The organism is Cognatishimia activa, from assembly GCF_026016445.1.
Lineage (GTDB): Bacteria > Pseudomonadota > Alphaproteobacteria > Rhodobacterales > Rhodobacteraceae > Cognatishimia > Cognatishimia activa_B.
In genome coordinates, this window is sequence record NZ_CP096147.1 from 1,494,582 (window position 1) to 1,550,809 (window position 56,228).

The window sequence follows — 56,228 nt, forward strand, 5'->3', positions numbered from 1 at the left end:
ACATAATTTGCCGTTCGTGAAACATATGTCGGCGATCTATGAGCTGTCATCATTCGACGATGAAACCACCGAATTGAAGATGACCTCGTTCAATTCCTTTTCGCCGAATTTCATGAAGTACCTGATGCGCGGCCAAATGGCGAAGTCTCTGCGCAAACATCTATTCGGCCTGAAATACTACGCTGAAACGGGCAAAACCGTGAACAGTGACACCTACGATAAGGTCCACCAGACCTACGCCTGCCCCCCAAAAACGCATCACCTGACGCCGAGTCCTTAACCGGCGAGCGGCGCTAAAATTTTACCAACTCGCAATCCATGATTGGCGACCCGAGAAGGGTGCCAAAACCTTAAGGAGAAATAATATGACCACTGAAATCACCCTATCCCCTGATGCCCGTATTGAATTCGGTTTTGGCACTGTAAAGGCAGAAAAAACAGAGTGGATGTATGGCGAATACTTCCCATATATGGCGCCGGCCATGGCCGAGCATCAATTGAACATTCTCGCAGGCTTCAGGGTGATCGCCACCAATTTCGCGGGTGGCACGCCAACCACCGGAAGCATCGCAAGCTGGCCTTCAGCAAACCATCGTGCCGCGCTGCACAATGACCCGAGGTTCTTGAAGATCCAGCCGGCACGCGACGCCGCGATGGAGTTTTTGTCTGGTGGTCATTTGTTTGAATCGATTGATGATCTGATCACATTGAACACCGATGCTGACTATGCCTTTATCATTTCCGCTGATCCGAGCATTTCCGAAGATAACATTTTTGCTCTCCCGCTTACGGATGATAGCCCGGAACAATCCTACGCAGGAAAATTCCTTATGCTACGTCCCTGGAGCGAAGCCTCTGATGAATTGCTGAAATCTAATCCGGCTACGGCAGAAGTGTTTCGCGTGCGGTTTAGCCCCTCAGCCAGATAGCTCACCGACTGCCATGGCTGTCGGTGTCTTACGACGGTATCACCAGATACCTTCAAACAAAAAGGCCACCCAAGTGGGTGGCCTTCTCTTAACCGATTGACGGTCGAAGATTTACTCTTCTTCCAGCGCTTCAACAGCTTTCTGCAGATCGTCTTTAGAGACTTCTTTCTCAGAAACTTCTGCCAGTTCAAAGACATAGTCGACGACTTTGTCTTCAAACAGTGGCGCGCGCAGCTGCTGCTGCATCTGTGCGTTTTGCTGAACAAACTCAAAGAACTGACGCTCTTGACCAGGGTACTGGCGCGCCTGGTTCATGATCGCTTGGGTCATTTCAGCGTCGGTCACTTCGACCTCTGCTTTCTGGCCCAGCTCTGCAAGCAAGAGGCCTAGACGCACGCGGCGCTCTGCCAGTTTGTTGTGCTCTTCAGTTGGCTCGATCTTATCGTGATCGTGGCCTTCCACTTCTGGGTTCTCTTCATGCCACAGCTGATGCGCGATTTGACCTGCTTCAGCTTCCACCAAGGAAGGTGGCAGATCGAAGGAGACTTTCTCGTCAAGCGCATCCAGAAGCGCACGCTTCTGAACCTGACGGGAGGCACCGGCGTATTCTGCTTCCAGACGCTCAGCAACTTGGCCCTTCAAGCCAGCCAGATCTTCTGCGCCGAATTTCTTCGCCAGCTCGTCATCGATCTCTGCCGCAACAGGTTCTTTGACTTCTTTGATCACACAAGCAAACACAGCTTCTTTGCCCGCGAGATGCTCTGCTTGATAGTCTTCAGGGAAGGAAACAGTAACGTCCTTCTCTTCTTCTACCTTCACACCAACCAGCTGCTCTTCAAAGCCCGGGATGAATTGACCGGATCCCAGAACCAGAGGGAAGTCGTCGCCTGCGCCGCCGTCAAATGCTTCGCCGTCGATTTTACCAACGAAATCCATGACAACCTGGTCGCCGTCTTTCGCTTTGGAACCTTTGCGACGCGCTTTGAAGTCCTGTGCTGTTTCAGCAAGGTTTGCCAGCGCTTCATCAACGTCCGCATCAGCTGCTTTCACAACCATTTTCTCCAGAGAGATAGACTTCAGGTCTACTTCTGGAATTTCTGGCAGAGCTTCGTAAGACATCTCGACGTTCACGTCGTCGCCTTCTTTCCACTCTTCGCCGTTTTTCATTTCGACTTTTGGCTGCAGTGCAGGACGGTCGCCGGACTCTTCAAAGTGCTTGTTCATCGCACCGTCTACGGCTTCTTGCATTGCTTCACCCAGCAGGCGCTGACCGAATTGCTTTTTCAGCAGAGCCATAGGCACTTTGCCTTTGCGGAAACCTTTCATTTCGATTTCCGGCTGTGCTTCAACCAGCTTTTCATTGACTTTTTCGTCCAGCTCAGCGGCGGTGACAACGATATCGTAACCGCGCTTCAGGCCTTCATTCAGGGTCTCGGTGACCTGCATTGTGGCATCCTTCTTAAAGTGGGGCGCATGTTTTCGCCGCAGCCTAATAAATCAGTCGCCCTAATAGGGCTTCAAAGCCATCGGTGCAAGGCGAATGTGCTGGGTTTCTTCGCCTCAAAAGCAGCGCAAGCGAGGGATCGCTGGCTTAATTTAAAGGCGTTGCGTTCAGAAGCCCTTCAAATGAACCAAGAGCGCCTAGAAATTCAGAGAAATGTATAGGCTGCACACAACTTAAACTTGCCAGAATTCACACAACAGGATACTGCGAAAACAATTCCATTTCTGAACATACGCATAGTTCAATAACTGATTTTAGTAAGGCATTGGAGACCGGCATGCGCGTTGCGGCTGCACTTGTGTTTATCCCCTCATTTTTGATGTCAGCATGTTCGCTGGGAACGCCTTATGTCGATGGATATAATGAGAAAAACAGCTCTCACAGCCTACCCTTCGTTGCTGAACTGAACGCATCCACAGCCACAGCGCTGACAACGACGCCAACGGAAAGCTCTGCCAGCATGGAGGGGACGTTCTACGTCACCTCAACAAGTTTCCGAAATGTCCACGGCATCGCAGGTCAGATCGACATGGAAGCCAATTTCGCGGCCGGTACTGTCAGCGGTAAGATGACAGAGTTTGTCGAAGTTCAACCGACTTCGACCTCCACCCGCCTGATCGGCAAAGATATGTTTGGCGAAATCAACTACGCAGGCACGATCAATATCGGAACCGGCTCTGGGGATGATATCTCAGCAACGGGTTCTGGGCGGATGCGGACCACAAACGGAACCACCTACTCGACCACAACGACCATGAATGGTGATTTCTATCGTCGCCCAAGCTCTGCATTGGCAGCAGCGGGCGGGATCACAATGACCGGCAATCCGGGCGCGACCGCAGAAACAGGCACGGGCTCATATTTCGTGACAGAATAATCATGAGCGCGGGCACCAATGTGTCTATTCACCTGAATACGATCGCCGCTCTACGCAAAGTATCCCTTTGTCTTGGTGCTTTCTTTTTCGCCTCCCCACTTTGCGCGATGGATCAGGGTTTGGTGTCTCAGCATATTCAGCTGGCACAGGACGACCTCGGAAGCGGTAAGTGGGAAAGGTCCCTCGCCCGTTTTCGCTGGCTATTGCTGGAAAGCGATCCTGATCCCCAGCACATGGTTGCCTATCAAAACACCATCGCATCGATCACTGCTGAACATCCGCTCCGCTTTGGCGTCAGCGGAGCAATTTTGCCATCTTCAAACATTGCGAAGGCCAGCAATCACTCGGTGTTTTCGACCGAATTTGGTGATTTTTACATCGACTCCTCAGAAGACCGAAAAAGCGGCATCGGATTGCAGCTTGGCGTCTCTGCCACCTACAGCGTTCCCTATGCGCGCGGCAGAAGTGTGTTTGTCACCGGAGCGAGCTCGGCCAGTCACTTCAAGCAAAAAGACCTTCAGGTCGCCCAGGCGGGCATCTCGATTGGGCATGAATGGCTCTCTGCTGGTCGGCAATTTCGTGTAACGCTGTCGCACAATGCCTTTGCCTACCGCGAAATCGAAGGCCGAGATGACCCTGATTTTGCCTCTGACGCTCTGTCATTTGATAGCTACCATCGCATTAACCCCAATTTTTCGGTGCGCGGTCAGATCGCCCTCCAGGACGCAAACTATGCCGAACGGGACTACAATGACGGTCTGCACAAATCCATTTCGATCACGCCAAAAATTGATCTGAACACGCAGAACGCTCTTTCGATCAAAATAGGGCTGCAAGATGTGGATATCGACGCCAAACACCTCTCGTTCTCAGGAAAATCCATCGGGCTATTCTGGGATCGAACCGAACAAAACGGCATACGTTGGGGTCTTGGCATCGAGCAACATTGGCGCGAATTTGACAGCCGCTTCCCGGCCCTGAGCTACAATCGAGCAGATCATGTCACAGATCTTGTTTTGAGCGTCTCTCATCCACGGATCAAAATCAAAGACATGACACCACGGCTGCGCTGCACCCTGCGCGATCATGGTTCCAATGTTGCGCTTTATGATTACAAATCAACAGATTGCAGCGTTTCTCTGAACTACCAGTTCTGAGTTATTAGAAGGTTTCAAACTGAGGAAAAGTGGTGCGGGTGAAGGGACTTGAACCCCCACGCCTTGCGGCGCCAGAACCTAAATCTGGTGCGTCTACCAATTCCGCCACACCCGCATCCGGTTGAAACGACTCTCTTGCCGTTTCGTCCGGCGTTCCTAGCAAAGGTCTGAGCGGGATGTAAGAGGAAAAATGCAGCTTAAAGCCCAAGATCGCGAAAGACTGCTGGAAGCTGTTCTGGAATGTCTTCAGCAATCAACGCCGGTCCAAATTTCAGTGCACACTCCACATGCAGCCAGGCCGCCGTTTCTGCGGCCTGCATTGGTTCAAATCCACGTGCAAGGAGCCCTGTGATAAACCCGGTCAAGACGTCGCCCGATCCGGCGGTCGCAAGCCAAGGGGCTGAACGTTCATAAAGTGCAGAATGAATGGAACATCTTCCCTCAGGATCCGCGATCACGGTTGCCGCGCCTTTGAAGAGCACAACACACCCTGCCCGCTTCGCAGCCTCGCGGGTTGCATCGACTTTAGAATAGGCTGGGCCTTTCGTGGGGACCTCATTCAATTTCTCGGAAATATCCGGGAACAGCCTCGCGAACTCGCCTCCGTGAGGAGTGAGAATGCATTCGTTGTGTAGCATCTCAAACAAGGCATCTGGCTCATCTACGAAGGCTGATAGTGCATCAGCGTCTAAAACCGTTGCCCGCGCCTGTTTCAAGGCTGCACTTACCAAAGGCTTTGCCCGATCAAGACCTAATGCGGGTCCAATGCAAAGTGCGTTGATGCGTTTGTCATCGAGCGCTTCTTCAAGCGCGGAAGCATCTTCGATCTCTTTCAGCATGATTGCAGTCAGCTGTGCCGCTGCTTCCCGAAGCGCTTCATCTGTAACACCAAGAGTGACAAGACCAGCACCAATACGCAGCGCGCCTCGGGCCGCCAACCGTGCTGCGCCTGTTTTACCGGTGGAGCCTGATAAGATTAGAGCGTGACCGTGAATGAATTTGTTGAACTGTGCAGCCTTTCCAATTGAAACTTTGGGTTCAGTTATTAGATTCACTTTTCTCGCTACCCGCTTGCCAACCGTCAAATTTCTTTGGCTTGGCGAGCTATCAAAATCTGACAAACTCGCCTCTTTGCCCGTCACAAGCCCGATATTTTTGACTACGAGCCTTCCCGAAGGCCAATCGTTATCACCTAGAAAGTGCCCAAGTTTTCCGCGATGAAAACTGACAATAAGGTCAGCCGGAAATCTACCTTCCCAAATTGAACCTTCCACGTCTCGTCCATCCGAAACCTGAAGGTACATATCACTGAGAAAGTCTGAATCAATTGCGAAACTTCTGCCACTATCGCTGCAAACTCCAGTGGGAATATCCACGGCGACAAACCTGCTTCCAAAGTCCCAATAATGTGTTTGTGCCAAGTCCTCAAAAAACAGCAATGCCTCAGACGAACGGGTTAATCCGGTTCCAAATAAAGCGTCTATGAATAACTCCGGCGGCACATCCTTACGAAACAGGTTCCAAAGTAGCTTCTGTGCAACAACATCCAGCACAGGGAACGAAAGCTGTGATGCGTCGCCAACTTCCATCCAGCGCTCAAAATTCACCCGCGCATCTGGTGGCAGCTTCTCAGCATCCCCATACAGAAACACCTCTACCGCCCAACCCCGCTCCGAAAGCAATCGCGCCACAACAAACCCGTCACCGCCATTGTTGCCCGGACCACAAAGCACCACTGCCCTTTTCTGTTTGGCAGAAATACCTTGGGGTGAGGCCTCTGGCCGAGGAGCAGCGCCCCTCTCACCCGCGTTGTCATCCAGCTCCGGCCATTCCTCAAAAATGGCCTCCACCACCCCCTGCCCGGCGCGCTCCATCAGTTCCAATCCGGTCACTTCACCGGAATCAATTGCCGCTTGTTCAATGGCGCGCATTTGGGCAGCAGTCAGGAGTTCGGTCATCTATTCACCTAATGCGATTCAATTCAGCACAATTTGACGGCAAATTGCCTATTTTTTAAGCATCACTTGCAATTCCCCTACGCAGGTAGGTTCCGCGTCATCTTACCCAATTGAGGCCGCTGCGCGAAAGTGGGATCAGCACAATCAAGTATTTTTCAGGTGAGGAGTCCCCGATGAAAAAGATCGAAGCGATCATCAAGCCGTTCAAATTGGACGAAGTGAAAGAAGCCCTTCAGGACGTTGGCGTTCAGGGTCTTTCTGTGATCGAAGTGAAAGGCTTTGGTCGCCAAAAGGGCCACACAGAACTGTACCGCGGTGCAGAATATGTTGTGGACTTCCTGCCTAAGGTCAAAATCGAAGTCGTTCTGGACGACGATCTGGTGGATCAAGCCATCGAAGCGATCGTTGACGCGGCCAAGACAGACAAAATCGGCGACGGCAAAATCTTTGTCAGCACGATTGAACAAGCCATTCGCATCCGTACCGGTGAATCCGGTTCTGACGCCCTCTGATTTCAAAATCACAAACCCACACCATTATCTGTAACCGAAAGGGATAAGAGAATGAGCGCAGACGCAGTTCTCAAGCTGATCAAGGACGAAGAAGCGGCATATGTCGACATTCGTTTCACTGATACACGCGGCAAACTTCAGCACGTAACAGTAGACGTCGACCTGGTCGACGAAGACTTCCTGGAAGAAGGCTTCATGTTCGACGGTTCCTCCATCGCGGGCTGGAAATCCATCGAAAACTCCGACATGAAACTGATCCCAGACACAACGTCTGCTTATGTGGATCCGTTCTACGCGGAAAAAACAATCTGCATCCACTGTTCCATCGTTGAGCCTGACACAGGTGAAGCATATGAGCGTGACCCACGTTCCACAGCGCAGAAAGCAGAAGCATACCTGAAGTCTTCCGGCATCGGTGACGCGGCTTACATGGGCCCAGAAGCAGAATTCTTCCTGTTTGACGACGTGCGCTTCTCCAACTCCATCAACAAAGTATCCTACGAAGTTGATGCACAGGATGCGTCCTGGAACACCGACACAGAATACGAAATGGGCAACACCGGTCACCGTCCAGGTGTCAAAGGTGGTTACTTCCCAGTAAACCCAATCGACGATGCACAAGACATTCGTTCCGAGATGCTTTCCACCATGAAGCGTCTGGGCATGAAAGTGGACAAGCACCACCACGAGGTTGCGTCCTGTCAGCACGAGCTGGGCCTGATCTTTGACAGCCTGACCAAACAAGCGGACGAGCTGCAGAAGTACAAGTACGTGATCCACAACGTGGCACAGTCTTACGGCAAATCTGCAACCTTCATGCCAAAGCCAATCGCAGGCGACAACGGCACAGGTATGCACGTGAACATGTCCATCTGGAAAGATGGTAAGCCACTGTTCGCTGGTGACAAATATGCGGATCTGTCTCAGGAAGCTCTGTACTTCATCGGTGGTGTTCTGAAGCACGCGAAAGCGCTGAACGCCTTCACAAACCCATCCACCAACTCTTACAAGCGCCTGATCCCAGGCTTCGAAGCTCCAGTTCTGCGCGCATATTCTGCACGCAACCGCTCTGGCTGTGTTCGTATCCCTTGGACAGAATCTCCAAAAGCGAAGCGCGTTGAAGCTCGTTTCCCTGATCCATCTTCCAACCCATACCTGTGCTTCGCAGCACTGCTGATGGCTGGTCTGGACGGCATCACAAACAAGATCGATCCGGGCGAAGCCATGGACAAGAACCTCTACGACCTGCCTGCGGAAGAACTCGCAGACATCCCAACAGTCTGTGGTTCCCTGCGCGAAGCTCTGGACGAGCTGCAGAAAGACATGGACTTCCTGCTGGCTGGTGACGTCTTCACCAAAGACCAGATCGAGGGCTACATCGAGCTTAAGATGGAAGAAGTTGAACTGTACGAGCACACCCCACACCCAGTGGAATTCGGCCTGTACTACAGCTGCTAATCTTAGCGATAAGACCTACGGAAAAGGCGCTCTTTGGGGCGCCTTTTTTGTTGCCCGATTTTTTTAGAGCATGTCTTTGTCATATAAATTTCATTTGCCAAAAGGGAAAAATCCAGAGATCGTCTGCCGGTTTTATAGAAGCTTTCCGATGACCAACCGATCTGCCCTTCCGTTTTTACTGCTGCTTTTTACCAACACGCTCTGTAATTCGATGATCGTACCTTACATGGGGTTTTTCATCGTCGAGGGACTTGGAAAACCGCCTTGGATTATGAGCGTCTATGCCTTGATTGGCATTTCGCTTACGATTGTGATGAACCGTCAAATAGGCAAACGGTTGGATGCTGGCCATCGAGTATTTCCATTGGTGGGCGTTGCTGCCGCAGGATTTGCTTTAGCGACTTTAAGCCTTGCATTGTTCCCGATATTCCCTGTGGTCATGACGCTTGGGGTTCTCGGATTTGCGATTTCCTCTAGCGCTGTATCCACAATGTTCACCTTTGGTCGCGCCTTTGCCAGTGAACGCGGATTTGACGCAACGCGGTTCAATTCTTTTATGCGCGCCACAACTTCGACCGGGTGGATGATCGGACCTGCGGTCTCCTTTATGGTCGCTGATCAAATCGATGAAACAGCGGTGTTTAAAGTGGCCTTCGCCCTAGTTGTGGTTTGGGTCGGTTTGTGGCTGCGCATTGTTCCGCGAGATATGAATGCGCTTGGTAAAGACAATCTAGGCGAAGACCATCAAACAGGCCGCAACTTCGGGCTCTGGTTGGCAATCTGTGTCTGCTTCTCACTGTCTCTCGCACATTCGATGACATTTCAGGCCCTACCTTTGTTCTTTGTGCAGGAAGTCGGCCTACCCACCTACGCCCCCGGCACACATTTTAGTATTAAAACCTTTGTCGAAATTTTCGCTATTCTTTCAACGCCTTGGTTGATTCAAAAGTTCGGGATGCGAAACACGCTAATGGCAACTGTGGCATTAGGAGCGATCACAATTCAATTGTTGGCAGCCGTTACGACTTTCCCGCAGATGATCTTAGGCGCAGCTTTGGAAGGGCTTTACTACGGCCTTTACGCGAACCTCTCGATCAGCTTTGTGCAGAGCTTTGCAGGTGGACGGGTTGGACATGCAACGGCCATGTATTGGAATGCGATTATGGGTACAGGTATTCTCGCCGGTCCGCTGGTGGGAGGGATTGCACAATTGCATAGCTTTCATCTTGCTGTTCAGGTCGCGAGCATATGGGCAGTTGTGTCTCTTATTGTACTGCTATTGTCGCGCGGCCGAGGGCCCTCAGAAGTGCAATCAACGACATGAGCGATACCAAGTTGGCGAAGCTTGACGATTGGAAGGTCGAATTAAGACTCTATCACCCCAGCTTTATCTTCTATTTCGGCAGCAGCCTCTTTGAAACAGGCAACACTCAAGGTTTAAAAACTTTTTATTATCAGAAAGATATCAACTAATTTTCATTCAGTAATAGTCAGCTAAATAGTCAAAATTACACAATCGGGACAATCCTGTTGCGATCCCCACAAATCGAAAGTTGCATCGTCCTCACCCTCTCTCACCATCCCGTGACATCCTCGTAACCTCTCTTGGGTTTTTCTGCGCCATGTCCCAAATTGGCTGGGTATTGGCGAAAGGACCCCTTCGAGCATGACAACCGAACGCATCACCTTCACCGGCCACAGCGGCGAGAAGCTGGCGGCGCGGCTTGACCTGCCGGATGGCCCACATCTGGCCACTGTGCTGTTTGCGCATTGCTTTACCTGTTCAAAAGACATCCCTGCCGCGCGTCGGATTGCCGGTCGTTTGGCCGCGATGGGCCTAGCCGTGCTGCGCTTTGACTTTACTGGCCTTGGCCACTCAGAAGGCGAGTTTTCAAACACCACCTTCACTTCCAACGTTTCTGATCTGCACGCGGCAGCAGCTTATTTGGCCGATCGTGGGATGGCACCGGATATGCTGATCGGGCATTCCCTTGGTGGTGCGGCGGTCCTGCGCGCTGCAGGTGATCTGCCAAGCGTGCGCGCCGTTGCAACCCTTGGCGCGCCCTTTGATCCTGAGCATGTGACCCATAACTTTGACAGCGCGCTTGAAACAATCGGCAGCGATGGGCAGGCCAAAGTTTGTCTCGGTGGTCGTCCCTTCACGATCCGCAAGGAATTTGTCGAGGATATCTCTGCCCAAAATCTTGCACCGGCCATCAACGATCTGCGCCGCGCGCTCTTGATCTTACATGCGCCACTGGATGACGTCGTGGATATCGAAAACGCTGCGCAGATTTTCAGTGCCGCGAAACATCCTAAGAGCTTTGTCACTCTGGATGATGCCGATCACCTGATCAGCCGCCCTGAGGATGCGGAATATGCTGCCGAAGTTATTGCGGCCTGGGCGGCACGCTATATGCATCTTGCACCACCTGCCCCGCCGATTGGTGCGCCGGAAGGCGTTGTCCGGGTCTCAGAGGCGGACGCAAATGGGTTCCTGCAAGACGTGAACTCTGGCCCCTTCCATCACACTCTGGCGGATGAACCGCTGGCCTATGGCGGCACCAACAAAGGCATGACACCCTATGGGTTCCTGTCCTCAGGTCTGGGCGCCTGTACCTCGATGACGATCCGCATGTATGCCCGCCGCAAAGGCTGGCCGCTGGATCATGTCTGGGTCGATGTCTGCCACAATAAGGTGCATGCGCAGGATGCGGGTACGCGTTCTGGCGAGCGGATCGATAGTTTCAAACGGGTGATCCATCTGACCGGAGCACTGGATGCTGAGCAGAGAGTGCGGCTTTTGGAAATCGCCGACAAATGCCCGGTGCATCGCACGCTTGAGAAATCAAGTGAGGTGATTACGGAACTGGCAGAGGATTAAGGGGCGTTGCCCCTCTGCGCTGCGCGCATTCACCCCTGAGTATTTGTACAAAGGTGAAGCTTATGGCGTATTGATTGTGCCATCGGTTATGGCACCAGATGCTCCAATAAAGCGGAGATGGCCGGGTTTTTGCATCATGTCGTAGCACGTCCAATGGTCACTCGGCGGCCAGACGCTGCAATATTGATCGCCACGCACCTCCCATTGGCCGTAACTGGCACGACCGGCAACATATTCTGTCGATCCATCTTTAGAAAAACTCTGTGACGCTCTGGCATATTTAAGAGTCACACCACTCAGAGCGCCCTTGATCTCGTCGCCGGTCATTGCCGACCAGTCTTCTGCTGCGGCTGGTGCAGCCAAAGCCAATAAAAAAAGGGATATACGTGCGATCATAGCCAATGTTGCCTTGTTCCAATGTGCCACGCAGTCTATACGACGCGCGACATGCATTGAGAACACAAGGTTGTGACATGATCCCACGCTATTCCCGCCCTGATATGGTTGCCATCTGGTCGCCAGAAACAAAGTTCAAAATCTGGTACGAGATCGAAGCACACGCCTGTGACGCGCAGGCTGATCTGGGTGTGATTCCGCGTGAAAATGCAGACGCAGTTTGGAAAGCCAAAGACGTAGACTTTGATGTGGCACGCATCGACGAGATCGAAGCTGTCACGAAACACGACGTCATCGCCTTCCTCACCCACCTTGCGGAACATGTTGGCTCTGAAGAAGCGCGTTTTGTGCATCAGGGCATGACTTCTTCTGATGTTCTGGACACCTGCCTGAACGTGCAGCTGGTGCGTTCTGCGGATATCCTGATCAAGGATATGGAAGGCCTGCTGGCTGCGCTGAAAAAACGCGCAATTGAGCATAAAGACACTGTGCGCGTTGGTCGCTCGCACGGCATCCACGCTGAACCAACCACAATGGGTCTGACATTCGCGCGTTTCTACGCGGAAATGGACCGAAACCTTAATCGTCTGAAAGCAGCCCGCGAAGAAATCGCAACCGGCGCGATCTCCGGCGCGGTTGGTACCTTCGCCAACATCGACCCAGCAGTGGAAGAGCATGTTTGTGAGAAACTGGGCCTCAAGCCAGAACCGATTTCCACTCAGGTGATCCCGCGTGACCGTCATGCCATGTTCTTTGCTGTGTTGGGTGTGATTGCTTCTTCCATCGAAAACGTCGCAATTGAAATCCGCCACATGCAGCGCACTGAAGTGCTGGAAGGCGCTGAATTCTTCTCTATGGGCCAAAAAGGCTCTTCTGCGATGCCGCACAAAAAGAACCCTGTTCTGACAGAAAACCTGACAGGTCTGGCGCGTCTGGTCCGCTCTGCTGTGATCCCGGCGATGGAAAACGTCGCCCTGTGGCACGAGCGTGACATTTCCCACTCTTCTGTTGAGCGCGCGATTGGTCCAGATGCTTGTGTGACTTTGGACTTCGCCTTGGCGCGTCTGACTGGTGTGATCGACAAGATGCTCGTGTTCCCAGAGAACATGCTGGACAATATGAACAAGTTCCCAGGTCTGGTGATGTCCCAGCGCGTGCTGCTGGCTCTGACCCAAGCTGGCGTGTCCCGTGAAGACGCTTACGTCATGGTGCAGCGCAACGCGCTGAAAGTTTGGGAATTCCGCACAGACTTCCGCGAAGAGCTGCTGGCGGACGGCGATGTCGTCAAAGCTCTGGGTGAGGAAGGCATCAACGAGAAGTTCAACATGGACTACCACACCAAACACGTCGACACGATTTTCAAACGCGTCTTTGGTGAGTAATCCTTAGCTTAAGTGAATATAAGAAAGGCCCGTGCATTCGCCGGGCCTTTTTCTTTTGATATCAAGACGTTCTATCGCAATTCAGCGGCGGCCAGGATCGGTCCAAAACCTTTGCGTTGAACAATCACGACCACTGGCGCATCGCCGGGGACATTTGCGGTCAGGGTTTTCGCGCGTCGCGCGTTCCAGTCGCCAATCGTTTCCCAATGGGTGACGATATTGTGGTAATCCAGCGTCCGGCCCGCGTTTTCGCCACGGCGAATGTTGCGTGTTTCTTTCTTGGAATAGCGCACCAATTGCACGACCATCGGATCGCGCTGGTTGCTCTCGCTATCCAGTTTGATTGTCAGACGATCCCCGTTGCGTGTGATCGCCAGATCGATGTGAGCGCCGTCTGACCTATGTTTTGCAAGGTTTTTGCGCACCTCAGACGGGCGATTGCCAACCACGTGATCTACACCACCAATCACCATCTGTGGGGTATAAATCGAACGTTTCTGAGCTGCCTGTGCATACCCGCGCTGTCGTTTGGTATAGGCGGGGCTCGCAAAATCATCTTTCCAGCCGATATAATCCCAATAATCCACATGCAACGCCAAGGCGATGATATCATCGCGGCCCACGAGTTCTTTACCAAAATAGGCATCTGCGGGCGGGCAGCTGCTGCAGCCCTGCGAGGTATAGAGTTCAACAACAACCGGGTGCTCACCGGCATTGGCTAAAGAGCCGAAAACGCTGGCCATTGAAAACGCCGCGATCCCAACCCATCGCTTAAATGCTGTCATCCCAAAACCTTCCACAATTATGGTGTTTCTCATGCTTAGAACGAAAGGTGATGAAACGCCAATCAACGAATTGCGAGGAGATGTTAGAATTAATTTGAGATGACATCGGCGCCTATTGGGATGCAAAATCACCAAACAACCACCATGCTATCTGACATTGATGCAAATTTTACATTCACCTGATTCAAGAGATAACGCTTTATGACTGAGACCACCAAAACACCACAATGTTGGGCTTGCGGCACCGACCTTAAGTCAATCGATCAAAAAGCCTGTCAAAATTGCGATCGCTGGCAAAAACTTCCATGGAAATACATCACAATTTCAAACTCTGCTGTCGCAGTGATTGCTGCCATAATCAGCACCGGGGTTGCGATCATGGCTGTGAGGTCAGATTACATCGAAAAAAGTAACTTCAATTACATATTCGCAGGAAGGTCCATCATTGAAGCAAGCGGAAACCTTGGAATCCGCGTACAGAATTATAGCAAGAACAGCTTTACGACTGCCGATTCAGCTTCCTGCGTTTTGCTTGGCAACAAAAACCAAACTTATGATCTGAAACTGCCAGACCGATGGCGTTTCTTTCCCGCTGCCATGAGTTCGGAGGTATCCGATCGGTATTTTGTTCCAGACGGTCAAGTGACACTGGCAAAAGGCGAAGTTTATAAGTGCACCATTGAGCTTGAAAATATCAACGGTTTCAAATCATTGGCCAAATTCACTGCGGAGGTATACTAAGGCCAATAGCGCCCGGTTCACAATCAGGCGTGCCCAAGGCACAGAGCTTGATAGCGCTCATTGTGCGTCTAGGATCGGTCTCAAACGGTTTTCGAGCTCGCGTTGCACCAAAGGCCCTGCGATGCGCAGCAGAACTTTACCGTCCCCATCAATCAAATAAGTCTCTGGCACGCCGTAGACGCCCCAATTCAACGCCATCTTGCCATTGGCGTCAGCCCCCCCCTTGGCAAATGGATTGCCCAGCTCTTCCAAGAAGGCTGCACCGTTCTGAGCGTTATCTTTGTAGTTTACGCCCATGATCTCGATGCCTTCGTTCCGCAATTGCATCAAAGTCGGGTGTTCTGCACGGCATGGGGCACACCAGGAGGCCCAGAAATTCACGAGTTTCAGATTACCATCGCGCAGATCAGCATCGGTAAAGGCTTCCAGAAACCCCAGCTCTGACACGACCACTGCGGGCGCTTCACGGCCCACCATGGCGCTTGGCAGCTCATCAGGATTATCCCTCTGCATGCCAAAGAAAAACAGCGCTGCAAGGCCTGCAAAAATGGCAGGCGGCGCGATCATAAGTGGAGAGACTTTAGCCATCTTTGCGCTCCACTTTCTGAAGGTCTTTCTTCGCTTTTCGAGACGCTCTGAGGCTCATCCAGACCAAGCCAATCAATAGTACGATCGACGCGCCATAGGCGGACAGCACGGTAGCCGCGTATTTGCCAAGATCAGGGATCATGCCAGTTGCTCCCGTGCAATCAAAGCCGCGGTACGGCGTTTGCGGATTTCGGTTCGGGTGCGCAAAAGGGTCAGCGCAAGGAAGAACAGAATGAAGCCCGCGATACAGATAAAAAGCGGCACAGCAAAAACGTTGCTGACCTTTTCTTCGGTGTCTGTTCCGGTGACGGCCCCTGCCCGCAACACAGATGCGCCTTGGTGTAAGCCTTGGTTCCAGAAATTCACTGCATAGCGGCTGAGAACAGCAAAGACGGTTCCGACTAGGCAGAGAACGGCTGTCAGATCCGCTGCTGTGTCAGGGCTTTCAATGGCCTCCCAGAGGGCGATGTAGCCAAGATAGAAGAGGAATAAGATCAAGAAAGATGTCAGCCGGGGATCCCAGACCCACCATGTGCCCCACATGGGCTCTCCCCAGATGGCGCCGGTGACCAGTGCGATCATGGTCATCACAGCGCCAACCGGCGCTGCGGCTTTCGCTACCAAGGCTGAAACATGATGGCGTCGAATGAACCAGACCAGCGAAGCCACCAGCATCACAAACCACGCATTGATCGCGACCAAAGCGGATGGCACATGCAGATAGATGATTTTTACAGTGGACCCCTGACGGAAATCGTCGGGTGTTAGAAAGAAGCCCCAGAAAATGCCGATCACCATGCAGAGGCCAGCCGCCACAGCAACCACAGGCATCACGCGGTCGGTCAACCGCATGAATTTTACCGGATTCGCATATTCCCAAATCGATGCCATGGTGTCTCTTTACGCTGCTTTCCTGTCCATATGCACCTCACATCTCAGAGAGAGAAGTGCGTCACATTGATCCCAATCAACTCGTATCGTTCCTAGCGCAAATTGATGCGCAAGACCAAGGCACTGACAAAGGGCAAGATGGCGATCACCGCCAGTGAAATGCCCGCCAGCAAGGCCAAAGGCCCATTGACTGCCAATCCCTCGGTGCCACGCCGCGCAACCTCTGCGCCAAAGATCAGCGTTGGCACATATAACGGCAGCACCAAGAGCGATAGCAAAAGACCACCGCGTTTGATACCAACGGTCAAAGCTGCACCGAATGTGCCAATTACAGATAGGGCTGGTGTGCCCAACAGCAAGGAGGTGATCAGCCAGACATAGCCGCTTTCCGGCAGGCTGAGGAGAAGCCCCAAAATCGGAGCGGCCAACGTCAGCGGCAGGCCTGTTGTGAGCCAATGTGCCAGTGCTTTCACGGCACAGACTGCTTCTAAAGGTAGTGGAGATGTTGCGAGCAGATCAAGCGATCCGTCTTCCCAATCGAGGGCAAATATCCGGTCAAGCGACAGAAGGCAGGCCAGCAAAGCTCCAAGCCAGAGAACCCCCGCCGCGATTTTTGACAGGAGATCGTTTTCAGGCCCGACACCAAAAGGCACCAGGATGGCGACGATCAGAAAAAAGGCCAATCCTAGTCCAAATCCGCCACCGGAGCGGAAGGACAATTTGAGGTCTCTGAGCAGAAGCGCCTTCATAGGAACTCCTCATCAAAGGCTCCGAGAACCTGAGCAGGGTCTGCTTTGAACTCTCCGACATCCAAGGTCGGCGCATCCAAACCCAGATCGATATGCGTGGCGAGCAAAGCCATGCCACCTGTAGCCAGATGCGCTTTTACATTCTCTGCAAACTGCGCGACCGAGGCCTGATCAAGGGACACAGTAGGTTCATCCAGAACCCAGATCGGTCGCCCCGTCACAAGCAAACGCGCCAGACCCAGGCGGCGTTTTTGACCTGCTGACAAAGCATGCGCCGGGCGATCCGACAGCGCTTTGAGATCAAATCGCTCTAAGGCCTCTTCGATATTTGAGGTACCAAAGACATCCGCCCAGAACTGCAGGTTCTCTGTGACCGTCAGGCTTGCCTTCAAGCCATCAGAATGCGCGGCATAGGCGATGGCGTCATCATCGCAGCGAACCTCGCCTTCAACGGCGGGCTGCAATCCAGCAATCGTACGCAGCAGGGTGGTTTTGCCTGAACCATTTGGCCCGCGCAAAATCAGCGCCTCGCCTGCAGAGATCGAAAAACTGACCCCGGCCAGCAAAGGCACCCCGGCCCGCGCGACTGTTAAGTTTTTAACGGATAGGCTCAAGGCTCAGGCACTCACCGGTAGGATGGCGGCAGCCACGCGGCGGCCTTCGGAAACCAGAACATTGTAGGTCCGGCAAGCGCTGTCTGTCTTCATGACTTCCACGCCGATGCCCGCCTCTTCTAAGGCCCTGCGAAAGTCGGCTGGTGCGTGACGCAGATCCGATCCGGTGCCGAGCAGTATGAAATCAAGCTTATCGGACAGCGCGAGGATTGCCTCGGTGTCGTCCGTCCCGGTCCAATGGCTCGCCCCTTCGGCGTGTACTATCGTAGGTGCCGCGATCACCTCGCCTGCAACGCGGACAAAATCCGGGCCGTAGCTTTCGATGGGCTGGGCATCAGCGTATTGGATCTCGGTCAGTATCATGGGGCATCCTTCGTCCCAACCACGGTTAATCCCAGATCGGCAGGCCAGTCGCAACCGCCAGCGCAATCACCAGATAAGCCATTGTTCGATACGTCTTTTCGTATTTCGGGTCAAACATCCCCTGCCCGACACGAGCCGTCAGGAAATATGGCACCGCCAAAAACAGACCCAGAGCAACCATCTGCCATGTGATTAGCCCGCCAATGGTCATATTGGCCACGATCACCACGTCCAACATGGCGAGAAATAAGATGGTGTTGGCCCGCACGATCTCTGCCCGAGAGCCGTTGGCGAGATAAAACAGAATGACCGCTGGCCCTGTCAGCCCGGTCATGCCGCCAATCGCCCCCCCGGCTGCCCCAATGCCCAACAGGCGTTTCATATCGATGCGCCCGCGATAGCGCCATCCCAGCACTAGAGCAGACAACATGGCAAAGGCGATGACTGCCGCGGTCCAGCGGATTGCGTCCTGCGGCAGCTGTGTCATGACCCAAAGGCCAAGTGGGACAGTTAGGATGGCAGCGCCGCCAAGGATCGAGACGTCTTTGACTTCAGCCACCTTCAGGGCGCGTGGCAGCAAGGCGGCGGAGCCTCCAAAGCCCACAAGCATCGTGATCGCAATCACATCAGCTGCTGGCAGAAAGATATTGGCAACCGGGACAAAGATCAGCGCGGTGCCAAAACCGGTAAAGCCGCGGACAATGCCCGCGACTGAAATGGTCAAGACCAGCCAAACCAGCCCTGGCGTGGCCAGGACCGATGTTAGGATGTCAGGCGTCAACGTTGGCGAATTGGTTTCCTGAATTATTGTCAGGCTTAGACCAATCCCGCTTTACGCCCAGTTTCAGCAGCGCCGTCGACGCAACAAAGACAGAGCTATAAGTACCCACAATAACCCCCCAAATCATGGCAAAGACAAAACCACGAATAACATCTCCGCCCAGAACGAATAGGGCCAGAAGCGCGAGCAATGTGGTGACAGATGTCATCACGGTCCGGCTGAGGGTTTCATTGATCGAGAGGTTCAGAACCTCTTGCAGGTCCCGCTTTTTATAGCGGCGCAGGTTTTCGCGCACACGGTCAAATACAACAACGGTGTCGTTCAGCGAGTAGCCCACGATGGTCAGAAGTGCTGCGATAATGGCTAGATCAAATTTGATTTGCAGAACCGAGAAAATGCCAATGGTCAGAATGACATCATGTACCAGAGCGGCAACCGCACCGACAGCAAATTGCCACTCAAAACGCAACCAGATGTAAATCAGAACCGCGCCAATCGCCAAAAGAACAGCAATCACCGCTGTCTGGATCAGCTCTCCCGAAACTTTAGGGCCAACGGATTCAACCGAAACAAAGGTGATGTCGGGTGCAACCTGCAGCAAAGCCGCATTCACGCTGTCCACAACATCCACAGTGACGGATTCCTGCCCTTCCTGCGCCTGAATGCGGATCATGGTGACGTTCTGATCTTCTTCAAAGGTCGGATCAAACACTTCGGTGATCGATACATCCCCCAGACCAAGTGGCGCAATCGCGTCGCGATAGTCACCAACAACAACCGTCTGCGCGCTTTCAGTACGGATGGTTGTACCGCCCCGGAAATCGATGCCAAAGTTCAGGCCCTGGATCAGGAAAAAGGCAATGGATGCCACGATCAGAATCGATGAAAATCCGATAGAAATCTTAGTCTTACCGAAGAAATCCCAAGCGGTTTCTTTAGGAACAAGTCTCAGGCGCATCTTTACACCTCCAAGGTTTTCGGACGGCGGCGTTCATACCAGATCACAACCATCAAACGGGTGACAAAGATCGCAGTGAAGACGGATGTCATGATGCCTGCGCCCAGCGTGATCGCAAAGCCGCGCACCGGACCAGAGCCCATCGCAAAAAGGATCACAGCGGTGATGAAAGTGGTGATATTGGCGTCGATAATCGCACTCAGCGCCTTTTCATAACCAAGATCAATCGCCCGTGCGACGCCCTTTTTGGATTTCAGCTCTTCTTTGATGCGTTCAAAAACCAGCACGTTGGCATCAACCGCCATACCAATGGTTAAGACGATCCCTGCGATACCCGGCAGGGTCAGCGTCGCGCCGATCAGCGAGAGCAATCCAAAGATCAGGCCAACGTTGATGATCAACGCGATATTGGCAAAAACACCAAATGTGCCATAGCTGAGGAACATGAAAATAAGCACCGCGCCGAAGGCAACAAGACATGCGATGCGGCCTGCTTCGATGCTGTCTTGACCCAGTTCTGGGCCGATGGTGCGTTCTTCGAGGAATTCCAAACCTGCTGGCAACGCACCTGCACGCAAGAGAACCGCAAGATTAGTGCTTTCTTCCACAGAGAAATTGCCGGTGATGATACCTGAACCGCCCGGAATATGGCTTTGAATGACCGGTGCGCTGATGACTTCGCTGTCTAAGACGATAGCGAAAGGAGAACCAATGTTATCCGCTGTGTAGTCGCCAAAGGCGCGCGCGCCTGATGGGTTAAAGCGGAAGGACACGGCTGGGCGGCCGTTTTGGTCAAAGCTTGGTTGTGCGTCCACCAGTTCTTCGCCACTCACCACGTGAGCGCTTTCAAGGATGTAATAGACGCCCTCTTCATCAAGCGACGGGACAACTTCGTTGCCAGCGCCAGCTGGGGCGTTTGCATCAGATGCGCGCCCAACCACTGGGTTAAACGTCAATTGCGCAGTTGTGCCGATGATCGCTTTCAATTCGCTTGCAGAACCGATGCCCGGAACCTGAATCAGGATACGATCTGCGCCCTGGCGTTGAATGGTTGGCTCACGTGTACCTACTTCGTCGATCCGGCGACGAATGATCTCAAGCGATTGCTGAACGGTACGCTCATCCGTTGCCAGCTTTTCAGCCTCAGACAGAGTGACAACAATAGTGTCATCTTCAGCAGAGACTACCAGATCGGTCGAGCCTGCTCCAGTCAAAGACACAACCGGCTGCGCAAGGCTGCGCACGATGGTCACGGCTTGCTGGATCGCCTCTGGTTTCGAGATTTTTACCCGCAGTTCTGTTGGATCAGATGGCTGAAGGCGAATGGTGCCGACAGTCGCGCGTTCTTCCCGCAGCAAATTGCGCACATCTGGCCACAGCGATTTGATACGGGTTTCGTAAACGTCTTCGACTTGAACTTCGGCCAGCAGATGCGCACCACCGCGCAAATCAAGGCCAAGGTTTACAAGCGAAGATGGCAAAACAGACGGCCACATCGCCGCCTGCTCTTCCAGACCATTGCCTGAGAAACCCGCTTCGATTGAAGCCGTTGCATCATTGTATGCCTCAACGCGTGGGTAAAACGCGTTGGGCAATGCGAGAAGCAGACCCAGGGCGCAGACGCTCCAGATCAGAACCCGTTTCCAGAGGGCGATTTGCAGCATATTGCGCCTGCCTTGCTAAAAGTTATTTGGATTCAACTGGTTCGGTCTTGGAAACGACCTGTGCCAGAGTGGACTGCACAACGCGAACTTTCACGCCTTCAGCCAGCTCAACTTCCAGCTCGTTGTTGTCTTTGACCTTAACCACTTTGCCGATGATGCCGCCTTGAGTGACAACTTCGTCACCGCGACGCACTGCTGCCACCATGGCCTGATGATCTTTGACCTTCTTCTGCTGAGGACGGATCAGGAGGAAATACATGATCGCGAAAATCAGAATAAGTGGGATAAACTGGCCGAAAGCTTCCATAAGGTTTTGTCCTTGTCTGTGCGCGCGTGAGTGCCGCGAAATTTGCAGGGAACCTATGTGTCCCTGCCCCCAGATGCAAGACAGTAAAACTTGGGATTGTTGGGCGTTAACAGGTTGATTGGCAGCAGAACGTCGCGCACTGATCATGCGACGATTTTTGCGCCCTTCGATCCGTGAGTGAGAATGGCCTTCAATTCTTCAAGCGCCATGGGTTTGTGGAAGAAAAATCCCTGCGCATATTGGCACCCGATCGCCCGCAGAAGGTCAACATCCTCTTGTGTCTCAAGCCCCTCAGCAATCACATCCACATCAAGCTCTCGCCCCAACCCAACCAGCAGCCGCACGATGCTGCGCGAAATCGCATTCCCCACCGCATCGCCAGCAAAGGCCCGATCTATTTTCAAGGCTGTCAGCGGCAGTGCCTTCAAATAACCAAGGTTCGAATAGCCTGTCCCGAAGTCATCAATGGAAATCCCGCAACCGAGTTTGCGCATATGGTCCAAATTGCGGCTAGCCTGTTCTGAATCCGGAACCAAGGCTGTTTCCGTCACCTCCAGCTTTACCTGACTTGGATCAAGCAGATTGATATCCAAAACGTGCTCGAGAAAGTCGACGAACCCTGAACGATCCACATCCTGCCCCGACACATTGATCGACGCAAAGAGTGGCATCTGCGCGAGCTCGGAAAGCTCACTTAAAGCGCTGGCTGCCTCCCAAAGCGCAAACTCTGTCAGCTTGCCAATCGACCCCATGGATTCCGCGACAGATATAAATCGATCCGGCGGCACCAACCCGTGGTCTGGATGTTGCCAGCGCATCAAGGCCTCAAATCCGCCAATTGTCCCATCATTTAAGTGCACAATGGGCTGATAGTTCATAAAAAACTGCCCGGACTTCAGCCCTTTCCCGATGTCGAGCTCAAACTTGAACTGCTCAATCAGCTCATCAGCATCCCGCAGAGTGCTCGGCGCGACGGGAGTTTTCGTTGCATCCAAGGCATTTGGTTGATTGATGCGGGATACAAAATCGATGGTGGTTTCTACGCAAGACCGCAGGATCGGGTCCAACTCATTGTATTTCTGCAAGATATCCTCAGCAGATATCCGATAAAGCCGCGTATCCATCAGAGCCTCAACCGTAACCGCTCGCGGATTGCCGGTGAGAATCGATGTCTCCCCCAAAATGCTACCGGCCTTGCGGCGCTCACGATCAATACGCCGCCCGTCGACGTGGTCAAACAGCAGAATTTCACCGGATTCGACAACATATGCCGAGTCATTGGGATCCCCCTGCCGATAGAGGATTTCCCCCTTTTTCAAATTCACTTCGACTACAGACAAAGCCATTCAGCAACCCAAACCTACGCCACTTGGTCTGACTAATCAAAAGCTCCTAACCAGCTGTGAAACTTCCGATTTGGCGCCGCATTATCTTCGAACAATTTGAGACGCATTACGCCGGTTCCTTCGAATAAACATGAAAGCAACCATTTTGACCGATCACGCCAGAGCCGCTTACGGAGCTTCAAAAAATGCGTCATAAGCGATGCACGATATGAATCACTTTTGAAGGACATGATCCCATGCATGACATCCGTGCGATCCGCGAAAATCCGGCAGCCTTTGATGCCGCCCTCTCCCGCCGTGGAGACGCGCCGATGTCATCTGAGCTTTTGGCGGTAGATGCAGAGCGCCGCGCCAAGATCACGGCGGCCGAACAGGCACAGGCGGATCAGAAGAAGGCGGCGAAAGAAGTTGGCGCGGCGAAAGCAAGCGGCAATGAGGCGGAATTTGAACGCCTGCGGGCACTGGTTGGCGATAAGAAAAACGAAGTCGCTGCCATGCAGAACGAAGCAAAAGAGCTTGATGCAAAGCTCACAGATATGCTCGCCCGCATCGCCAATGCGCCAGCGGATGACGTGCCAGATGGGGCTGATGAAGATGATAATGTTGAAGTCAGCAAATGGGGCGCACCTGCCAAGTTCACCTTTGATCCGAAAGAACACTATGAGATCGGCGGCGTTGCTGCATCGATGAACTTTGACACGGCGGCCAAAATCTCTGGCGCGCGCTTTGTCTATCTGAAGGGCGCCGTGGCGCGCATTCACCGTGCCTTGGCTCAGTTCATGATCAATACACACGTGGATGAGAACGGCCTGACCGAGATCAACACACCGGTTCTGGTGCGTGATGAAGCGATGTATGGCACTGATAAGTTGCCGAAATTCGCAGAAGACAGCTATCAGACCACTAATGGCTGGTGGTTGATTTCAACCTCTGAAATCCCTCTGACCTACTCTGTGGCGGGCGACGTACTGGACGCGCGTGATCTACCGATCCGTATGACAGCGCATTCGCTTTGCTTCCGTTCTGAGGCCGGTTCTGCCGGGCGTGATACTGCGGGGATGCTGCGTCAGCACCAGTTTGAGAAGGTCGAGATGGTGTCGATCACCCATCCAGATGAGTCTGACGCAGAACAGAAGCGCATGCTGAAATGCGCAGAAGGCATTTTGGAAGCGCTCGGTATTCCTTACCGCACTGTTGTGTTGTGCACCGGTGACATGGGCTTTGGCGCGCGCCGAACCTTCGACATCGAAGCATGGTTGCCGGGGCAAAACACCTATCGTGAGATCAGCTCCGTTTCGACAACCGGTGACTTCCAAGCCCGTCGTATGAACGCGCGCTTCAAGCCCGCAGACGGCGGCAAGCCAGAGTACGTGCACACGCTGAACGGTTCCGGCCTGGCTGTGGGCCGCTGCCTGATTGCTGTGCTTGAGAATGGGCAGCAAGAAGATGGCTCTGTCAAATTGCCAGACGTATTGGCCCCATATCTTGGCGGCAAAACGCTTCTGTCTGCGGACGGCGTACTGATCTAATAAAAAGGCCCGGCACTGACCGGGCCTTTTCTTTTGAGGTCTCAGTTAAGCGGCAGCAAAAGTCACCATTTTTTCCGCGTCTTCATCCCAAAGCTTCCAGCCAAAACAGGCCACAGCTTCGCGGATCGAAATTTTCCGTGAATGCAGAAGCCCAGCATCTTCCAATCGCGCGTGGCAGTTCTGTAGATTGTAGTTTGGGATCATCGGATTGAGATGGTGCAAGTCGTGAAACCCGATATTTGCGGTCAACCAGTGATAAACCCGCCCAAAATCCAATACTGCCGAGCTTTCTGTCGCGGCAATTTGTGAGGTCAGCTCTGGTCTGCGCCCCCAATGTACATCTTCGAAATTATGCTCAACATAGGGAATGATCGCCCCGAAAGAGACGCCAATCCAGACTGATAAGAGTAGAACACAAAGACCGGTCACCCCTGCCCAATAATAGATCAGACCATAGAAACCAAAGAACAGGAAATTGTGGATCAGCACGTCTTTCATAAAACCGCCCTTCAAGGTGTTTTTGGGAAAGCGGTGAAAGATCGCATAGACCAGAAACGGGCCGACTATGATCAGGGTAATTGGGCTGCGATAGAGGCGGTAGCACAGCCTCCTCCAAACAGGCAGCCCACGATACTCTTTGACCGTCAACACATTGATTTCAAAGGTATCTCGATGATCGAGATCCCCAACATGGCTATGATGAAGATTGTGGTTATAGCGGCCCACTGCAAAGGGTGTCAGTGTAAAGGGCGAGAGCAGTACACCAACCAGATCGTTAAGCCATCTTGGGGTGAGAAAACATCGATGCATGCAATCGTGCTGCAGCATATAAAGCCGAACCGCGGTTACTCCGCAGGCTGCCGCAGTCGGCAGTAGAATGAACCAGTGCTGTGCCTGTGTAATCGCCAGCCATAAAAATCCGAGATAGGCTGCTAATGTGCCGGCAAGCTGTTGAATTGATTTGTAACTATTCGGTACTCGATACTCCGCAATAATAGAGTGAAGCGTCATGGTGTCCCCCGAAAATAAAGGCGCAGCTCTATTCTCGGAGGATTTTTCTTATCTGAAAGTTGCCCAAACCTGACTTGACAGGCGGCAAAACAACTCTCCCATGGGGCGAGTCACCCTAAAAATGAGATTATTTTGGGAGCAGCTCAGCGTCCATTGCAGCTTTCAATTCATCCTCAGAAAGCTCACCGCTTTCATCGGTATCAAGCGCTACAAATTGTTCCTCAGACAGTTCTGAATAGACGGCTTGCATTTCAGCGAGGCTGAAGCTGCCGTTGCCATCGGTGTCTTCTATGAGCACGTCTGCAATTGCAGTGCTAGCCAAACCCATCGCGGTCAGTGCGGCAAAAAGAACGATTTTTTTCATTTCTAAATCTCCTGATTTTCAAACGGGGCATCCCCGTGAGCTCAGGCATGACGGGTCTGATTTGAGGCCTCAACAGACCAAATCGCCTGCGCGATTTTCCGGCACAGCAGCGCCAAGTGCTTGCGGAAATTAGCCCAAAATCGCAGCCAGATTTGGCCGATGGGCCCTGGTAAAACCTGCCGATGGCAAAGCTTCGCCCAAAGATCGGCAAAACAAGACGCATGCCAACTCATTGGGCCAAAAAAGAAAAAACCCGCCGATGTTGGCGGGTTTTTCGAAGTTTTATTTTTCGCGGATCGCGCGGGGTTTGAGGTGCTTTTTCAAAGCGCCCGCGTTTTTCTTGCGGCTGCCTTTGTAGGGGTTCTTATCTCCCTGCCCGCGCATCGTCAGGCGGATCGGTGTGCCCGGCATGTCAAAGTCTTCGCGCAGCCCGTTCACCAGATAGCGGTTATAACTCTCTGGGATCTTATCGGGATGGGAACACATAACGACAAATCCTGGCGGACGGCTTTTGGCCTGCGTCATGTAGCGTAGCTTGATGCGTTTGCCTTGTGGCGCGGGCGGCGGGTGCTGTTCTAGCATACCTGTCAGCCAGCGGTTCAGCTGAGCGGTTGGCACGCGGCGGTTCCAGACATCATAGGCGCGCATGATGGCGTCGTGCAGACGCTCCATGCCACGACCAGTTTTGGCCGAGACCGTAATCAGCGGCGCGCCACGCAGCTGTGGTAGCAGTCGACCGAAGGCCTCTTTCAGGTTCTTCAGCTTTTCCTGCTTTTCGTCTTCGATGTCCCATTTGTTCACGGCAACAATTACCGCCCGCCCCTCGCGTTCCGCAAGGTCAGCGATGCGCAGGTCTTGTTGCTCAAACGGGATCGCAGCATCCAGCAGCACGATGACGACTTCAGCGAATTTCACAGCGCGCAGACCGTCAGAGACAGAAAGCTTCTCAAGCTTTTCCTGCACCTTGGCCTTTTTGCGCATCCCGGCGGTATCAAAGATGCGCATCGGAACGCCGTTCCAATCCACGCGGGAGGAAATCGCATCGCGGGTAATGCCAGCCTCAGGACCAGTCAGCATTTTATCTTCGCCGAGAATCTGATTGATCAGCGTGGACTTACCAGCGTTCGGGCGGCCAATAATCGCAATCTGCAACGGCTTTTCGCGAGTTGGCATAGGGACGGCTTCTTCATCCTCACCGTCCTCGTCTAAAGTCACGTCAATCAATGGGGTGTTATCTTCTTCGATCTTGGAGAACTTCTCCTCGAACGGCAGAAGCTGAACGAAGAGATCGTTCAATCCTTCACCGTGTTCCGCAGAAAGGCGAATTGGCTCACCAAGTCCCAAGGAATAGGCTTCGATCACACCAGCATCCGCTGCTGCGCCTTCGCCTTTGTTGGCGGCCAAAATCACATGGGCAGAGCGTTTGCGTAGGATTTCCGCGAAGATCAGGTCGGTTGGGGTCACACCTGCACGCGCGTCGATCATGAAAAGACAAACGTCCGCCATATCAACAGCGCGTTCGGTCAGACGACGCATACGCCCTTGCAGGGAGTCATCTGTCGCATCTTCCAGACCGGCCGTATCAATCACGGTGAATTTCAGATCGCCAAGCTTCGCCTCGCCCTCGCGCAGATCGCGCGTGACGCCGGGCTGGTCGTCGACCAGCGCGAGCTTTTTGCCCACAAGACGGTTAAATAGCGTGGATTTGCCCACGTTTGGGCGCCCCACAATGGCGAGTGTGAAACTCATAAGTCTCTCCAGAGAATCCGAAGATGCCGCATTACAGCAATTTTAAATCAACGGAAAGCGAGCAATTCGCCTTTTTTGTTGACCACATAAAGCGTGTTGCCAGCAACCACAGGGTTTGAAGACGCGCCATGTGGCAACTCAACAGAGCGGTGCAACTCGCCAGACGTTGGATCAAACGCATTCAATGTGCCATCAGATGACGCCACCCAAAGCCAGCCGCCTGCGATCACAGGACCATAGTGGCCATAGCGACGCACTTGGCGTTTTGGTTTTGGTTTGATGAAATCAGGCAGGCGTTTCGCCCAGATGGTCTCACCTGTTCCTGCTTCCAAACGCACAAGCTGGTTTTGCTCATTCACAAGGAAGATCGAGTCCCCAGCAGGCCAAACCGGACCAAGAGAGCCTTCTTCCACGGTCCATTTGCGTTCACCAGTGTCGACATCAAGTGCCACAAGACGACCGGAGTGGTTTCCCACGTAGATGGTTTTACCGGAAACAACAGGATCACCGGAGATGTCACCAACAGTCGACAGCGCACGACCTACGCGGCCACCTTGCACGCCGGCATCCCAGAAGCGCAGACCACCTTTGCGGAAGGCGGCTTGGACTTCACCAGAGCCGAAACCAAAGACCACAAATTTATCTGTCACGGCCGGTGCAGAGGGCACCTGCAGGTTATTCACATCAGGGGTCGAAGACAGTTGCCACTCGATACGACCCGTGTCGGCATCAAGTGCCCAAGCGAGATCATCACCTGAAATCACATAGACCAGCCCGCCAAATACTGTTGGTGCGCCGCTGCCGGTCGCGCCCAAGCGCTGCTCCCAAAGCACCTCGCCAGAGGCCGGATCAAGCGCCAGTAGACGCCCAAAGCCGTTGGTCACAAAAAGCTTGCCCTCGGCAAGAGCCAGACCACCACCGGAAGCATCGTTGGATTTGTCCCCGGCCGGGGTCATGTCCAAAGACCAAAGGCGCGCACCAGCAGTGCTGGTCGCAACCAATGTCGCGGCGCTGTCGATGGTAAAGATGCGCCCATCAGCAATCACAGGATCGGTCGAAATTCGTTGACGACGGCCTTCGCCCTCGCCGATATCAGCCGACCAAGCAAGATTAGGCGCGGTTGCCAATGCCGGATGCGCTGTGCGGAATTTCTGCGTGCCGTGACGGTGTGTCCAGGCGCTGTTGCTGGATTGAGCAGCCAAACGAATGGCACGGGTCTCAGACGGTAATTCAAGCTGTGGTATTTCGCCACGCAGCTCTTCTCGTTCGCCCTGTAAAATGACCTCGCGATCAGCACAGGCGCTCAATAGAGCTGCCACCGCTGCCGCGATAATCCAATTCCGTTGTGCCACTGCCCTGCCCTCCGGTTGTTCTTTTACTGCGCTGCTGGCAGTGAAGGCAGAGTTTCTGGCTCTCCACCCAGCGCCACAATCAACTGAGATGCGCGCTGACGCAAGCCCGCCGTTGCCTCGGCATCAAGAATGATGGCCTGCAAACGCTCAATCGCGGCTTCTGCATTGCCCGCTTCGACATCCAGAAGAGCAATTTGCTCAGATGCAATCAAAGACAGAGAACCACCCGGCTGAGCCAGAGCTTCCAGTCGAGAGCGACGTTCATCCAAGGCGAGGCTGTCGCCTGCCAGCATCAGCGCCTTCAGCTCTGCAATATCCTTGTAGATTTGTGAGGTTTCAGGTGCCGTATTGAGGAAGGCATCAAGCGTTGCTGCTGCTTTTGCATTGTCGCCAGCCGTAACCTGTTCAGAACTCAGCAGGAACTGACGGATGACTTCTGCTTCGGAAACTTCAAGCGTCGCACCCTCTAGGGCTGAAACGCGTGCTTCACTCTCGTTTTCATTCAACGCATTCAGAAGTGCATCGCCGGTCGCCTGAGCTGCAGATGATATCTGCGCCTTGCGGTATTCATTGTAGCTTGCGCCACCCACAATCAACACAACTGCGGTGACAGCAATCCAGCCATATTTGCGGAAATAGCCATAGAGTTGATCACGGCGGACCTCTTCGGAGACCTCATCAATAAAACTGTCGGTATCGCTCACAGCAGTATCCTCAATAATTTCCGACACTCTTAACGCGTCGATTTAACACTGCCAAGTCAAAGCCACGATCCGGGCGAAAGCTTGCAGAAAGGCAACGTTGAAACTAAACTAAACCGGACGGTTCAGAAATTTGCGGCTGCCCTATTGCAATTTCGGCTCAACTTTCTACCTCCAAACACAAACGCGTGAACATTAAGGCTACTCAACAATGAGACTTGTCCCGATCATCATTGCCGTAATTGTAGCGGCATTTATGTATTTCTTCGTTATCGAGCGCGACTCGCTTCTGGCATTTGCCGCTTCAGAGGACGCAGCTGCTGACGCGACGGTTGTAGAAGTGCCTGAAGAAGCCGCTCCGGCATCAGATGTTGTCCGTGTTGTGGCCGTTCACTCGACCGCCCGTGTGATTGACAGTGCAGTTGTTGTGCGCGGTGAAACCGAAGCAGAGCGTCAACTGGACGTATTGGCAGAAACATCCGGTTTGGTAACCTCTCAACCACTTCGCAAAGGCGCCTTTGTAGAACAAGACCAGATCATCTGCCAAATCGATCCGGGCACTCGCCCAGCCACTCTTGCAGAAGCGCAGGCGCGTTTGATCGAAGCGAATGCTGGTGTTCCAACTGCAATGGCCCGCGTTGATGAGGCCAAAGCGCGTTTAGAAGAAGCCAAGATCAACGACAATGCGGCGTCTAAACTGTCACAAGACGGCTTCGCCTCTGAAACACGCGTTGCCTCCACACAGGCGGCTGTACGCGCAGCTGAGGCAGCCCTTTCCGCTGCAGTCTCCGGTCTGGACAGCGCTCAGGCAGGCATTCAAGCCGCTGAGGCTCGTGTGGCGAGCGCACAGAAAGAAATTGATCGCCTGACCGTCCGTGCTCCTTTCGCGGGCCTTTTGGAATCCGATGCAGCGGAATTCGGCAGCCTCCTGCAGGCGCAGGGTCCAAATGGCGCGCATTGCGCGACCATCATTAAGCTTGATCCAATCAAACTTGTTGGCTTTGTGCCAGAGACCGAAGTCAATCGTGTTGAACTCGGTGCCCTAGGTGGCGCGCGTCTGGCAAGCGGCGAGCAAGTCCGCGGCACAGTGACCTTCATCTCGCGCGCGGCGGATCCAAACACCCGCACGTTCCGCGTCGAATTGGAAGTGCCAAACAAAGATCTGAAAATCCGCGACGGTCAGACCGCTGAAATCATTATCGCAGCAGAAGGCAAAGCCGCACACCTGCTGCCTCAGTCCGCGCTGACCTTGAACGACGAAGGCGCATTGGGCGTTCGCGTTGTCACCAAAGACAGCGAGGCTGATTTCGTGCCCGTATCTGTTCTGCGCGACACAACAGACGGCATCTGGCTTGATGGTCTGCCTGAAAAGGCCGACGTCATCATCATCGGGCAAGAATACGTGATTGCTGGCGTCCCAGTTGAGGCATCCTATCAGGAGACCAATGAATGATCGGTGTTGTTGATTGGGCCGCGTCTCGCGCGCGGATGGTCATAGCGTTTATCGCATTGTCCCTGCTTGCTGGGGGCTTTGCCTACTGGAACCTTCCCAAAGAAGGTGAGCCAGACATCGAGATCCCAGCGATCTTCGTCTCCGTTCCATTTGCAGGCATTTCCGCAGCGGACTCTGAAACGCTGCTCGTGAAACCCATGGAAACCGAGCTCGCCGATCTGGACGGGCTGAAAAAAATGTCCTCCACCGCTGCCGAAGGTTATGCCGGGGTCGCACTGGAGTTTGAATTCGGCTGGGACAAAACAGCCGTTATGGCAGATGTTCGCGACGCGATGAGTAAGGCGGAAAGTCAATTCCCCGAAGGCGCGGACACTTACACTGTCAACGAGATCAACTTCTCTGAATTCCCGATCATCATCATCAACCTGACCGGTCAAGTGCCAGAACGCACCATGGCGCGTGTTGCCGATGATCTGCAGGACAAGCTTGAATCGCTTGATGCAGTCCTGGAAGCGGGCATCGCAGGCAAGCGCGATGAGATGCTAGAAGTCCTGATCGATCCTCTGCGTCTTGAAAGCTACAATGTCACAGCAGGCGAGCTGATCAACGTTGTTCGCAACAACAACCAGCTGATCGCTGCGGGTGAGATTGAATCCTCCACCGGTAGTTTTGCCGTTAAAATCCCATCGAGCTTTGATGAAGCTCAGGATGTCTTTTCTCTGCCCGTTAAAACCAATGGTGACCGCGTGGTCACCCTCGGTGATCTGGCAGATATCAAGCTGACCTTTGAAGACCGCGAAGGCACCGCGCGTTTTAATGGTGTTAACACCGTCGCGCTCCAGGTTGTGAAACGCAAAGGGTTCAACTTGATCGATACCGCGGAATTGATCAAAACAACGGTGGATGAAGCTGCGGCGGAATGGCCGCACGAGCTGAAAGCCTCTGTCGAATACGGAACATCAAATGACCAGAGTCGCATCGTCGGCTCCATGGTTGGTCAGCTTGAAGGCTCCGTTCTCACCGCGATTGCGCTGGTGATGATTGTGGTTCTCGCAGCGCTTGGCACCCGTGCCGCACTGCTCGTTGGCTTTGCGATCCCAACATCCTTCCTGCTTTGTTTTGTACTTCTAGCAGTCATGGACATCACGATCTCAAACATCGTTATGTTCGGTCTGATCCTCGCCGTGGGCATGCTGGTGGATGGCGCAATTGTTGTGGTGGAATACGCCGACAAACGTATCTCTCAGGGCGTTGGCCCGATGCACGCCTATGTTGAAGCGGCAAAACGCATGTTCTGGCCGATTGTGTCCTCTACAGCGACCACACTCTGTGCCTTCCTGCCGATGCTGTTCTGGCCGGGTGTTCCGGGGCAATTCATGGGGATGCTGCCTGTAACCCTGATCTTCGTTCTGTCCGCCTCTCTGATTGTGGCCCTGATCTACCTGCCTGTCATGGGCGGTGTTTCCGGTCGCCTGAGCCGCTTCTTCCACACCTCCTCTGTGGCGCTGCGCAAGAAGCTGCCCTGGCTTGTACGCCTTGCACTGGTCCCCCCATCCCTGCTGGTGATTTTTGCAGGCGCGATGCAAATCCTGAACCCAAGCTACCTGATGGGTGCCGCGGGCGCGGATGGCGGATTGCCTCCATTCCTCTTTGGCTTTGTCGTCTTCATTCTGGGTGCCTTTTCAGCTTCCATCACCGTTGACGCGGTGATGCTCGAGCGGCGCGAACGCCGCGTGAAAGCAGGCCGTGGCCTGTCGCCATTTGGCTGGTTCATCAAACTGATCGCGGGCAACCCTATTATGCCTCTGGTCTCCATCGCGGCCGTCGTAGGCTTCGTGATGACCGTCTTCACCTACTTCGGTGAAAACAACAAAGGCGTCGAGTTCTTCGTTGAATCTGAGCCGGAACTGGCGCTGGTTTACGTGCTGGCAAAGGGCAACCTGTCGCTTGAACAGAAAGACGAGCTGGTCAAACAGGCTGAAGAAATCGTTCTCGCCCACCCCGGAATCAAGACCGCTTTCGGTTTCGCAGGTCAGGGTGGACTGGACAATAACACCGGCGGCGCACAGCCTCCACGTGACACGATTGGTCAGATCCAGATGGAAACCATTCCATGGGAAGATCGTCCGGATGCCTCTGAACCTTGGTTCAGAATCCCGCTGCTGAACATCACCGTTAACCGCGCTATCAAAGCCGCAGACTTCGACGGTGACCTCATCATCGAGGAACTAACTGAGCAGCTGAAGCAGATCCCCGGTGCAAAGATCGAAATCCTTGCCGCTGACCGCGGTCCGGCCTCAGCCAAACCTGTGCACTTCCGTGTGAAAGGTGACAATTGGGAAGACCTTCTGACCTCCGTTGAAACCGTTCGGGCTGAATTTGAAAACACACCGGGCCTGACCCTGATTGAGGACACCATGCCACTGCCGGGCATCGACTGGCAGATCGACGTGGATGTAGAGAAAGCGGGTCGTTACGGCGCTGATGTGGCGACTGTTGGTGCCATGGTGCAGCTGGTCACACGCGGTATTCTGCTTGATACCTACACCCCTGCTGGCAACGACGAGGAAATCGAAATCCGCGTTCGCCTGCCAGAACAGGACCGAGTGCTTTCAACGCTGGATACACTGAAAGTGCGTACACCTGACGGGTTGGTTCCACTTTCAAACTTTATCACCCGCAAGCCTGTTCCAAAACTTGCGCAGATCGACCGCGTTGATCAGACTCGTATCTTTGATGTCAAAGCGGGGGTTCAAGCTGGCATGATCTCGGTTTCTAACGAAGAAACTGGGGAATTTGAGCTGATCGAAGCAGATGTCTGGAACGGCGATGACGGCACCAAAGCATCTTTTGAAGATCGTGGTTTCACCGGCGTACCGCTGACCCCTGCAGTTCAGATTGAGAAGCTGACCAAATGGGCTGAAGAAACCAACCCCTTCCCTGCTGGGATCGAATGGGAATGGACCGGTGACCAGGAAGATGAAGCTGAATCCCAAGCCTTCTTAGGCAACGCATTCCTGGGTGCTCTGGGCCTGATGTTCATCATCCTGCTTGCGCAGTTCAACAGCTTCTACAACTCCGTACTGGTTCTTCTGGCGGTGGTCCTTTCCACCACGGGTGTTCTGATCGGTATGTTGGTGATGAACCAAGCCTTCTCAATCATCATGACCGGCACGGGCATCGTGGCGCTGGCTGGGATCGTCGTGAACAACAACATCGTTCTCATCGACACCTATCAGGAATACAGCCGTTTCATGCCGCGCATCGAAGCGATCGTGCGCACAGCGCAAGACCGTATTCGCCCAGTGCTTCTGACAACCATCACGACAATGGCTGGTCTTGCGCCAATGATGTTTGGCCTGAGCCTTAACTTCATTGAAGGTGGCTATTCCATCGACAGTCCAACGGCGCTGTGGTGGAAACAATTGGCAACGGCAGTGGTCTTCGGACTTGGCATTGCAACCGTGTTGACGCTGGTCTTCACCCCGTCCATGTTGGCGCTGCGTGTGTGGTTCACCACATACGTCAGCTGGTTCTTCCGCCTTGTCGCTCGGTTGACGCGAGGTCGGGGTAGCAAAGCTGCTCAGGATTGGGCATTGCGCCGGTCTGCCAAACGAATCAAATCACCTGAAATCCTGTGGGACGATGAACCACAGAGGGTGAAACCTGTTGAAACACCTGCCGCGGCAGTGAGGGCCGCCGAGTAGTTAAGAGACGAAAATGACAAGTGAAGAAATCCTGCGCAGCTTTATGCAGGACTATCACAGAGTGCTGAATGCACGGGATTTCGGGGGGCTCGTTGAGTTCCTCGATTTTCCTTTTGAGATAGCCGCTCTGGGGACAAAACTGAAACTGCAAAACGCAGCGGACATCGTCGAAGCCTTTACAGTCGCCGATAAGGTACACGCAGAGCGCGGTGTGCATCGCGTCCGCCGAGAAGTGGCCTTCGCCCATGTCGCTGATTTGCGCGAGGCCATTGTTGGCACGCATGAGACGGCAATTGATGCAAGAGGCCATGAAATCGTGAGCTGGCGCTCCAGCTATTTGCTGGAGCGTAAGAACGGCGTCTGGCGGCTCACCAAGGTGAACGCCACCAATCACGATGAAGCCTGGGAAAAACTCGGAGAAGCATCCCTTCACGCGGCCTCGGAATCCTCGCTCTGCTGACGATGCCATAGCTGGGCGTAGCGACCGTCCCGTTCCAGCAGGTCGGTGTGGGTGCCCTCTTCCACGATCTCGCCCTTCTCCAAGACGACAATGCGGTCGGCTTCGGCAATGGTCGAGAGGCGGTGTGCAATGGTAATCACGGTTCGACCATGACCCGCATGCGCAAGCGCCTCCTTGATGGATTGCTCAGTCTCTGTGTCCAAAGCTGATGTGGCTTCATCCAGCAGTAAGAGTGGTGGATCCTTCAGCAAAGTCCGGGCAATTCCGACCCGCTGTTTTTCACCCCCCGAAAGCTTGAGACCACGTTCACCAACAGCCGTGTCAAAGCCTTCAGGCAATGAGACGATAAAATCGTAAATTTGTGCGGCCTTCGCGGCTGCAATGATCTCATCCTCGGTGGCATTGTCGCGACCGTAGGCGATATTGTAGCGAATGGTGTCGTTAAAGAGCACCGTATCCTGCGGCACGACACCGATGGCATCGTGCAAACTTTGCTGTGTGACATCGCGTACGTCCTGCCCATCAATCTTAAGGGCACCAGCCTGAACATCGTAGAAACGGAACAAAAGCCGTCCGATGGTAGACTTACCGGAACCTGACGCGCCAACAATGGCGACGTTCTGCCCTGCTCCAACCGTCAGGGAAACGCCTTTTAAAATCGGGCGTTCTTCGTCGTAGCCAAAAGCCACATTTTCAAGCTCAATCTCGCCCCCGTTGACTTTCAAGTCTTTGGCATCAGGCAGGTCGGAAATCTCGGCAGGTTGACCCAGAAGATCAAACATCTCGCCCATGTCCACAAGGCTCTGGCGGATTTCGCGGTAAACTGTACCCAGGAAGTTCAGAGGCAGGGTGATCTGTATCATATAGGCATTCACCATCACGAACTCGCCCACAGTTAACGTGCCATTCTCAACCCCGACAGCGGCCATAACCATAACGGCCACCAAGCCTGACGTGATGATGAGGCTCTGTCCAACGTTAAGACCGGCAAGCGAATAGGCTGTTTTTAACGCCGCCGCCTCATAGCCGCGCATGGAGGAGTCGTAGCGAGAGGCCTCCCGTTGCTCCGCACCAAAGTATTTCACAGTTTCAAAGTTCAGCAGGCTGTCGATGGCCTTTTGGTTGGCATCGGTATCCTGATCATTCATGATCCGGCGCAGTTTCACGCGCCATTCGGTGACCTTAAATGTGAACCACACATAAGCCGCGATGGTCACAACGATCACCGCCAGATACCAGGCATCCAACTGCCAGTATAGGATTGCCGCAATCAGCAGCAATTCCAAGATCAGCGGCCCGATGGAAAACAGCATAAAGCGTAAGAGGAATTCGACACCCTTCACACCGCGTTCGATGATCCGGCTCAGTCCACCTGTTTTGCGTGTGATGTGGTAGCGCATCGAGAGACGATGGATATGCTCAAAGGTCTCAAGCGCCAGACTACGCAGCGCGCGCTGCCCGACCTTGGCAAAAATCGCATCGCGCAGGTTTTGAAACCCAATGGTCATGAAACGCGCGAGACCGTAGGCGATGGTCAGCCCCACAGCACCTAGAATGAAGACAGAGACACCATCCTCGGCCAATGCGTCCACAGACAGGCGATACAGCTGAGGAGTGTACACAGCGATGACCTTGCTGATCACAAGAGCCGCCATTGCAAAGACCACGCGCTTTTTGATGTCGCTTTGACCTTCTGGCCAAAGATACGGGGCGACTTTGCGCAAGACATCCCAGCCACTGCGGTTTTTGTGTCGTTCCAACTCTTCCGGGGAGGCTGTTCGCCACTGCTGCATCGCTGGCTCCAAATCGCTTGCATTCCGAGCAACAAACCTAGGCATCAACAAAGCGAATGACCAGCGGATAGAGGCCTATAAACTGTGCTTTGGAACGAAATTTGCACTGATGTCATCTGATGAAACCAAAAGAGAGGGCCAAGGCCCCCTCTTCGGTGTTCTTAAGTGATCAATCCTATTCTGGAACAGTGAAGACCTGCCCGGGATAAATGAGGTCTGGATTGCGAATCCGGTCACGGTTTGCATTGAAGACCTTCACGTATTGAATGCCATCCCCGTAATTGTCTTTGGCAATCGCCCAGAGCGTATTGCCTGGCTGCACAGTCACCTGGACAACACGGCGTTTTTCAATCTGAGCCGCGGCGGCCTCCAACTCCGCTGGGGCTTCACGTTTGAAAGGGGATTCAACGCGCGAGACAACTTTGCCCTCTGCATCCACCTGATCAGCGCGCAGTGTATAAACTCCTGCTGGTACCTCTGTAAGTTCCACCGACCAGCTGCTGTCTTCCGCGATTCCGGTTTCCGCACGTGGCGCGTTGTTGAGATAGATCCGTACAAATCCACCACCAGGAGCTTGGCCCGCAACCTGCACGTCGCCTTCTTCTGAATAAGTAATGGCATCCACAGAAATGATCTTACGTACATCAGCACTTTGATCACCCGGTGCTTGGATGACCTTTGCACCCTCTTTGCTAGCGATGATCACCGCCGGGGCTTGTGGGTGCGCGTCTTCCTGAACCTCGGTGCTAGCGGTCTCGGCTTCCTCAACAGCTACAGCTTCGGTTTCGACAGCATCGTTTGTCGCAACTTCCGCTGTTTCAGTAACAGGAGTTGTTTCGCTTTCAGAGGCACCTGTATCAGTGGCCTCTGCTACCTTAACTTCTGCGGCATCCTCTTCGGTCGTGACGACGTTGTTGGTTTCGCTGACAACGTCCTCAGCCGCTTCTGTCGCATCTTCGGTGACGGCTTCTGCAACCTCAGCTACGGTGTCTTCTTTCGTCTCCTCAAGCGGAGCCTGAGCAACCGGCGCGACAATCACGGTCTGTTCTGAAACGACTTCTTTACCATCCACATCCTGGACAAGGCTTAGGACCTGCGGCTCGTCGCTTGGCTCAATGGTCACAAAGCCAGCAAATCCACCATCGGCTCCGGCTGACGTCGTGGCGACTTCCTCGCCATCAAGCAGAATGCGCACATCTCCACCTGCTTCATCTGCGGAGCCCGCGATGACAGCACTGCCGTCTTTTTCTACGCGCACGACATCAAAGCTTGGCGTGGTTTCCTCTGTTTCGGAGGAAACCACCTCATCAGTTGCTTCAACAACCACTTGTGCTTCTTCCTCGGCGATAGCGGTTGTTTCTTCAACACCCTCCTCTGCCGCAGTTTGCTCCGCTGGAGCTTCAGCTTCGATCTCGGCCGTCACAGCTGGTTCAGCTGCAGTCTCCTTTTCGGTCAGAGCATCGCTTTCAGTGGTTTCTTTATCTTCAGGCGCTGGTGCAACTGTTGGCTCTTCTACCTGAACCACGGGTGTTACTGGTGCTTCAGGCGCTTCATTTTCAAAATAGCCCCCCATAAAAAGACCAGCGACAGCGACAGCAACTGCGACGCCTCCGATGACCAGTGTATTTCCCGACAAAAACGCGGTGATTTTGCTCATGGCTGCCCCTTCCCCAGATTTTGGCAGTCGTCTTGGTTGAGCGACCCTAGCAACTTGGGTAACCATGGTCAAAACAGCTTTGATTTATCAGGAGATTTCCATGGCAACCGCGTCCATTTGTGTATTTTGCGGCTCTCGCGCGGGAGTTGATCCGGCTTATGAACAAGCGGCTTTGGAGCTTGGCAAGGCAATTGCTGATCAAAACTGGCGCTTGGTCTATGGCGCAGGAGATATTGGACTAATGGGCGCAACCGCACGTGCTACGCAAGATGCAGGTGGTGATACCTTCGGGGTGATTCCCACTCATTTGCTAAAACACGAGGTTGGGAAAACCGATCTCACGAGCTTCATCGTGACCGAAAATATGCACGAGCGTAAGAAGGTCATGTTTATGAATTGCGATGCGGTGGTTGTGCTCCCCGGTGGGGCAGGCTCTCTGGATGAGTTCTTTGAGGTGCTCACATGGCGACAGCTTGGCCTGCACGACAAGCCCATCGTTCTGCTGAACATCAATGGCTATTGGGATCCGCTTGTGGCTTTGATTGATCACGTCATCGATCAGGGGTTTGCCGATGCAAGCTTGAAGAACTTTATCACTGTGGAAGATGATACGAAGAGCACGGTTAAAACGCTCAAGGCGGCGTTCTAACGACTTCTCGAAGCTAATTCAAAGAAGTCATTGTCTCCATCAAGCGATTTTCTGGGCTGTTTTCAAACATCGTTCCGACGGTTCGAAATACCGTCAGGCGATCTAAAAGCTCCGCATTCGACGATACACCAACCTTTTCGTAAATCATCTGAATTTGATTGCGCACGGTTTTAGGTGACCGTCCGGAGGTCTCAGCAATCGCGGTCACACTCTGTCCGATCAAAAGCTCCTTACAGACCTGAGTTTCACGCACACTGAGATCAAAGACGTCTTCAAGCAAAGCGGTGTTCACCGCGTCATGCACAGATTGACCTACAAAGATTGCAAACATCTGCTCATCATCCAGCAAATGCCGATCTATGGCACTGGCATCCCGCATGGATGGTCGAAACGGCGAAATCGCGAGCAGTAAAGGAGTTTCGTCTGTATCCACCCGCAGTCCACTTTGCACCAAGTCACGGCTGGTTTGAGATATCTTGTGATAAAGATCACCTGTGTCATACGAGTTTGACAGTCTCAACGATCCGTCTCGCGCCAATTGAAACGGGTCACCACGGCTTAAAACCTGACGGCCCGCCTTGTTGCCAAAAAGGTACTTACCTTTCGCGTCAGTGACGAGCATCGGAAGGATAATACCGTCAAAAAAACCGCTAAAAGCCTCGGTCGCACGTTTCGCTAAAGCCAGGGCTCGCGCCAATTGGCTGGCACGCACGGCATGCGGTGCCAGAAGCTTAAGCACCTCAAATAGTGGATCGAGCAGTTCTTTCTCAAGATCAGGGTCCGCGGGGAGTGGGAAGCCAAGAAAGGCGCCCCGCTCCCCGTTGTGATCAACTTTCAAATGCAGCGAGTTTCGATATCCTGATGGCTTAAGGAAATCAGTATAACAGCGCGCCTGGAGCAACTGGGACTTTGGAAAATAGAGTTTTGTATTCACCACAAACCCATTCGGAGTTCGTTTGACCGCTTCAGAAATTGTTTCTCCAACATCGTTCTTCATGTTGAACTGAAACGGTGATGGAAAAATTGGGTTCTGCCCTGCACTAACATACTCAGGCAACATCGTGTCACCATCATATCCCCAAGCCAAGGCTCCTATGCCAGGGAACATCTTGCTCAGTGTTCTCAAGAGCGTTTTCCACTGCACCTCTTCGAACGCGGAATCGTAAACGATACCGATGAGCTCTGAAAGTTCTTCAGGAGTAAAAGACAGTCTTTTCATGTTCCCATTCTACACGAAACACAGCGGCACTCATGGGTAATATTACCCAATGCCATTTGGGTAAGCTTGCTCATGTGCCAACCGGTCAGGTCTCCCATACTCACGATCAGCAGCTCAATCAGGAGATTATGATGATCGCACAAGCTCTCAAATCCACTGCTCGACACGATCAAGGAGCGCCTACTAAACTGAGGCCCACACAAAAATTCACGGCTGGCCTCGGTACCGTCGCCGACGGATTTAGATCCTGGATCAAGCAGAAACTGCAGTTGCCGACAATCTTGCCGGGGAATTGGTACCTTTAATTAACACGCACAACGTTCAATCACCGTGATGCCTGTAAAATTACGAATGAAAGCAAACAAAAAACGCCCTCTCAATCGAGAGGGCGTTTCTTACACTTGCACTGGTCTGAAATTTACAGACGGCCGGCTACGTTTTCCCAGTTTACCAGGTTGTCCAGGAAGTTGGACAGGTAAGCTGGACGCTTGTTGCGGAAATCGATGTAGTAGGAGTGTTCCCAGACGTCGCAACCCAGCAGAGCTGTTTGACCGAAGCACAGAGGGTTCACACCGTTTTCAGTTTTGGTCACTTTCAGACCACCGTCTGCGTCTTTCACCAGCCACGCCCAGCCAGAACCAAACTGACCTGCGCCTGCCGCGGAGAACTGGGATTTGAATTCATCTACGGAGCCGAAGGATTCAACGATCGCTTTTTCCAGCTCGCCAGGCATTGCGGTCTGGTTCGGGCCCATCATTTCCCAGAACTGGTTGTGGTTCCACAGTTGGGAGATGTTGTTGAAGATACCGTTTTGCGCAACCGCGTTCGCGTCGTAGGTGCCAACGATGATCTCTTCGAGGGTTTTACCTTCCCACTCGGTGCCAGCAATCGCTGCGTTGCCGTTTGTGACATAAGCGTTGTGGTGCAGGTCGTGGTGGTATTCCAGAGTCTCTGCGGACATGCCGTGTGCTGCAAGGGCGTCGTGGGCGTAAGGAAGATCAGGAAGTTCAAAAGCCATTTTGGCCTCCATTATAGTTCGTGCGGTCTCTCTGGGGACAGATGTGAGATTTTCACGCGAAAGGTCAAGGATAAAGCTGAGCATTTAGCTCAGCTTGCCCGAAATTCATTGAAACCAGCCGATTTCGAGCATTTGCAAGGCGCTTGGGCCGAGGCTTAGCGAAGCTTGCACTTTCCTTTGTTCGTGAACTTATTGCTGTACCCATGAGGCAACATTGAAATGGTGCCATCTAAAGATGCTTTCTGAACCGTTAACCGGAAATCCCCGTTAACATTCTGACCAGTGCTGCTTTTCAGCCGTCTCACGGTCCAAGACACCGTGTATCGTTTTTTGGTATCGGCACTGATTTTCGCAGGAAACCAGCCGTCCTGCTTGCTTCTGGTGATCCCATCCATGACGGCCGCGGTGCCTTTGTCGGCATCAAGCTCGACCAAAACAACCGGTGCAATCCAGCCTCTGTTTCCACCTTTGCTGAAATCGCATTGATAGGATTCAGCAAAAGCCGAGCTTCCCAACAGAGCCAATGCCGCGGCTAAAATGCTTTGTTTTTTCACAATAACTGTCCTTGAGTTAAACCAGATTTCTCACAAAAACTGCGATACCGCCTGTCGGGATATGCACAGAGAACTTCACCTTTAGCGTGTAGGATATTCAACTACCGAGCTCAACCGTTACATCAAGCCGCGGCAACGCGGCACAGCCACCTCCAACAGGTGCTTTCTCTCTTTTCGTATTGCTATCCAGCGACTACATGATGTGGGAGCAATAGGAATGCACATATGACCTTTTGGATCACAGCAATTGGCCTGACGCTGATCACAGCGGTATTTCTCCTTCTTGCCCTACTGCGTGGGCGTGCGGGTGAAATTTCTCCTGCTGCGTTTGACTTGCAGGTCTATCGGGATCAACTGGCTGAGGTTGATCGTGATCTGGCGCGTGGAGTGATTTCTGCGGAAGATGCGGATCGGGTGCGTACAGAGGTGTCTCGTCGTATTCTCGCTGCAGATGCTCAGGTCCAGGCAGAGCAGTCCGGCACAGCACGACGCGACCCACGTCCGATGTTTACAGGATTGGCACTGGGTCTTCTGATGATCGGCGGCAGTTTCTTTGCCTATGAGAAACTCGGAAATCCTGGATACCCGGATTTGGCTTTGCAGGATCGCATCGAGGCGGCGCGGGACTCGCTAGAGAACCGCCCTTCGCAAGCGACCTTTGAAGCCCAACTGCCACCTCAAGACACTGTTGAGGCTGATCCAGAATTCCTGAAACTCATCACTGAACTCAGAGCCGCTGTGAAAGACAGACCTGACGATTTGCGTGGGCATGAACTTTTGGCGCGTAATGAGGCGACGTTGCAGAACTACAAAGCCGCCTATCAGGCACAGGCTAGGGTTATCTTGCTGAAAGACAGCAATGCGACCAGCTTCGACTACACACAGCTCGCCGACCTGATGATCCGGGCCGCTCAGGGCTATGTCTCTCCAGAGGCAGATGCAGCCCTTCGAGATGCGCTTGAGCGCGATCCAAACAACGGATTTGCCCGCTACTACCTCGGCCTGATGCTGAGCCAGAACGGACGCCCCGACATAACATTTAGGATGTGGCGAGACCTTCTGGAAACAGGCCCTGAGGCCGCGCCTTGGATTGCGCCTGTCCGAGCACGGATCGACGACATGGCTTGGTTCGCAGGCATCGACTATACCCAACCAGCGCCTCGCGGCCCTTCCGCAGAAGATATCGAAGCCGCCGAGGAGCTCAGCACAGAAGATCGCAGCGAGATGATCAATGCCATGGTCGCAGGCCTTGCAGACCGTCTCGCCAATGAGGGCGGCACGCCTGAAGAATGGGCACAGTTGATTTCTGCCTATGGCGTCTTAGGTGATCTAGATAAAGCACAGATTGTTTGGGATGACGCCAAATCGACCTTCTCTGCCGCGCCCGACGCGCTGGCAACAATCGCCAAAGCAGCACGGTCGGCAGGACTAGCAGAATGAGCCATAAGATATTTGAATCGATTGAAGACAACGCCGCTGAGATGCCGCAGATGCAAGCCTTGGCGGGTCTGGATCTAGGCACCAAAACCATCGGTGTCGCGGTGTCTGACAGCTTTCAGTCGATTGCAACCCCGCTGCACACGATCAAACGCAAGAAGTTCACCCAAGATGCGCAGCAACTTCTGGACATCATCAAAGAGCGAAATATTGGCGCATTGATCTTGGGGCTTCCGCTGAACATGGATGGCAGCGAAGGGCCTCGTGTGCAATCGACCCGTGCTTTCGCCCGTAATCTTGCGCAATTGACCTCCCTTCCGATTTTCCTATGGGACGAGCGTCTGTCGACCGTTGCAGCAGAAAGAGCGCTTTTGGAGGCGGATACCAGCCGAAAACGTCGCTCTGAGGTCATCGATCACGTGGCAGCAGGTTATATTCTACAAGGGGCGCTGGATCGGCTGGCGCATCTTCGACGCGGCAGCTAAGGCGGAATTCATGCAGAATGATCTGAAGAAATTAGTCTGGCAGCGGGCAGAGGTCTCCTCTCCCTGTGTGCAAATCTGTGTCATCCACCCAAAAGAACAAATCTGTGCCGGGTGCTACCGGACTGTGGATGAGATCACCGAATGGGGCCACATGTCAGAGGGTGAACGCACGAATTTGATGCAAGAGCTTCCAGAACGCGCGGGCCGATTGAAGAAGCGACGCGGTGGTCGCAAAGAAAAAGCGGCGCGCAGCGGATAGAGCTGCACGCCGCTTCCTTGATAGAAGAGTATCTAAGTCAGCTAGAAATTACGCTGCCAGAGGCGCCTCTGTAATTGTGCCTTCAATGATCTCGATATCATCTGGTTCAATGGAACCAAAGGCACCTGAGACAACGGCAACCAATGCACCGTCTACATAGATCTCAGCGTCGCCGTCTTCATCACCTTCCACGATGCTAATCGCTCCAGCTGCACCTGTTTCAACAACGACTGCGAGCACGTCTTCACCAGTTTCCCAGTCTTCGACAACAGGAGCGTGCTCCTGATCAACAAAGACGCCAGTGATGAATGTGTCAGCACCCTCTCCACCGTAAGCGGTGTCATTGGTATCCATGTAAAGCAAGTCGTCGCCGGCTTCACCGCGCAGAACATCTGCGTCGTCATCAATTAGGATCACACCCTCGGAAGTCACGTTCGTACCAACCAAAATGTCGTTCCCGGTACCACCAAACAAAGTGTCGTCACCGGTCGCGCCGATCAATAGATCAGTATCACCGTTGCCGTGAATACGGTCGTCGCCTTCCCCGCCGGAGATCGCATCAACACCTGCGCCGCCCCAGATACGGTCATCCCCACGTTCACCTAGGATCACGTCATCACCACCGTTACCGGAAATGGTGTCATGACCATTGCCACCTTCAATGAAGTCATTGCCGCTGTTGCCAGCAATGCGGTCGGCATCGTTACCACCGCGAATGGAGTCATCACCACGACCTCCTTCGATGGTGTCATCACCACCCGCGCCGCCAATGGTATCATCGCCATGGCCGCCTTGGATAAAGTCGTTGCCCAGTCCGCCTAGGATTGTGTCATCCCCAGCGCCACCATCAATAGAATCATCACCGCCAAGGCCGTTGATGGTGTCATCGCCATCGCCGCCTTCAAGAGTATCGTTTTCGTCTGTGCCGGTCAGAAGGAGATTCTCGATACCATCGCCACCACCGGTGCCATCGCCACCGTCGCCGCCATCACCGCCATCTGTGCCGTCACCTCCATCTCCACCATCTACGGAGTCGCCGCCATCGCTATCATCATCTGTGTGAAAAGCTGCGACAAGACCTGCTGTTAGCAGGCCAAAAATGAGCAATAATTCCATCTTAATGCACCCTTAACTATCTTCTCACGGAGGAGAATTAGACAATTTTAGGGCGAAATCTAGCCAAAAGAGATAACTGTTAACGGTGCAGATACAATCTGGATAACCGCCAAAATTTGTTGATCAGAAAGGTCTCAATCAGAGCCTTTCAGAGGCCAAAATTATAAACCGACAGCCTTATGCAACATATTCAGTGCAACCAAAGTGAGAAAAACCCCGAAGATTCGCTTCAAAGGTTTCGCATCCAGAGCGTGCGCGAGTCGCGCGCCATAAGGTGTCGTGATCAATGTCATGGCGATGATGATCGCAAAGGCTGCGAGGTTCACAGCACCCAGCGAAAATGCCGGGCGAAATTGAGGTTCGATGTCGACCAGCAAAAAGCCAATCATGCCGGGGACGGCGATGATCAAGCCAAAGCCTGCCGCTGTCGCAACCGCGCGATGAATAGGCGTATTGAAAAGGCTCATCATGGGCACCCCAAAACTGCCGCCTCCGATGCCCATCAAAACAGAGAGAAACCCAATCAATGGGCTCAGGGTTGCACGCAGCCACCCTACAGGCATGCTCTCTCTGAGCCGCCAATCGGAACGCCCTAGTCCCATATCAACGCCTACGATGATCCCAAGAATCCCAAAGATGGCTTGCAAAGTGTCAGACCGGAGTTGAGCCGCGATGGTGACGCCGATCACTGCCCCAATGGCAATGCCAGGCCCCCAAGTCCTGAGAATATCCCAATCCACCGCCCCTTTTTTATGATGGCTCATCACGGACCGGATGGAAGTAACAACAATGGTCGCCAGTGAGGTGCCCAGACAGAGCTGCATCAGTTGCGGCCCATCAAAGCCAAGCGTTTGAAATGCATAGAAAAAGGCGGGAACAAGTACAATGCCGCCACCCACACCGAGAAGCCCCGCCAAAACACCAGCAAAAGCGCCGATGACCGCCAAAAGAACTGCCATCTGCAGCAGTAGGCCCATGTCCATGATTTCGCCTCTATTCTGCAGCTTGGGTGTTTGGGTGGGCCTGTACATGCGCCAGAGCCTCTAGCAACAGTTCTGGCCCCGCACCGGGTTTACTCGCACCCTGAGACAAAACCCGCCGCCAAGCGCGCGCGCCCGGCTTGCCGGTGAACAATCCGAGCATATGACGGGTGATCTGATGCAGCTTTCCACCCTGACTCATATGCGCCTCTATGTAAGGTAACATCTCATGCACAGCCCCGACGGCTGTTGTTGCAGTCCCCTGCCCATAAACACGGGTATCTGCGTCCAGCAGCACATTCGCCGGATCATGATACGCCGCACGCCCGATCATGACCCCATCTAGCCCCCGCTCCAGATGCGGCAAGGCTTCAGCCAGCGAAGCGATGCCGCCATTGATCGATATATGCAGCTCTGGGAATTCAGCCTTCATCTGATGCACAAGCTCATAGTCCAGCGGTGGAATATCCCTGTTTTCCTTCGGGGACAGCCCTTTGAGCCAAGCCTTGCGCGCGTGCAGGGTGAAACGAGAGATGCCTGATTTGGCCACTGTCTCAAGAAACGCAGGCAGCGTCTCTTCGGGGGGTTGATCATCCACCCCCAGTCGGCATTTGACCGTCACTTCAACGTCTGTGGCATCTTGCATTGCGGAAACACAATCTGCGACGAGCTGGGGTTGCTTCATCAAAATTGCACCAAAGGTGCCGGATTGCACCCGGTCAGATGGGCAACCAACGTTGAGATTGATCTCATCATAACCAGCCATTGCCCCCAGACGCGTGGCTTCCGCCAACTCAGCCGGATCAGATCCGCCCAGTTGCAGCGCCAGCGGGTGTTCTTCCTCGGAATAGTCCAAGAGATGCAACGCTCCACCACGCACCAATGCAGGTGCTGTTACCATTTCGGTATAAAGCAACGTGTTCTTAGAAAGCAGACGGTGGAAATAGCGACAATGCCGGTCGGTCCAATCCATCATCGGCGCACAACTCAAGGTTGCATTTCTTCTTATTTTTTCTCTTTTATTTTCAAACACTTAAGAGCCAGCCCCGATTTCTATGTCAGACACCTACCAAAAAGACCAAGTGACATACACACAAAAACGCTGGAATACGCAACGAATACATTAGGTAAGAGACGCCAATTTGTGGTCAAACAATAAATACAAGAGTTAAAACAGAGTTGTCGTGGACAAGGCGATCTCCTGAAGCCTTCCATATTTACCTAGTCTCGTACTATTCGTAGTACGGTCCCTCTTGGACTACATGATGTCCGTAACCGTACCTTTGCATCCCCCTTGGGTCGACTTGATTTAAGACAAAACCAGAAATTTTCAAATTAACGGCTCTCAACTCGGCACTTAACTTGCTTACTTGCGATTGTAGCGTCTGGTCCCACTTTACAGAACAAACGATAGCGTCGCAGTGTTGGCCAATTGTTCTAGCGTCGGGAACGACAAGAACGGGGGGAGCATCAATTACAATAAAATCATATTTCTGTCTTGATTCTCTAATAAGCTCCTTAAAGCGCTCAGATGAAAAGACATCGGCTGGGTTTACAGCTGACCTCTGGCCCAAAAGCACGTCTGCATTTAGAAGCTCGCTTTGCACAACGGCTTCATCGAGCGACAAATCACCAGAAAGCACTGAAATGATACCTTTATCTTCGCGAATATCGTTGAAATATTCATCAAGAGTTAGGCGCCGAATATCCCCCTCAATCAAAAGAACTTTCTTTCCCAATTGAGCCAAATTATGAGACAGGCAAACTGAAAGTGTCGTCTTACCTTCGCCGGGAATAGAAGAAGTCGACAAAATCACTTTTGGCGGCTGATCTATGCTTGAAAGAAGTATACTCGTTCGGATGTTGCGTACTGCCTCAACAGCACTCGACGTAGGCTTTTCTTCGAAATAGCGGAGTACATCTTGTCTACTTTTCACAGGAAGCACAGGAATAGATCCGATTAATGGTGCGCTGAATTTGCCTTCAAATTGATCTTCAGAAACGAACCTTGAAGCTGCTCCTCGTACTGCGTCTAGTCTGGTCATGAGCCAAACTACAAATAAGCAACACCCAAATGCGATGGCCAGAATATTGGTTAACGAAAAGTCGAAGTAACGCCTCTTTGAGTGCGATTTCTCATTAATTTTAACAAAGAAGACTTTGGTATGGTTTTGGATACTTTCCAAAACCGCAGCAGCGTTCTCCAGATCAAAGCTAGTTGTTTTCATGCTGTTGGGATCACAGCTACTTCGGCTGCAATTGTCGATCGAATTTGTCCGCAAATCTGAAATCTCTGTTAGGATCTGGCGAGAAATCTCGCTGCGTGAGTTTTCTATGGTTACAGTTATTGCCTTTATTAGCGCCTCTTCAATTTCAACCGCACATTTCAAAGTTTCGGCGCAAGAAATCTCAATCTCAAATCCATGTGACGAACTTCTTAGACGTGTAGCCACCAAACCTTTCTCGAATCTGCCTTCGCATAGTCCGGTTTCATCCGAAAGTGCTCGAGTTTTAAGAAACCTAGAATTCCGCAACAAATAACTCGGACCATCAGCTTTATCGATAGGCCTCAAGAATTTGGAATTTTTTTCGCTCAAAACAGAACAAACAAAACTCGGCTCGAGCTCCTGGTTGAACGTACTAACAAACTCCGAAAATAAGTCTTCTTTGTAGCTGTCTTCATCTCCTTCCCAAAACTGATCGACAACAGATTGAACTTCTTTGTCTAGAACGCTGACTACTCTGTACTCCGAGCTAAAGACCAGCACACGTTTGTTAAACAGCGACAGACTAAAGATGATAGTCGCAAAAGTTAGAGAACAAATAATTAGAAGCGGTAGTTTGGCATCCAATATCCTGCGATAAACAACGTCGAAACCAACCGTCTCAGAAGTGTCTTGCACTGTTTCAAGATCGGGGTTTTCTTCCAGTTCGCTTTTTACAAGCATATCAAGAAATCAACGCTAAGAAGGCAATTCCTATTGGAAAAGCGAAACCAGTAATGAACTCGGAATAGATGCGCTCTTCTTTTAGACGAACTTCTCCACTCCTCACAATGAAGTTAAAAATTAGATACACCAACAGTAGTTTAGTGAAAAATCCCAGATCAAAAGTCCTGATCGTCTTTCCAACTTCGGGCAGAATGCTCACATCCGTGCCACTGCTAGCTACCGAGGCTGAAAAAACCACTACCGAGCTAATCAACATTGCCCGACGAGCTTTCACATAAGAACCATGTTCAAGGATTAGCGACAAAGGGTAGTCCTAAAAAATTAAATGCGAGCTGAGTGATTATCTTCGATGAAACAAAGCTCTAGAAATTATCTTCTCCACAAAACAATCCAGCGAAGATTCTTGCAAGGAAAAACGTCGAATTCGAAATTGTTCACATATTGCGCCTTATCCGCATTGGCGGTCATGTAAGTTGATTGTTTTCTTTGGCTTGGCGACGGTGGCTCTGTCTTTTTAATTAGAATGGAGCACCAAGTGGACACACGGTTTCTTTTGATGGCGCGATATGACGCGTCACCGGTCATCCCACTCGACAGAGTTCGCAAAGATTTTTTCCCGCATCTCGCGGCCCCAATGTTTCTACGCAAGTTGAAGGAAGGGAGTATCGCGCTGCCCTTGATTTCAATCGAACCAAGTCAAAAGAGCGCGAAAGGAATTCACTTGGACGACCTCGCCAAATATCTCGACAAGCGACGTGAGGAAGCACTTAAAACATTCGCGCATTTGCACATGTAAACCAAGGTAGTCTTCTAGCCTTGTGGAACAATTTCTCAGCCGAGGGGGTCAGAAACAAATGGAGAACAAGTATGACTTTTAGTATGACAGCGATAATGGAGACCCACTAAATTACTGTTTTTACTTGCGTATTTTAAACCCAAATACCATCCATCATCGGCGCGACCGAAAGGCGCGCCGCATGGCGGATTTCATCTGTATTCAGGTCGCGCAAGGTTGCTCTCCGGCTTGGGCGGTCAGTCAATGACGGTCTTGATCCATTAAGTCATTCGCCGCTGGGAATCAAACCCAGGCCACACCCCGAATGTGATATCGCAGTGGCCGTGGAGATTGCTTGTCTGATTTTGCCCTGAACGGTACGATCCGTGCAATCATAACAGAGCAGCAGATACGCAGAGATAGACGAGCAAGATCACATGGGGCAGTCTTTCCTTCCAACCAAAGAAAACCAGCGCGCCTTGCGCGATGCCTTTGGCTGTTTCGCCACGGGTGTAACAGTGATCACAACAAGCACCGATACCGGCCCAATTGGTATCACCGCGAATTCCTTTTCGTCCGTCTCTCTTGATCCGCCTTTGATCTCCTGGTGCCCAGCCAAAGAGTCTGACCGCCTTTCCGCGTTTGAGGCCAACTCTGACTTTGCCATTCACATCCTAAGAGAGGATCAAGGTGAAATGGCAACTGCCTTTGCGGAAAATGGGGATTGCTTTGGCGATGGATGGCGCAGATCGCAAAACGGGGTGCCAATATATGACGATTGTCTTTGTGTTCTTGAATGCCAACGAGAAGCACAGTTTGACGCGGGTGATCATCTGATCATGCTGGGTCGCGTGCATCGGGTGCATATGCACCAAGGCCAACCGCTGGTATTTTGCCATGGAAAGTTTGGTGGCTTCTCCACACCTTCTTAGCGCGAGGTGAGACCAAGCTTTCTCTAATATGCAAATTGATTCGAATTTGCGGAAAGATTGTCTCTTAAGTTTCCAGGATCGCAACAATCCATTCGATCCGTCAGAATTGATCTGAAAACACAGAATACTCAGCGTATTACCTGTTGCAATAACGCAAATTTGAGCCTCTTTTCTGTCAAGTTCTACTGTTTTCGAAATTCGAACAATACAAGGTGCAATCCGCAGAAATCAGCGTCGCGAGCACCTATTTCCCTAATTTGCCAAGTCTCACATTAGCAAATCTAAGCACCGGCACACTTACGTTTCCATTTTAGCAACAAACTACCGCTTAAGGTGTATTACAAATCAAATTTCCCCTTCATCCAACGTCCCGTCTAAGGGAGATTTAAACCTGAGCCATTGGAAGGGCCCAAGCGCCCGCGTAAATTGGCTTTGGTATTTTTCGGAGCTCTGCTCATGGGTGAAGCAGAATTTCGCATCATCGGTCTTGGGACGGACCAAATGCAGGTGGATCTGTGATGATGTTTGTAAGTGTTGAACAGCGCGACAGTTAGGTTGCGCAGACGAAGACAAGAAGGGGCGCTTGTCTAAGTTTAGAAAGGTTGGGACATGCCTGGGAAAGACGAAACCATCTGCTTCACGCAGGACGCAATGATTGCAACGATCTCAGGGGAGCGCCCTGTTCAGACGTTGATGGAAGGTGATCGCGTGATCACCCGCGACAATGGACTTCAAGAAATCGCTTGGATTGGCAAGAAAGAGCTGGATCTGGAGACATTGTCATCCAATCCTCATCTGCAGCCAATTCTGATCAAGGCGGGTAGCCTTGGCCACAATCAGCCAGAGCGTGACCTGATGGTCTCGCCCAATCACCGCATGCTGATTGCAAATGACGCCAATGCGCTGCTGTTTGATGAACGCGAAACGCTGGTCGCTGCCAAACATCTGGTTGGCAAACCGGGGGTCGAACGCGCCGCTGTAGGGACAGTGACCTACTACCACATTCTCTTTGAGCATCACGAGGTAGTTCTGGGTAATGGCGCATGGTCAGAAAGCTTCCAGCCGGGAGACTACTCTGTGTCGACGCTGACGGAAGATCAGCGTTCAGAAATATTTGGCCTGTTCCCAGAGCTGGAAATGCGGGGTGCTTTGCAGGATTTTGCAGCCGCCCGTCGCTCTCTGAACAAAAAGGAAGCCGCGCTGGTGCGCTTCAACTAAATCAGACAAGCATCTGATCGAAATAAAAAACGCGCCTCTGAGGGCGCGTTTTTTTGTGGGATTTATGCCAGCGCTGTGACTTCGATCTCAATTCTGAATTTCGGATCAATGAGCCCACATTCAATCATGGTTGCCGCCGGAGGATTGTCGCCAAATGCCGCAGACAGCAATGGCCAACAGGGTTCAAATTCTGCGCGGTCTTCCAAGTAGTAGTTCACGCGAACAACTTTTGAGAGGTCGCTGCCTGCCTTTTCAAGCGCAGCAGAGATGGTGTTGAGAGCCGACTGACATTGCTCTGTGACAGTCTCACCCTGCCCTACGGTGCCCGCGACATGTACAAAACCACCCGCAACCACAGCGCGGCAATAACCGATCTTGGCTTCGAATTCACCGCCTGAGTGAATGCGTTCAATCATATGTCTCTCCCATGAAAAACGGCGCGGGAAAGACCGCGCCGTGATGATTGATATTGGTTGTCTTTAGCCTGCTGACGCTGGCTCTTTCTCAGCATCCGCATGTATCATGAGCGGTGCGGCATCAGAATTCACCGCCTCTTCGTTCACGACCACTTCGGTCACGCTGTCCATACCCGGCAGGTCAAACATCGTATCTAGCAGGATGTCTTCCAGAATAGAGCGCAGACCACGTGCACCGGTTTTACGCTCAATCGCGCGTTTTGCGATGGCTTTCAGCGCATCATCTGTAAAGGTTAGGTCCGTGTCTTCCAGCTCAAACAGGCGCTGGTATTGTTTGACCAGAGCGTTCTTTGGCTGGGTCAGAATGGTCACCAGAGCGTCTTCATCCAGATCTTCCAGCGTTGCAAGAACAGGAAGGCGACCAACAAATTCAGGGATCAGACCGAACTTGAGCAAATCTTCTGGTTCCAGGTCCTTAAAGACCTCACCCACGCCGCGTTCATCATTGTCACGCACATCGGCACCAAAGCCCATAGCAGAGCCTTTGCCGCGCTGCGCAATGATCTTATCGAGCCCCGCAAATGCACCTCCGCAGATGAACAGAATGTTTGTCGTATCCACTTGCAGGAATTCCTGCTGCGGGTGCTTACGGCCACCCTGCGGAGGCACAGAGGCCACTGTGCCTTCCATCAGTTTCAGCAGTGCCTGCTGAACACCCTCACCCGACACATCACGGGTGATAGATGGGTTTTCAGACTTACGCGTGATCTTGTCGACCTCGTCGATATAAACGATGCCGCGCTGCGCACGCTCAACGTTATATTCAGACGCCTGCAGGAGTTTCAGAATGATGTTCTCAACATCTTCCCCCACATAACCAGCCTCGGTCAGTGTGGTCGCATCTGCCATGGTAAAGGGCACATCCAGAATACGAGCGAGTGTCTGCGCCAGAAGTGTCTTACCGCAACCGGTCGGTCCCATCAGCAGGATGTTGGACTTTTGCAGTTCGATATCGCCAGACTTTTGTGCGTGGTTCAGACGTTTGTAGTGGTTGTGCACCGCAACCGACAGCACGCGTTTCGCAACGGCCTGACCAATCACATAGTCGTCCAGAACTTCGCAGATCTCTTTTGGCGTTGGCACACCTTCGGAGGACTTCAGGCCAGATGCCTTTGTTTCCTCACGAATGATATCCATACAAAGCTCGACACATTCGTCGCAGATGAACACCGTCGGGCCGGCGATCAGCTTGCGGACTTCATGTTGGCTCTTGCCGCAGAAGCTGCAGTAAAGGGTGTTCTTGCTGTCACCACCGGAATTTGTCGACATCGTCTACCTTTCAGGCCCCAGTTTCGTACCCGCGCCATGGTCAAAGAGAGCTTCTGCCCACCTGTCCTTCGCGCGTTTCGCTTAGCTTAGGGCAGCGCCTTGGCGCATACAATCTCAAATTGACCCTCCATTAAAGATCAAAGCGTTAACGGAGGGTGCTGTTCCTATTCCGCGTCGTCGCCTTTAGGGCGATTTTCTACGATTTCATCCAGATGGCCCCACTCCTTTGCTTCTTCAGGGGTCATCCAAGTGTCACGGTCCAGAGCTTTCTGCACAGTCTCATAGTCCTGACCGGAGTGCTTCACATACATCTGATAGATCCGCTCACGGGTGCGTTCGATGTGACGCGCAGAGATCAACATATCTGTCGCCATGCCCTGAGACCCGCCGGAAGGCTGATGCACCATAACCTCAGAGTTTGGCAGAGCAAAACGCATGCCCTTTTCGCCACCGATTGCGATCACAGAACCCATGGAAGCCGCCATGCCGCAGATCAGCGTAGAGACCTTTGGTTTGATGTACTGCATTGTGTCATAGATTGAGAAACCAGCTGTGACCTCACCGCCTGGGGAATTGACATACATACTGATTTCTTTGGATGGGTTTTCTGCCTCGAGGTGCAGAAGCTGCGCCACGATCAGCTGGCTCATACCGCTGTGGATCGGGCCGTTCACAAAGATGATGCGCTCTTTCAGAAGGCGCGAGAAAATATCGTAAGCCCGCTCACCCCGGCTGGTCTGTTCAACCACCATCGGAACGAGGTTCATGTAGGTCTCAATCGGATCTTTCATAATCGCCTGCCTCTTGCTGTGCTGCACCCTAATGGTCAGTGCCTAAGGGAGTCTTAGTGTCGCTGACAGGGAGCTGCAAGACCACCTTTGAAATTGCATGCATGGATGAACGATCCACTCTCACCCCTTGTGCAAATTTGCATAAGGATTTGGCTTTAAAAACAAACGTTCTGCTCGTTAGAGTGAGCAAAACATGCGGGAGAATGGGATAATGCGCGATTTTGATGAACTTTTCGCGATAGCTGCAGAGCGCAAGGGTGGTGCGGACGTAGTAGAAGCGCAATTGCCAAGTCCTCTCAGTCCTGAGGAACTTGCAGCGATCCCCGAAGATCGCTGGCTCGCACAGTTCACGAAGTCGATCTTTCAGGCTGGGTTCAACTGGAAAGTCATTGAAAACAAGTGGGCTGGGTTTGAAGAGGCCTTCTCTGGCTTTGATGTCAATCGCTGCGCTTTCCTAAACGACGAAGAATTTGACGCGCTCCTGAGCAACCCGGCAGTGGTACGCAATGGCATGAAACTGCGGACCGTGATCGACAATGCGATATTCATCCAGGAGCTACGTGACGATGGCGGCATCGGCAAAGTGATCGGCAATTGGCCAGCAACAGACTACATCAACCTCTTGGCTCTCCTTAAGAAACGCGCCTCGCGACTCGGTGGCATGTCCGCGGCCTATAGCCTGCGGTTCATGGGGGTGGACAGCTTCATACTCTCTCAAGACGTGACGGCACGTTTGATCGCTGAAGGTGTGATTGATAAGCCTGCGACATCAAAGACCGCACAAAAGGCTGTTCAAGCCGCCTTTAACACCTGGATGGAGCAATCAGGGCGTGGTCTGTCACAGATCAGCCGAGTTCTGGCGATGAGCGTCTAAAGGCAGTTCTGTGTGAGCGAAGAAAGCGTTCAGCCTGCCTTCGAGGCAGCCTGCCCGCTGCCCGGCATATCGCCGGGGGAGCAGATTTGAGGGGGTCAAATGCCACAAACGACGATCTACGCACTGGTGATGCTGGCGGCAGGCATTGGCATCCCTTTGCTAGCGGCTTTGAATGCGGGGCTTGGGAAAAGCCTTGGGTCACCGATCGCGGCGTCAGCCGTATTGTTCTGCGTGGCCCTAGTGATGACCGGCTTTATCTTGATCGTCTCTGGAGAAATCCCAAAACTCGCGCGGCTACCACTCACCCCGAAGCAATTTCTCTTTGGTGGGTTTTTCGTTGCATTTTACGTGCTTTCAGTCACTTTCATCGCGCCGAAATTCGGTGTTGGAAACGCCGTTTTCTTCGTTCTGATTGGTCAGATGATATCTGCAGCGGCCATCGACCATTTTGGATTATTTGGTGCGCAGCTGTCGCCACTATCCCTCACCCGAGCAGGAGGCATCGGGCTGATGGCCGTTGGAGTTTGGCTGACTCAGCAGACGTAATTCTTACCGTTGTTTGGCTTTCAGATAGTCGATCAAAGCCACAACCGGAGCACTTGTGG

57 protein-coding genes and 1 tRNA gene (2 of these 58 cut by a window edge) are annotated in these 56,228 nt (G+C 52.8%); 23 read left to right on the forward strand and 35 right to left on the reverse strand.

Annotation, left to right across the window (positions count from 1 at the left end):
* Together M0D42_RS07425 and M0D42_RS07430 are read left to right on the forward strand one after the other, a co-directional pair.
* Window positions 1-280 carry the 3' portion of an SRPBCC family protein gene (locus tag M0D42_RS07425; RefSeq protein ID WP_265020953.1) on the forward strand. 257 nt of this gene lie to the left of the window's left edge, so the window shows 280 of its 537 coding nt (coding positions 258-537); its start codon lies beyond the left edge, outside the window; the stop codon is at window positions 278-280.
* A gap of 85 nt (window positions 281-365) precedes the next feature.
* Window positions 366-929: a hypothetical protein gene (locus tag M0D42_RS07430; RefSeq protein WP_265020954.1), complete on the forward strand. Its 564-nt coding sequence runs from the start codon at window positions 366-368 to the stop codon at window positions 927-929.
* A gap of 111 nt (window positions 930-1,040) precedes the next feature.
* On the opposite strand, the gene tig is transcribed toward M0D42_RS07430, so the two are convergent.
* A complete protein-coding gene (gene tig, locus M0D42_RS07435) occupies window positions 1,041-2,375 on the reverse strand; it encodes a trigger factor (protein WP_265020955.1) in 1,335 nt (444 codons plus the stop codon).
* A gap of 335 nt (window positions 2,376-2,710) precedes the next feature.
* On the opposite strand from tig, the gene M0D42_RS07440 reads away from it, so the two are divergent.
* Window positions 2,711-3,310 (forward strand): hypothetical protein, encoded by a 600-nt coding sequence (locus tag M0D42_RS07440; RefSeq protein ID WP_265020956.1) that lies wholly within the window; start codon window positions 2,711-2,713, stop codon window positions 3,308-3,310.
* Window positions 3,311-3,312: 2 nt separating this feature from the next.
* A complete protein-coding gene (locus M0D42_RS07445) occupies window positions 3,313-4,467 on the forward strand; it encodes a surface lipoprotein assembly modifier (RefSeq protein ID WP_265020957.1) in 1,155 nt (384 codons plus the stop codon).
* A 30-nt stretch (window positions 4,468-4,497) separates the two neighbouring features.
* Here M0D42_RS07445 and M0D42_RS07450 read toward each other — a convergent pair.
* Together M0D42_RS07450 and M0D42_RS07455 are read right to left on the reverse strand one after the other, a co-directional pair.
* Window positions 4,498-4,582 (reverse strand) — tRNA-Leu (locus M0D42_RS07450).
* An 82-nt stretch (window positions 4,583-4,664) separates the two neighbouring features.
* Window positions 4,665-6,425 carry an NAD(P)H-hydrate dehydratase gene (locus M0D42_RS07455; protein WP_265020958.1) on the reverse strand — a complete coding sequence of 587 codons (1,761 nt, stop codon included), beginning with the start codon at window positions 6,423-6,425 and terminating at the stop codon, window positions 4,665-4,667.
* Between the two features lie 173 nt (window positions 6,426-6,598).
* Here M0D42_RS07455 and M0D42_RS07460 point away from each other — a divergent pair, with 173 nt between their 5' ends.
* From M0D42_RS07460 to M0D42_RS07475, 4 genes are all read left to right on the forward strand, one after another.
* Window positions 6,599-6,937, forward strand: coding sequence for a P-II family nitrogen regulator (locus tag M0D42_RS07460; protein WP_265020959.1), 339 nt, complete (start codon window positions 6,599-6,601; stop codon window positions 6,935-6,937).
* Window positions 6,938-6,988: 51 nt separating this feature from the next.
* On the forward strand, window positions 6,989-8,395 hold the full coding sequence (glnA, locus tag M0D42_RS07465; protein WP_265020960.1) for a type I glutamate--ammonia ligase: 1,407 nt from the start codon (window positions 6,989-6,991) through the stop codon (window positions 8,393-8,395).
* 148 nt (window positions 8,396-8,543) lie between these two features.
* Entirely contained in the window at window positions 8,544-9,719 is a 1,176-nt protein-coding gene (locus tag M0D42_RS07470; RefSeq protein ID WP_265020961.1) for an MFS transporter, read from the forward strand.
* A gap of 342 nt (window positions 9,720-10,061) precedes the next feature.
* The gene (locus tag M0D42_RS07475; protein WP_265020962.1) at window positions 10,062-11,279 is read left to right on the forward strand and encodes a bifunctional alpha/beta hydrolase/OsmC family protein; all 1,218 of its coding nucleotides are present in this window, start codon (window positions 10,062-10,064) and stop codon (window positions 11,277-11,279) included.
* 60 nt (window positions 11,280-11,339) lie between these two features.
* Here the strand turns inward: M0D42_RS07475 and M0D42_RS07480 are convergent, their stop codons facing one another.
* Window positions 11,340-11,675, reverse strand: a complete 336-nt coding sequence (locus M0D42_RS07480) for a hypothetical protein (protein WP_265020963.1) — start codon at window positions 11,673-11,675, stop codon at window positions 11,340-11,342.
* 77 nt (window positions 11,676-11,752) lie between these two features.
* Between M0D42_RS07480 and purB the strand changes: the two genes are divergently transcribed.
* Complete coding sequence (gene purB, locus M0D42_RS07485; RefSeq protein ID WP_265020964.1) at window positions 11,753-13,057, forward strand: adenylosuccinate lyase; 1,305 nt, start codon at window positions 11,753-11,755, stop codon at window positions 13,055-13,057.
* A gap of 71 nt (window positions 13,058-13,128) precedes the next feature.
* On the opposite strand, the gene M0D42_RS07490 is transcribed toward purB, so the two are convergent.
* Window positions 13,129-13,842, reverse strand: a complete 714-nt coding sequence (locus M0D42_RS07490; protein WP_265020965.1) for a DUF1223 domain-containing protein — start codon at window positions 13,840-13,842, stop codon at window positions 13,129-13,131.
* Between the two features lie 201 nt (window positions 13,843-14,043).
* Here M0D42_RS07490 and M0D42_RS07495 point away from each other — a divergent pair, with 201 nt between their 5' ends.
* The gene (locus M0D42_RS07495; protein ID WP_265020966.1) at window positions 14,044-14,583 is read left to right on the forward strand and encodes a hypothetical protein; all 540 of its coding nucleotides are present in this window, start codon (window positions 14,044-14,046) and stop codon (window positions 14,581-14,583) included.
* Window positions 14,584-14,640: 57 nt separating this feature from the next.
* On the opposite strand, the gene M0D42_RS07500 is transcribed toward M0D42_RS07495, so the two are convergent.
* From M0D42_RS07500 to M0D42_RS07550, 11 genes are all read right to left on the reverse strand, one after another.
* Entirely contained in the window at window positions 14,641-15,171 is a 531-nt protein-coding gene (locus M0D42_RS07500) for a DsbE family thiol:disulfide interchange protein (RefSeq protein ID WP_265020967.1), read from the reverse strand.
* Window positions 15,164-15,313, reverse strand: a complete 150-nt coding sequence (ccmD, locus tag M0D42_RS07505) for a heme exporter protein CcmD (RefSeq protein WP_265020968.1) — start codon at window positions 15,311-15,313, stop codon at window positions 15,164-15,166. The genes M0D42_RS07500 and ccmD overlap by 8 nt, the downstream gene beginning before the upstream one ends.
* On the reverse strand, window positions 15,310-16,062 hold the full coding sequence (locus M0D42_RS07510; protein ID WP_265020969.1) for a heme ABC transporter permease: 753 nt from the start codon (window positions 16,060-16,062) through the stop codon (window positions 15,310-15,312). The genes ccmD and M0D42_RS07510 overlap by 4 nt, the downstream gene beginning before the upstream one ends.
* Window positions 16,063-16,154: 92 nt before the next feature.
* Complete coding sequence (gene ccmB / locus M0D42_RS07515) at window positions 16,155-16,811, reverse strand: heme exporter protein CcmB (protein WP_265020970.1); 657 nt, start codon at window positions 16,809-16,811, stop codon at window positions 16,155-16,157.
* The gene (gene ccmA / locus M0D42_RS07520) at window positions 16,808-17,425 is read right to left on the reverse strand and encodes a heme ABC exporter ATP-binding protein CcmA (protein ID WP_265020971.1); all 618 of its coding nucleotides are present in this window, start codon (window positions 17,423-17,425) and stop codon (window positions 16,808-16,810) included. Before ccmA ends, ccmB begins: the two co-directional genes overlap by 4 nt.
* 3 nt (window positions 17,426-17,428) lie before the next feature.
* On the reverse strand, window positions 17,429-17,788 hold the full coding sequence (locus tag M0D42_RS07525; RefSeq protein WP_265020972.1) for an Mth938-like domain-containing protein: 360 nt from the start codon (window positions 17,786-17,788) through the stop codon (window positions 17,429-17,431).
* A gap of 25 nt (window positions 17,789-17,813) precedes the next feature.
* Window positions 17,814-18,569 carry a sulfite exporter TauE/SafE family protein gene (locus M0D42_RS07530; RefSeq protein ID WP_265020973.1) on the reverse strand — a complete coding sequence of 252 codons (756 nt, stop codon included), beginning with the start codon at window positions 18,567-18,569 and terminating at the stop codon, window positions 17,814-17,816.
* Window positions 18,559-19,527 (reverse strand): protein translocase subunit SecF, encoded by a 969-nt coding sequence (gene secF, locus M0D42_RS07535; RefSeq protein ID WP_265020974.1) that lies wholly within the window; start codon window positions 19,525-19,527, stop codon window positions 18,559-18,561. The genes M0D42_RS07530 and secF overlap by 11 nt, the downstream gene beginning before the upstream one ends.
* Before the next feature lie 2 nt (window positions 19,528-19,529).
* Window positions 19,530-21,191: a protein translocase subunit SecD gene (gene secD / locus M0D42_RS07540; protein ID WP_265020975.1), complete on the reverse strand. Its 1,662-nt coding sequence runs from the start codon at window positions 21,189-21,191 to the stop codon at window positions 19,530-19,532.
* Window positions 21,192-21,213: 22 nt separating this feature from the next.
* Window positions 21,214-21,498 (reverse strand): preprotein translocase subunit YajC, encoded by a 285-nt coding sequence (gene yajC / locus M0D42_RS07545; protein WP_265020976.1) that lies wholly within the window; start codon window positions 21,496-21,498, stop codon window positions 21,214-21,216.
* A 143-nt stretch (window positions 21,499-21,641) separates the two neighbouring features.
* The gene (locus M0D42_RS07550) at window positions 21,642-22,844 is read right to left on the reverse strand and encodes an EAL domain-containing protein (RefSeq protein ID WP_265020977.1); all 1,203 of its coding nucleotides are present in this window, start codon (window positions 22,842-22,844) and stop codon (window positions 21,642-21,644) included.
* A 236-nt stretch (window positions 22,845-23,080) separates the two neighbouring features.
* Here M0D42_RS07550 and serS point away from each other — a divergent pair, with 236 nt between their 5' ends.
* Window positions 23,081-24,373 (forward strand): serine--tRNA ligase, encoded by a 1,293-nt coding sequence (gene serS, locus M0D42_RS07555; RefSeq protein WP_265020978.1) that lies wholly within the window; start codon window positions 23,081-23,083, stop codon window positions 24,371-24,373.
* Between the two features lie 45 nt (window positions 24,374-24,418).
* On the opposite strand, the gene M0D42_RS07560 is transcribed toward serS, so the two are convergent.
* The 5 genes from M0D42_RS07560 to M0D42_RS07580 form a co-directional block, all read right to left on the reverse strand.
* The gene (locus tag M0D42_RS07560) at window positions 24,419-25,384 is read right to left on the reverse strand and encodes a fatty acid desaturase (RefSeq protein WP_265020979.1); all 966 of its coding nucleotides are present in this window, start codon (window positions 25,382-25,384) and stop codon (window positions 24,419-24,421) included.
* Window positions 25,385-25,511: 127 nt separating this feature from the next.
* Window positions 25,512-25,748, reverse strand: coding sequence for an EF-hand domain-containing protein (locus M0D42_RS07565; protein WP_265020980.1), 237 nt, complete (start codon window positions 25,746-25,748; stop codon window positions 25,512-25,514).
* Between the two features lie 282 nt (window positions 25,749-26,030).
* Complete coding sequence (gene der, locus M0D42_RS07570) at window positions 26,031-27,497, reverse strand: ribosome biogenesis GTPase Der (RefSeq protein ID WP_265020981.1); 1,467 nt, start codon at window positions 27,495-27,497, stop codon at window positions 26,031-26,033.
* Window positions 27,498-27,544: 47 nt separating this feature from the next.
* The gene (locus tag M0D42_RS07575) at window positions 27,545-28,849 is read right to left on the reverse strand and encodes a PQQ-like beta-propeller repeat protein (protein ID WP_265020982.1); all 1,305 of its coding nucleotides are present in this window, start codon (window positions 28,847-28,849) and stop codon (window positions 27,545-27,547) included.
* A 23-nt stretch (window positions 28,850-28,872) separates the two neighbouring features.
* Complete coding sequence (locus tag M0D42_RS07580; RefSeq protein ID WP_265020983.1) at window positions 28,873-29,553, reverse strand: hypothetical protein; 681 nt, start codon at window positions 29,551-29,553, stop codon at window positions 28,873-28,875.
* 208 nt (window positions 29,554-29,761) lie between these two features.
* Here M0D42_RS07580 and M0D42_RS07585 point away from each other — a divergent pair, with 208 nt between their 5' ends.
* Genes M0D42_RS07585 through M0D42_RS07595 form a run of 3 tightly spaced genes read left to right on the forward strand, consistent with a single transcriptional unit; the run spans window position 29,762 to window position 35,170 of the window.
* Window positions 29,762-31,003, forward strand: a complete 1,242-nt coding sequence (locus M0D42_RS07585; RefSeq protein ID WP_265020984.1) for an efflux RND transporter periplasmic adaptor subunit — start codon at window positions 29,762-29,764, stop codon at window positions 31,001-31,003.
* Entirely contained in the window at window positions 31,000-34,710 is a 3,711-nt protein-coding gene (locus M0D42_RS07590) for an efflux RND transporter permease subunit (RefSeq protein WP_265020985.1), read from the forward strand. The genes M0D42_RS07585 and M0D42_RS07590 overlap by 4 nt, the downstream gene beginning before the upstream one ends.
* 13 nt (window positions 34,711-34,723) lie before the next feature.
* A complete protein-coding gene (locus M0D42_RS07595) occupies window positions 34,724-35,170 on the forward strand; it encodes a hypothetical protein (RefSeq protein WP_265020986.1) in 447 nt (148 codons plus the stop codon).
* Here M0D42_RS07595 and M0D42_RS07600 read toward each other — a convergent pair.
* Both M0D42_RS07600 and M0D42_RS07605 read right to left on the reverse strand, forming a co-directional pair.
* A complete protein-coding gene (locus M0D42_RS07600) occupies window positions 35,140-36,963 on the reverse strand; it encodes an ABCB family ABC transporter ATP-binding protein/permease (protein WP_265020987.1) in 1,824 nt (607 codons plus the stop codon). The genes M0D42_RS07595 and M0D42_RS07600 overlap by 31 nt on opposite strands.
* A 175-nt stretch (window positions 36,964-37,138) precedes the next feature.
* Complete coding sequence (locus tag M0D42_RS07605) at window positions 37,139-38,620, reverse strand: LysM peptidoglycan-binding domain-containing protein (RefSeq protein WP_265020988.1); 1,482 nt, start codon at window positions 38,618-38,620, stop codon at window positions 37,139-37,141.
* 100 nt (window positions 38,621-38,720) lie between these two features.
* Between M0D42_RS07605 and M0D42_RS07610 the strand changes: the two genes are divergently transcribed.
* Window positions 38,721-39,269: a TIGR00730 family Rossman fold protein gene (locus tag M0D42_RS07610; protein ID WP_265020989.1), complete on the forward strand. Its 549-nt coding sequence runs from the start codon at window positions 38,721-38,723 to the stop codon at window positions 39,267-39,269.
* Window positions 39,270-39,282: 13 nt separating this feature from the next.
* Here M0D42_RS07610 and M0D42_RS07615 read toward each other — a convergent pair whose 3' ends face one another.
* The 3 genes from M0D42_RS07615 to M0D42_RS07625 all read right to left on the reverse strand — a co-directional run bounded on the left by M0D42_RS07615 (window position 39,283) and on the right by M0D42_RS07625 (window position 42,060).
* Complete coding sequence (locus M0D42_RS07615) at window positions 39,283-40,488, reverse strand: helix-turn-helix transcriptional regulator (protein ID WP_265020990.1); 1,206 nt, start codon at window positions 40,486-40,488, stop codon at window positions 39,283-39,285.
* 418 nt (window positions 40,489-40,906) lie between these two features.
* Window positions 40,907-41,506, reverse strand: a complete 600-nt coding sequence (locus M0D42_RS07620; protein WP_265020991.1) for a superoxide dismutase — start codon at window positions 41,504-41,506, stop codon at window positions 40,907-40,909.
* Between the two features lie 155 nt (window positions 41,507-41,661).
* Window positions 41,662-42,060 carry a hypothetical protein gene (locus tag M0D42_RS07625; protein ID WP_265020992.1) on the reverse strand — a complete coding sequence of 133 codons (399 nt, stop codon included), beginning with the start codon at window positions 42,058-42,060 and terminating at the stop codon, window positions 41,662-41,664.
* A 225-nt stretch (window positions 42,061-42,285) separates the two neighbouring features.
* On the opposite strand from M0D42_RS07625, the gene ccmI reads away from it, so the two are divergent.
* From ccmI to M0D42_RS07640, 3 genes are read left to right on the forward strand one after another with little or no spacing between them, the layout of a single operon-like run.
* Window positions 42,286-43,500: a c-type cytochrome biogenesis protein CcmI gene (gene ccmI / locus M0D42_RS07630; RefSeq protein WP_265020993.1), complete on the forward strand. Its 1,215-nt coding sequence runs from the start codon at window positions 42,286-42,288 to the stop codon at window positions 43,498-43,500.
* Window positions 43,497-43,982, forward strand: coding sequence for a Holliday junction resolvase RuvX (ruvX, locus tag M0D42_RS07635; protein ID WP_265020994.1), 486 nt, complete (start codon window positions 43,497-43,499; stop codon window positions 43,980-43,982). The genes ccmI and ruvX overlap by 4 nt, the downstream gene beginning before the upstream one ends.
* A gap of 10 nt (window positions 43,983-43,992) precedes the next feature.
* Window positions 43,993-44,241 carry a DUF1289 domain-containing protein gene (locus M0D42_RS07640; RefSeq protein WP_265020995.1) on the forward strand — a complete coding sequence of 83 codons (249 nt, stop codon included), beginning with the start codon at window positions 43,993-43,995 and terminating at the stop codon, window positions 44,239-44,241.
* A 48-nt stretch (window positions 44,242-44,289) separates the two neighbouring features.
* On the opposite strand, the gene M0D42_RS07645 is transcribed toward M0D42_RS07640, so the two are convergent.
* From M0D42_RS07645 to M0D42_RS07665, 5 genes are all read right to left on the reverse strand, one after another.
* Complete coding sequence (locus tag M0D42_RS07645; RefSeq protein ID WP_265020996.1) at window positions 44,290-45,357, reverse strand: calcium-binding protein; 1,068 nt, start codon at window positions 45,355-45,357, stop codon at window positions 44,290-44,292.
* Window positions 45,358-45,518: 161 nt separating this feature from the next.
* Window positions 45,519-46,340 (reverse strand): sulfite exporter TauE/SafE family protein, encoded by an 822-nt coding sequence (locus tag M0D42_RS07650; protein WP_419195963.1) that lies wholly within the window; start codon window positions 46,338-46,340, stop codon window positions 45,519-45,521.
* A 10-nt stretch (window positions 46,341-46,350) separates the two neighbouring features.
* Complete coding sequence (dusA, locus tag M0D42_RS07655; protein WP_265020997.1) at window positions 46,351-47,370, reverse strand: tRNA dihydrouridine(20/20a) synthase DusA; 1,020 nt, start codon at window positions 47,368-47,370, stop codon at window positions 46,351-46,353.
* A 199-nt stretch (window positions 47,371-47,569) separates the two neighbouring features.
* Window positions 47,570-49,285 carry a CpsD/CapB family tyrosine-protein kinase gene (locus M0D42_RS07660; RefSeq protein ID WP_265020998.1) on the reverse strand — a complete coding sequence of 572 codons (1,716 nt, stop codon included), beginning with the start codon at window positions 49,283-49,285 and terminating at the stop codon, window positions 47,570-47,572.
* A gap of 1 nt (window position 49,286) precedes the next feature.
* A complete protein-coding gene (locus M0D42_RS07665) occupies window positions 49,287-49,592 on the reverse strand; it encodes a hypothetical protein (protein ID WP_265020999.1) in 306 nt (101 codons plus the stop codon).
* A gap of 231 nt (window positions 49,593-49,823) precedes the next feature.
* On the opposite strand from M0D42_RS07665, the gene M0D42_RS07670 reads away from it, so the two are divergent.
* The 3 genes from M0D42_RS07670 (at window position 49,824) to M0D42_RS07680 (ending at window position 52,213) form a co-directional block, all read left to right on the forward strand.
* Window positions 49,824-50,084: a pyocin activator PrtN family protein gene (locus tag M0D42_RS07670; protein ID WP_265021000.1), complete on the forward strand. Its 261-nt coding sequence runs from the start codon at window positions 49,824-49,826 to the stop codon at window positions 50,082-50,084.
* A 416-nt stretch (window positions 50,085-50,500) separates the two neighbouring features.
* Window positions 50,501-50,995 carry a flavin reductase family protein gene (locus M0D42_RS07675; RefSeq protein ID WP_265021001.1) on the forward strand — a complete coding sequence of 165 codons (495 nt, stop codon included), beginning with the start codon at window positions 50,501-50,503 and terminating at the stop codon, window positions 50,993-50,995.
* A gap of 609 nt (window positions 50,996-51,604) precedes the next feature.
* A complete protein-coding gene (locus M0D42_RS07680) occupies window positions 51,605-52,213 on the forward strand; it encodes a Hint domain-containing protein (protein WP_265021002.1) in 609 nt (202 codons plus the stop codon).
* A 62-nt stretch (window positions 52,214-52,275) separates the two neighbouring features.
* On the opposite strand, the gene M0D42_RS07685 is transcribed toward M0D42_RS07680, so the two are convergent.
* From M0D42_RS07685 to M0D42_RS07695, 3 genes are all read right to left on the reverse strand, one after another.
* Window positions 52,276-52,629 (reverse strand): RidA family protein, encoded by a 354-nt coding sequence (locus M0D42_RS07685; protein ID WP_265021003.1) that lies wholly within the window; start codon window positions 52,627-52,629, stop codon window positions 52,276-52,278.
* A gap of 63 nt (window positions 52,630-52,692) precedes the next feature.
* Window positions 52,693-53,958, reverse strand: a complete 1,266-nt coding sequence (clpX, locus tag M0D42_RS07690) for an ATP-dependent Clp protease ATP-binding subunit ClpX (protein WP_265021004.1) — start codon at window positions 53,956-53,958, stop codon at window positions 52,693-52,695.
* Window positions 53,959-54,122: 164 nt separating this feature from the next.
* A complete protein-coding gene (locus tag M0D42_RS07695; protein ID WP_265021005.1) occupies window positions 54,123-54,749 on the reverse strand; it encodes an ATP-dependent Clp protease proteolytic subunit in 627 nt (208 codons plus the stop codon).
* A gap of 211 nt (window positions 54,750-54,960) precedes the next feature.
* On the opposite strand from M0D42_RS07695, the gene M0D42_RS07700 reads away from it, so the two are divergent.
* Both M0D42_RS07700 and M0D42_RS07705 read left to right on the forward strand, forming a co-directional pair.
* Window positions 54,961-55,623, forward strand: coding sequence for a DNA-3-methyladenine glycosylase I (locus tag M0D42_RS07700; protein ID WP_265021006.1), 663 nt, complete (start codon window positions 54,961-54,963; stop codon window positions 55,621-55,623).
* A gap of 99 nt (window positions 55,624-55,722) precedes the next feature.
* Window positions 55,723-56,169, forward strand: a complete 447-nt coding sequence (locus M0D42_RS07705; protein ID WP_265021007.1) for a DMT family transporter — start codon at window positions 55,723-55,725, stop codon at window positions 56,167-56,169.
* 3 nt (window positions 56,170-56,172) lie between these two features.
* On the opposite strand, the gene M0D42_RS07710 is transcribed toward M0D42_RS07705, so the two are convergent.
* A protein-coding gene (locus tag M0D42_RS07710) for a c-type cytochrome (protein ID WP_265021008.1) crosses the window boundary here: on the reverse strand, window positions 56,173-56,228 show its end. The gene runs 346 nt beyond the window's last position; only the last 56 of its 402 coding nucleotides appear in the window; its start codon lies off the right edge, out of view; the stop codon is at window positions 56,173-56,175.

What these genes read in the sequence shown, in the direction of transcription:
- M0D42_RS07430 (WP_265020954.1), top strand. Translation starts at nt 366, where the DNA reads ATGACCACTGAAATCACCCTATCCCCTGATGCCCGTATTGAATTCGGT.
- tig (WP_265020955.1), bottom strand. Translation starts at nt 2,375, where the DNA reads ATGCAGGTCACCGAGACCCTGAATGAAGGCCTGAAGCGCGGTTACGAT.
- M0D42_RS07440 (WP_265020956.1), top strand. Translation starts at nt 2,711, where the DNA reads ATGCGCGTTGCGGCTGCACTTGTGTTTATCCCCTCATTTTTGATGTCA.
- M0D42_RS07445 (WP_265020957.1), top strand. Translation starts at nt 3,313, where the DNA reads ATGAGCGCGGGCACCAATGTGTCTATTCACCTGAATACGATCGCCGCT.
- M0D42_RS07455 (WP_265020958.1), bottom strand. Translation starts at nt 6,425, where the DNA reads ATGACCGAACTCCTGACTGCTGCCCAAATGCGCGCCATTGAACAAGCG.
- M0D42_RS07460 (WP_265020959.1), top strand. Translation starts at nt 6,599, where the DNA reads ATGAAAAAGATCGAAGCGATCATCAAGCCGTTCAAATTGGACGAAGTG.
- glnA (WP_265020960.1), top strand. Translation starts at nt 6,989, where the DNA reads ATGAGCGCAGACGCAGTTCTCAAGCTGATCAAGGACGAAGAAGCGGCA.
- M0D42_RS07470 (WP_265020961.1), top strand. Translation starts at nt 8,544, where the DNA reads ATGACCAACCGATCTGCCCTTCCGTTTTTACTGCTGCTTTTTACCAAC.
- M0D42_RS07475 (WP_265020962.1), top strand. Translation starts at nt 10,062, where the DNA reads ATGACAACCGAACGCATCACCTTCACCGGCCACAGCGGCGAGAAGCTG.
- M0D42_RS07480 (WP_265020963.1), bottom strand. Translation starts at nt 11,675, where the DNA reads ATGATCGCACGTATATCCCTTTTTTTATTGGCTTTGGCTGCACCAGCC.
- purB (WP_265020964.1), top strand. Translation starts at nt 11,753, where the DNA reads ATGATCCCACGCTATTCCCGCCCTGATATGGTTGCCATCTGGTCGCCA.
- M0D42_RS07490 (WP_265020965.1), bottom strand. Translation starts at nt 13,842, where the DNA reads ATGACAGCATTTAAGCGATGGGTTGGGATCGCGGCGTTTTCAATGGCC.
- M0D42_RS07495 (WP_265020966.1), top strand. Translation starts at nt 14,044, where the DNA reads ATGACTGAGACCACCAAAACACCACAATGTTGGGCTTGCGGCACCGAC.
- M0D42_RS07500 (WP_265020967.1), bottom strand. Translation starts at nt 15,171, where the DNA reads ATGGCTAAAGTCTCTCCACTTATGATCGCGCCGCCTGCCATTTTTGCA.
- ccmD (WP_265020968.1), bottom strand. Translation starts at nt 15,313, where the DNA reads ATGATCCCTGATCTTGGCAAATACGCGGCTACCGTGCTGTCCGCCTAT.
- M0D42_RS07510 (WP_265020969.1), bottom strand. Translation starts at nt 16,062, where the DNA reads ATGGCATCGATTTGGGAATATGCGAATCCGGTAAAATTCATGCGGTTG.
- ccmB (WP_265020970.1), bottom strand. Translation starts at nt 16,811, where the DNA reads ATGAAGGCGCTTCTGCTCAGAGACCTCAAATTGTCCTTCCGCTCCGGT.
- M0D42_RS07525 (WP_265020972.1), bottom strand. Translation starts at nt 17,788, where the DNA reads ATGATACTGACCGAGATCCAATACGCTGATGCCCAGCCCATCGAAAGC.
- secF (WP_265020974.1), bottom strand. Translation starts at nt 19,527, where the DNA reads ATGCGCCTGAGACTTGTTCCTAAAGAAACCGCTTGGGATTTCTTCGGT.
- secD (WP_265020975.1), bottom strand. Translation starts at nt 21,191, where the DNA reads ATGCTGCAAATCGCCCTCTGGAAACGGGTTCTGATCTGGAGCGTCTGC.
- yajC (WP_265020976.1), bottom strand. Translation starts at nt 21,498, where the DNA reads ATGGAAGCTTTCGGCCAGTTTATCCCACTTATTCTGATTTTCGCGATC.
- M0D42_RS07550 (WP_265020977.1), bottom strand. Translation starts at nt 22,844, where the DNA reads ATGGCTTTGTCTGTAGTCGAAGTGAATTTGAAAAAGGGGGAAATCCTC.
- serS (WP_265020978.1), top strand. Translation starts at nt 23,081, where the DNA reads ATGCATGACATCCGTGCGATCCGCGAAAATCCGGCAGCCTTTGATGCC.
- M0D42_RS07560 (WP_265020979.1), bottom strand. Translation starts at nt 25,384, where the DNA reads ATGACGCTTCACTCTATTATTGCGGAGTATCGAGTACCGAATAGTTAC.
- M0D42_RS07565 (WP_265020980.1), bottom strand. Translation starts at nt 25,748, where the DNA reads ATGAAAAAAATCGTTCTTTTTGCCGCACTGACCGCGATGGGTTTGGCT.
- der (WP_265020981.1), bottom strand. Translation starts at nt 27,497, where the DNA reads ATGAGTTTCACACTCGCCATTGTGGGGCGCCCAAACGTGGGCAAATCC.
- M0D42_RS07585 (WP_265020984.1), top strand. Translation starts at nt 29,762, where the DNA reads ATGAGACTTGTCCCGATCATCATTGCCGTAATTGTAGCGGCATTTATG.
- M0D42_RS07590 (WP_265020985.1), top strand. Translation starts at nt 31,000, where the DNA reads ATGATCGGTGTTGTTGATTGGGCCGCGTCTCGCGCGCGGATGGTCATA.
- M0D42_RS07595 (WP_265020986.1), top strand. Translation starts at nt 34,724, where the DNA reads ATGACAAGTGAAGAAATCCTGCGCAGCTTTATGCAGGACTATCACAGA.
- M0D42_RS07600 (WP_265020987.1), bottom strand. Translation starts at nt 36,963, where the DNA reads ATGCAGCAGTGGCGAACAGCCTCCCCGGAAGAGTTGGAACGACACAAA.
- M0D42_RS07605 (WP_265020988.1), bottom strand. Translation starts at nt 38,620, where the DNA reads ATGAGCAAAATCACCGCGTTTTTGTCGGGAAATACACTGGTCATCGGA.
- M0D42_RS07610 (WP_265020989.1), top strand. Translation starts at nt 38,721, where the DNA reads ATGGCAACCGCGTCCATTTGTGTATTTTGCGGCTCTCGCGCGGGAGTT.
- M0D42_RS07615 (WP_265020990.1), bottom strand. Translation starts at nt 40,488, where the DNA reads ATGAAAAGACTGTCTTTTACTCCTGAAGAACTTTCAGAGCTCATCGGT.
- M0D42_RS07620 (WP_265020991.1), bottom strand. Translation starts at nt 41,506, where the DNA reads ATGGCTTTTGAACTTCCTGATCTTCCTTACGCCCACGACGCCCTTGCA.
- ccmI (WP_265020993.1), top strand. Translation starts at nt 42,286, where the DNA reads ATGACCTTTTGGATCACAGCAATTGGCCTGACGCTGATCACAGCGGTA.
- ruvX (WP_265020994.1), top strand. Translation starts at nt 43,497, where the DNA reads ATGAGCCATAAGATATTTGAATCGATTGAAGACAACGCCGCTGAGATG.
- M0D42_RS07640 (WP_265020995.1), top strand. Translation starts at nt 43,993, where the DNA reads ATGCAGAATGATCTGAAGAAATTAGTCTGGCAGCGGGCAGAGGTCTCC.
- M0D42_RS07645 (WP_265020996.1), bottom strand. Translation starts at nt 45,357, where the DNA reads ATGGAATTATTGCTCATTTTTGGCCTGCTAACAGCAGGTCTTGTCGCA.
- M0D42_RS07650 (WP_419195963.1), bottom strand. Translation starts at nt 46,340, where the DNA reads ATGGACATGGGCCTACTGCTGCAGATGGCAGTTCTTTTGGCGGTCATC.
- M0D42_RS07660 (WP_265020998.1), bottom strand. Translation starts at nt 49,285, where the DNA reads ATGCTTGTAAAAAGCGAACTGGAAGAAAACCCCGATCTTGAAACAGTG.
- M0D42_RS07675 (WP_265021001.1), top strand. Translation starts at nt 50,501, where the DNA reads ATGGGGCAGTCTTTCCTTCCAACCAAAGAAAACCAGCGCGCCTTGCGC.
- M0D42_RS07680 (WP_265021002.1), top strand. Translation starts at nt 51,605, where the DNA reads ATGCCTGGGAAAGACGAAACCATCTGCTTCACGCAGGACGCAATGATT.
- M0D42_RS07685 (WP_265021003.1), bottom strand. Translation starts at nt 52,629, where the DNA reads ATGATTGAACGCATTCACTCAGGCGGTGAATTCGAAGCCAAGATCGGT.
- clpX (WP_265021004.1), bottom strand. Translation starts at nt 53,958, where the DNA reads ATGTCGACAAATTCCGGTGGTGACAGCAAGAACACCCTTTACTGCAGC.
- M0D42_RS07695 (WP_265021005.1), bottom strand. Translation starts at nt 54,749, where the DNA reads ATGAAAGATCCGATTGAGACCTACATGAACCTCGTTCCGATGGTGGTT.
- M0D42_RS07700 (WP_265021006.1), top strand. Translation starts at nt 54,961, where the DNA reads ATGCGCGATTTTGATGAACTTTTCGCGATAGCTGCAGAGCGCAAGGGT.
- M0D42_RS07705 (WP_265021007.1), top strand. Translation starts at nt 55,723, where the DNA reads ATGCCACAAACGACGATCTACGCACTGGTGATGCTGGCGGCAGGCATT.